64 protein-coding genes and 1 riboswitch (2 of these 65 cut by a window edge) are annotated in these 55,096 nt (G+C 70.7%); of the genes, 57 read left to right on the top strand and 7 right to left on the bottom strand.

Features of this window, described 5'->3' with window-relative positions:
• The 44 genes from rplA to truA all read left to right on the top strand — a co-directional run.
• Positions 1–650, top strand: the 3' portion of a protein-coding gene (rplA, locus tag GA0070215_RS01865; protein WP_018784543.1) for a 50S ribosomal protein L1. 67 nt of this gene lie to the left of the window's left edge; 650 of the gene's 717 nt are visible here — the last part of the coding sequence; the start codon falls outside the window, past its left edge; it ends in the stop codon at positions 648–650.
• A gap of 692 nt (positions 651–1,342) precedes the next feature.
• A complete protein-coding gene (locus GA0070215_RS28810) occupies positions 1,343–1,528 on the top strand; it encodes a hypothetical protein (RefSeq protein ID WP_244166829.1) in 186 nt (61 codons plus the stop codon).
• Positions 1,529–1,843: 315 nt separating this feature from the next.
• Positions 1,844–2,389 (top strand): 50S ribosomal protein L10, encoded by a 546-nt coding sequence (gene rplJ, locus GA0070215_RS01850; RefSeq protein ID WP_018784544.1) that lies wholly within the window; start codon positions 1,844–1,846, stop codon positions 2,387–2,389.
• Positions 2,390–2,442: 53 nt separating this feature from the next.
• Positions 2,443–2,829 (top strand): 50S ribosomal protein L7/L12, encoded by a 387-nt coding sequence (rplL, locus tag GA0070215_RS01845; RefSeq protein WP_091041135.1) that lies wholly within the window; start codon positions 2,443–2,445, stop codon positions 2,827–2,829.
• Between the two features lie 577 nt (positions 2,830–3,406).
• Positions 3,407–6,838, top strand: a complete 3,432-nt coding sequence (rpoB, locus tag GA0070215_RS01840; RefSeq protein WP_026267678.1) for a DNA-directed RNA polymerase subunit beta — start codon at positions 3,407–3,409, stop codon at positions 6,836–6,838.
• A gap of 80 nt (positions 6,839–6,918) precedes the next feature.
• Positions 6,919–10,806 carry a DNA-directed RNA polymerase subunit beta' gene (locus GA0070215_RS01835; RefSeq protein WP_018784547.1) on the top strand — a complete coding sequence of 1,296 codons (3,888 nt, stop codon included), beginning with the start codon at positions 6,919–6,921 and terminating at the stop codon, positions 10,804–10,806.
• Positions 10,807–10,921: 115 nt separating this feature from the next.
• Positions 10,922–11,290: a hypothetical protein gene (locus GA0070215_RS01830; protein ID WP_167361469.1), complete on the top strand. Its 369-nt coding sequence runs from the start codon at positions 10,922–10,924 to the stop codon at positions 11,288–11,290.
• Between the two features lie 332 nt (positions 11,291–11,622).
• Positions 11,623–12,015, top strand: a complete 393-nt coding sequence (locus GA0070215_RS28610; RefSeq protein ID WP_208600270.1) for a hypothetical protein — start codon at positions 11,623–11,625, stop codon at positions 12,013–12,015.
• A gap of 501 nt (positions 12,016–12,516) precedes the next feature.
• On the top strand, positions 12,517–12,891 hold the full coding sequence (gene rpsL / locus GA0070215_RS01820) for a 30S ribosomal protein S12 (RefSeq protein WP_007465318.1): 375 nt from the start codon (positions 12,517–12,519) through the stop codon (positions 12,889–12,891).
• 1 nt (position 12,892) lies between these two features.
• A complete protein-coding gene (gene rpsG / locus GA0070215_RS01815) occupies positions 12,893–13,363 on the top strand; it encodes a 30S ribosomal protein S7 (protein ID WP_013288637.1) in 471 nt (156 codons plus the stop codon).
• Between the two features lie 75 nt (positions 13,364–13,438).
• A complete protein-coding gene (fusA, locus tag GA0070215_RS01810) occupies positions 13,439–15,535 on the top strand; it encodes an elongation factor G (RefSeq protein WP_091041133.1) in 2,097 nt (698 codons plus the stop codon).
• A gap of 223 nt (positions 15,536–15,758) precedes the next feature.
• The gene (gene tuf / locus GA0070215_RS01805; protein WP_018784551.1) at positions 15,759–16,952 is read left to right on the top strand and encodes an elongation factor Tu; all 1,194 of its coding nucleotides are present in this window, start codon (positions 15,759–15,761) and stop codon (positions 16,950–16,952) included.
• A 356-nt stretch (positions 16,953–17,308) separates the two neighbouring features.
• Positions 17,309–17,617 carry a 30S ribosomal protein S10 gene (rpsJ, locus tag GA0070215_RS01800; RefSeq protein ID WP_007073037.1) on the top strand — a complete coding sequence of 103 codons (309 nt, stop codon included), beginning with the start codon at positions 17,309–17,311 and terminating at the stop codon, positions 17,615–17,617.
• 11 nt (positions 17,618–17,628) lie between these two features.
• Entirely contained in the window at positions 17,629–18,294 is a 666-nt protein-coding gene (rplC, locus tag GA0070215_RS01795; protein WP_013288634.1) for a 50S ribosomal protein L3, read from the top strand.
• A complete protein-coding gene (gene rplD, locus GA0070215_RS01790) occupies positions 18,291–18,956 on the top strand; it encodes a 50S ribosomal protein L4 (RefSeq protein WP_091041132.1) in 666 nt (221 codons plus the stop codon). Before rplC ends, rplD begins: the two co-directional genes overlap by 4 nt.
• Positions 18,953–19,255 carry a 50S ribosomal protein L23 gene (gene rplW / locus GA0070215_RS01785; RefSeq protein WP_013288632.1) on the top strand — a complete coding sequence of 101 codons (303 nt, stop codon included), beginning with the start codon at positions 18,953–18,955 and terminating at the stop codon, positions 19,253–19,255. Before rplD ends, rplW begins: the two co-directional genes overlap by 4 nt.
• 12 nt (positions 19,256–19,267) lie before the next feature.
• Complete coding sequence (gene rplB, locus GA0070215_RS01780; protein ID WP_013288631.1) at positions 19,268–20,107, top strand: 50S ribosomal protein L2; 840 nt, start codon at positions 19,268–19,270, stop codon at positions 20,105–20,107.
• 12 nt (positions 20,108–20,119) lie between these two features.
• Positions 20,120–20,401, top strand: coding sequence for a 30S ribosomal protein S19 (gene rpsS / locus GA0070215_RS01775; RefSeq protein ID WP_007073032.1), 282 nt, complete (start codon positions 20,120–20,122; stop codon positions 20,399–20,401).
• Between the two features lie 40 nt (positions 20,402–20,441).
• Entirely contained in the window at positions 20,442–20,891 is a 450-nt protein-coding gene (gene rplV, locus GA0070215_RS01770; protein ID WP_018784552.1) for a 50S ribosomal protein L22, read from the top strand.
• The gene (gene rpsC, locus GA0070215_RS01765) at positions 20,891–21,763 is read left to right on the top strand and encodes a 30S ribosomal protein S3 (protein ID WP_018784553.1); all 873 of its coding nucleotides are present in this window, start codon (positions 20,891–20,893) and stop codon (positions 21,761–21,763) included. The genes rplV and rpsC overlap by 1 nt, the downstream gene beginning before the upstream one ends.
• Positions 21,764–21,766: 3 nt before the next feature.
• Positions 21,767–22,192: a 50S ribosomal protein L16 gene (rplP, locus tag GA0070215_RS01760; protein ID WP_007465292.1), complete on the top strand. Its 426-nt coding sequence runs from the start codon at positions 21,767–21,769 to the stop codon at positions 22,190–22,192.
• Positions 22,192–22,425: a 50S ribosomal protein L29 gene (gene rpmC / locus GA0070215_RS01755; RefSeq protein ID WP_018784554.1), complete on the top strand. Its 234-nt coding sequence runs from the start codon at positions 22,192–22,194 to the stop codon at positions 22,423–22,425. Before rplP ends, rpmC begins: the two co-directional genes overlap by 1 nt.
• A gap of 31 nt (positions 22,426–22,456) precedes the next feature.
• Positions 22,457–22,735 carry a 30S ribosomal protein S17 gene (gene rpsQ / locus GA0070215_RS01750; RefSeq protein ID WP_018784555.1) on the top strand — a complete coding sequence of 93 codons (279 nt, stop codon included), beginning with the start codon at positions 22,457–22,459 and terminating at the stop codon, positions 22,733–22,735.
• 97 nt (positions 22,736–22,832) lie between these two features.
• Complete coding sequence (rplN, locus tag GA0070215_RS01745) at positions 22,833–23,201, top strand: 50S ribosomal protein L14 (protein WP_007073026.1); 369 nt, start codon at positions 22,833–22,835, stop codon at positions 23,199–23,201.
• Positions 23,198–23,518, top strand: coding sequence for a 50S ribosomal protein L24 (gene rplX, locus GA0070215_RS01740; protein ID WP_013288626.1), 321 nt, complete (start codon positions 23,198–23,200; stop codon positions 23,516–23,518). Before rplN ends, rplX begins: the two co-directional genes overlap by 4 nt.
• On the top strand, positions 23,518–24,087 hold the full coding sequence (rplE, locus tag GA0070215_RS01735) for a 50S ribosomal protein L5 (RefSeq protein WP_018784556.1): 570 nt from the start codon (positions 23,518–23,520) through the stop codon (positions 24,085–24,087). Before rplX ends, rplE begins: the two co-directional genes overlap by 1 nt.
• A 1-nt stretch (position 24,088) precedes the next feature.
• The gene (locus GA0070215_RS01730) at positions 24,089–24,274 is read left to right on the top strand and encodes a type Z 30S ribosomal protein S14 (protein ID WP_007073023.1); all 186 of its coding nucleotides are present in this window, start codon (positions 24,089–24,091) and stop codon (positions 24,272–24,274) included.
• Between the two features lie 98 nt (positions 24,275–24,372).
• Positions 24,373–24,780 (top strand): 30S ribosomal protein S8, encoded by a 408-nt coding sequence (gene rpsH / locus GA0070215_RS01725; RefSeq protein WP_018784557.1) that lies wholly within the window; start codon positions 24,373–24,375, stop codon positions 24,778–24,780.
• A 16-nt stretch (positions 24,781–24,796) separates the two neighbouring features.
• Complete coding sequence (gene rplF, locus GA0070215_RS01720; RefSeq protein ID WP_018784558.1) at positions 24,797–25,339, top strand: 50S ribosomal protein L6; 543 nt, start codon at positions 24,797–24,799, stop codon at positions 25,337–25,339.
• Positions 25,340–25,406: 67 nt separating this feature from the next.
• Positions 25,407–25,796, top strand: coding sequence for a 50S ribosomal protein L18 (gene rplR, locus GA0070215_RS01715; RefSeq protein ID WP_013288622.1), 390 nt, complete (start codon positions 25,407–25,409; stop codon positions 25,794–25,796).
• A 33-nt stretch (positions 25,797–25,829) separates the two neighbouring features.
• Positions 25,830–26,444 (top strand): 30S ribosomal protein S5, encoded by a 615-nt coding sequence (gene rpsE, locus GA0070215_RS01710; protein ID WP_018784559.1) that lies wholly within the window; start codon positions 25,830–25,832, stop codon positions 26,442–26,444.
• Positions 26,444–26,626 carry a 50S ribosomal protein L30 gene (gene rpmD / locus GA0070215_RS01705; RefSeq protein WP_018784560.1) on the top strand — a complete coding sequence of 61 codons (183 nt, stop codon included), beginning with the start codon at positions 26,444–26,446 and terminating at the stop codon, positions 26,624–26,626. Before rpsE ends, rpmD begins: the two co-directional genes overlap by 1 nt.
• A complete protein-coding gene (gene rplO, locus GA0070215_RS01700) occupies positions 26,626–27,069 on the top strand; it encodes a 50S ribosomal protein L15 (RefSeq protein WP_018784561.1) in 444 nt (147 codons plus the stop codon). The genes rpmD and rplO overlap by 1 nt, the downstream gene beginning before the upstream one ends.
• Before the next feature lie 238 nt (positions 27,070–27,307).
• Positions 27,308–28,636: a preprotein translocase subunit SecY gene (gene secY, locus GA0070215_RS01695; protein ID WP_018784562.1), complete on the top strand. Its 1,329-nt coding sequence runs from the start codon at positions 27,308–27,310 to the stop codon at positions 28,634–28,636.
• The gene (locus tag GA0070215_RS01690) at positions 28,637–29,290 is read left to right on the top strand and encodes an adenylate kinase (RefSeq protein ID WP_018784563.1); all 654 of its coding nucleotides are present in this window, start codon (positions 28,637–28,639) and stop codon (positions 29,288–29,290) included.
• 93 nt (positions 29,291–29,383) lie between these two features.
• Complete coding sequence (map, locus tag GA0070215_RS01685) at positions 29,384–30,238, top strand: type I methionyl aminopeptidase (RefSeq protein WP_091041130.1); 855 nt, start codon at positions 29,384–29,386, stop codon at positions 30,236–30,238.
• Between the two features lie 271 nt (positions 30,239–30,509).
• Positions 30,510–30,731 (top strand): translation initiation factor IF-1, encoded by a 222-nt coding sequence (gene infA / locus GA0070215_RS01680; RefSeq protein ID WP_007073013.1) that lies wholly within the window; start codon positions 30,510–30,512, stop codon positions 30,729–30,731.
• A 90-nt stretch (positions 30,732–30,821) separates the two neighbouring features.
• Positions 30,822–30,935 (top strand): 50S ribosomal protein L36, encoded by a 114-nt coding sequence (gene rpmJ, locus GA0070215_RS01675; protein WP_012184307.1) that lies wholly within the window; start codon positions 30,822–30,824, stop codon positions 30,933–30,935.
• A gap of 212 nt (positions 30,936–31,147) precedes the next feature.
• On the top strand, positions 31,148–31,528 hold the full coding sequence (rpsM, locus tag GA0070215_RS01670) for a 30S ribosomal protein S13 (protein WP_013288614.1): 381 nt from the start codon (positions 31,148–31,150) through the stop codon (positions 31,526–31,528).
• Positions 31,529–31,546: 18 nt separating this feature from the next.
• Positions 31,547–31,954, top strand: a complete 408-nt coding sequence (gene rpsK, locus GA0070215_RS01665) for a 30S ribosomal protein S11 (protein WP_013288613.1) — start codon at positions 31,547–31,549, stop codon at positions 31,952–31,954.
• Positions 31,955–31,968: 14 nt separating this feature from the next.
• On the top strand, positions 31,969–32,595 hold the full coding sequence (rpsD, locus tag GA0070215_RS01660) for a 30S ribosomal protein S4 (protein WP_018784565.1): 627 nt from the start codon (positions 31,969–31,971) through the stop codon (positions 32,593–32,595).
• Between the two features lie 95 nt (positions 32,596–32,690).
• Positions 32,691–33,713 carry a DNA-directed RNA polymerase subunit alpha gene (locus GA0070215_RS01655; protein WP_018784566.1) on the top strand — a complete coding sequence of 341 codons (1,023 nt, stop codon included), beginning with the start codon at positions 32,691–32,693 and terminating at the stop codon, positions 33,711–33,713.
• A 34-nt stretch (positions 33,714–33,747) separates the two neighbouring features.
• A complete protein-coding gene (gene rplQ / locus GA0070215_RS01650; RefSeq protein WP_091041128.1) occupies positions 33,748–34,308 on the top strand; it encodes a 50S ribosomal protein L17 in 561 nt (186 codons plus the stop codon).
• A gap of 70 nt (positions 34,309–34,378) precedes the next feature.
• A complete protein-coding gene (gene truA, locus GA0070215_RS01645) occupies positions 34,379–35,212 on the top strand; it encodes a tRNA pseudouridine(38-40) synthase TruA (RefSeq protein ID WP_091041126.1) in 834 nt (277 codons plus the stop codon).
• Positions 35,213–35,219: 7 nt separating this feature from the next.
• On the opposite strand, the gene GA0070215_RS29455 is transcribed toward truA, so the two are convergent.
• Complete coding sequence (locus GA0070215_RS29455; protein WP_279616531.1) at positions 35,220–36,425, bottom strand: hypothetical protein; 1,206 nt, start codon at positions 36,423–36,425, stop codon at positions 35,220–35,222.
• Between the two features lie 125 nt (positions 36,426–36,550).
• On the opposite strand from GA0070215_RS29455, the gene GA0070215_RS01635 reads away from it, so the two are divergent.
• From GA0070215_RS01635 to GA0070215_RS01620, 4 genes are read left to right on the top strand one after another with little or no spacing between them, the layout of a single operon-like run.
• The gene (locus GA0070215_RS01635; RefSeq protein ID WP_026267682.1) at positions 36,551–37,156 is read left to right on the top strand and encodes a class I SAM-dependent methyltransferase; all 606 of its coding nucleotides are present in this window, start codon (positions 36,551–36,553) and stop codon (positions 37,154–37,156) included.
• Positions 37,157–37,197: 41 nt separating this feature from the next.
• Complete coding sequence (locus GA0070215_RS01630) at positions 37,198–38,877, top strand: ABC-F family ATP-binding cassette domain-containing protein (RefSeq protein WP_018784570.1); 1,680 nt, start codon at positions 37,198–37,200, stop codon at positions 38,875–38,877.
• A gap of 55 nt (positions 38,878–38,932) precedes the next feature.
• Positions 38,933–39,340 carry a hypothetical protein gene (locus GA0070215_RS01625; protein ID WP_244166827.1) on the top strand — a complete coding sequence of 136 codons (408 nt, stop codon included), beginning with the start codon at positions 38,933–38,935 and terminating at the stop codon, positions 39,338–39,340.
• A 38-nt stretch (positions 39,341–39,378) separates the two neighbouring features.
• A complete protein-coding gene (locus GA0070215_RS01620; RefSeq protein ID WP_026267683.1) occupies positions 39,379–40,341 on the top strand; it encodes an aldo/keto reductase in 963 nt (320 codons plus the stop codon).
• Between the two features lie 442 nt (positions 40,342–40,783).
• Here GA0070215_RS01620 and GA0070215_RS01615 read toward each other — a convergent pair whose 3' ends face one another.
• Positions 40,784–41,695 carry a DUF559 domain-containing protein gene (locus GA0070215_RS01615; RefSeq protein WP_091041123.1) on the bottom strand — a complete coding sequence of 304 codons (912 nt, stop codon included), beginning with the start codon at positions 41,693–41,695 and terminating at the stop codon, positions 40,784–40,786.
• A 118-nt stretch (positions 41,696–41,813) separates the two neighbouring features.
• A riboswitch (TPP riboswitch) is annotated at positions 41,814–41,925 on the top strand.
• Between GA0070215_RS01615 and thiE the strand changes: the two genes are divergently transcribed.
• The 7 genes from thiE (at position 41,920) to thiC (ending at position 47,771) form a co-directional block, all read left to right on the top strand.
• Positions 41,920–42,546: a thiamine phosphate synthase gene (gene thiE, locus GA0070215_RS01610; protein ID WP_091041121.1), complete on the top strand. Its 627-nt coding sequence runs from the start codon at positions 41,920–41,922 to the stop codon at positions 42,544–42,546. It overlaps the preceding riboswitch by 6 nt.
• On the top strand, positions 42,540–43,670 hold the full coding sequence (thiO, locus tag GA0070215_RS01605) for a glycine oxidase ThiO (RefSeq protein ID WP_208600259.1): 1,131 nt from the start codon (positions 42,540–42,542) through the stop codon (positions 43,668–43,670). The genes thiE and thiO overlap by 7 nt, the downstream gene beginning before the upstream one ends.
• On the top strand, positions 43,661–43,861 hold the full coding sequence (thiS, locus tag GA0070215_RS01600) for a sulfur carrier protein ThiS (RefSeq protein ID WP_013288601.1): 201 nt from the start codon (positions 43,661–43,663) through the stop codon (positions 43,859–43,861). Before thiO ends, thiS begins: the two co-directional genes overlap by 10 nt.
• Positions 43,862–43,865: 4 nt before the next feature.
• Positions 43,866–44,639: a thiazole synthase gene (locus tag GA0070215_RS01595; protein WP_018784576.1), complete on the top strand. Its 774-nt coding sequence runs from the start codon at positions 43,866–43,868 to the stop codon at positions 44,637–44,639.
• A gap of 26 nt (positions 44,640–44,665) precedes the next feature.
• The gene (locus tag GA0070215_RS01590; protein ID WP_091041117.1) at positions 44,666–45,376 is read left to right on the top strand and encodes a thiamine phosphate synthase; all 711 of its coding nucleotides are present in this window, start codon (positions 44,666–44,668) and stop codon (positions 45,374–45,376) included.
• Positions 45,373–46,161, top strand: coding sequence for a bifunctional hydroxymethylpyrimidine kinase/phosphomethylpyrimidine kinase (gene thiD / locus GA0070215_RS01585; protein WP_018784578.1), 789 nt, complete (start codon positions 45,373–45,375; stop codon positions 46,159–46,161). The genes GA0070215_RS01590 and thiD overlap by 4 nt, the downstream gene beginning before the upstream one ends.
• 17 nt (positions 46,162–46,178) lie before the next feature.
• On the top strand, positions 46,179–47,771 hold the full coding sequence (gene thiC, locus GA0070215_RS01580; RefSeq protein ID WP_018784579.1) for a phosphomethylpyrimidine synthase ThiC: 1,593 nt from the start codon (positions 46,179–46,181) through the stop codon (positions 47,769–47,771).
• Positions 47,772–47,817: 46 nt separating this feature from the next.
• Here the strand turns inward: thiC and GA0070215_RS01575 are convergent, their stop codons facing one another.
• The 4 genes from GA0070215_RS01575 to GA0070215_RS01560 form a co-directional block, all read right to left on the bottom strand.
• Positions 47,818–50,424, bottom strand: coding sequence for a hypothetical protein (locus GA0070215_RS01575; protein WP_091041115.1), 2,607 nt, complete (start codon positions 50,422–50,424; stop codon positions 47,818–47,820).
• Between the two features lie 74 nt (positions 50,425–50,498).
• Positions 50,499–50,807, bottom strand: coding sequence for a cupin domain-containing protein (locus tag GA0070215_RS01570; protein WP_018784580.1), 309 nt, complete (start codon positions 50,805–50,807; stop codon positions 50,499–50,501).
• Positions 50,804–51,754 carry an LLM class F420-dependent oxidoreductase gene (locus GA0070215_RS01565; RefSeq protein WP_091041113.1) on the bottom strand — a complete coding sequence of 317 codons (951 nt, stop codon included), beginning with the start codon at positions 51,752–51,754 and terminating at the stop codon, positions 50,804–50,806. Before GA0070215_RS01565 ends, GA0070215_RS01570 begins: the two co-directional genes overlap by 4 nt.
• A gap of 2 nt (positions 51,755–51,756) precedes the next feature.
• A complete protein-coding gene (locus GA0070215_RS01560; protein WP_091041111.1) occupies positions 51,757–52,539 on the bottom strand; it encodes an ABC transporter ATP-binding protein in 783 nt (260 codons plus the stop codon).
• A gap of 286 nt (positions 52,540–52,825) precedes the next feature.
• On the opposite strand from GA0070215_RS01560, the gene GA0070215_RS01555 reads away from it, so the two are divergent.
• Both GA0070215_RS01555 and GA0070215_RS01550 read left to right on the top strand, forming a co-directional pair.
• The gene (locus tag GA0070215_RS01555) at positions 52,826–53,854 is read left to right on the top strand and encodes an ABC transporter substrate-binding protein (RefSeq protein WP_018784583.1); all 1,029 of its coding nucleotides are present in this window, start codon (positions 52,826–52,828) and stop codon (positions 53,852–53,854) included.
• A 103-nt stretch (positions 53,855–53,957) separates the two neighbouring features.
• Positions 53,958–54,788, top strand: coding sequence for an ABC transporter permease (locus GA0070215_RS01550; protein ID WP_091041110.1), 831 nt, complete (start codon positions 53,958–53,960; stop codon positions 54,786–54,788).
• Positions 54,789–54,941: 153 nt separating this feature from the next.
• Here the strand turns inward: GA0070215_RS01550 and GA0070215_RS01545 are convergent, their stop codons facing one another.
• Positions 54,942–55,096: the 3' end of an ABC transporter substrate-binding protein gene (locus GA0070215_RS01545; protein WP_018784585.1), read on the bottom strand. 1,027 nt of this gene lie beyond the right edge of the window; 155 of the gene's 1,182 nt are visible here — the last part of the coding sequence; its start codon lies beyond the right edge, outside the window; its stop codon occupies positions 54,942–54,944.

Here is a 55,096-nt window from a genome sequence, read left to right as displayed (position 1 = left end):
TCGAGGCCGTCAAGCTGGCCAAGGAGACCACAAACGTCAAGTTCGACGCCACGGTCGAGGTCGCGATGCGCCTCGGCGTCGACCCCCGCAAGGCGGACCAGATGGTCCGTGGCACGGTCAACCTGCCGCACGGCACCGGTAAGACCGCCCGCGTGATCGTCTTCGCCGCCGGCGCGAAGGCCGAGGAGGCCGTCGCCGCGGGTGCGGACGAGGTGGGCACCGACGAGCTGGTCGCCCGAATCCAGGGCGGTTGGCTGGACTTCGACGCGGCGATCGCCACGCCCGACCAGATGGCCAAGATCGGCCGGATCGCGCGGATCCTGGGCCCGCGCGGTCTGATGCCGAACCCGAAGACCGGCACCGTGACCATGGACGTCACCAAGGCCGTCTCGGACATCAAGGGCGGGAAGATCACCTTCCGGGTGGACAAGCACTCCAACCTGCACCTGATCATCGGCAAGTCTTCCTTCTCGGAGAACCAGCTGGTGGACAACTACGCTGCGGTGCTGGACGAGGTGCTGCGGGCCAAGCCGTCCGCGGCCAAGGGCACCTACCTCAAGAAGGTCACCCTCACCACCACCATGGGTCCGGGCGTCCCGGTCGACCCGAAGGTCGTGAAGAACTTCCAGGAGGACTCGGCCGAGGGCTGAGCACGCGTACTCCCGGACGGGGCCCCGCCACCACGCTGTGGCGGGGCCCCGTCCGTTCGTCAGGTGGGCGGGGCGACTGGGCCTGACCCGTGTCCACGACGTGCGCCTGCCGCGGTTGTCAAAGGGCACCGCGCGGAAGGTCGGCCTGGTGCAGGCGCTGCTGCGTCCGCCCGGCCTGCTGTGCTCGACGAACCCTGGGACGAGCTGGACGCCACCGCCCGCGAGTCGGTCCCCGAGATCATCGGCGAGGTGCTCGCCGACGGCACGGTGACCGAGGAGGCGTCGCCGGGCGGCGCGGCCCTCGTCGTGGTCGAGCTGGCGGTGCCGGCCGCCGGGCTGGTCGCCGCCGTCGCCCGCCTGCGCGCCGACGGCCACCAGATCATTCGGGTACGCGAACACGCCGTCCCGCCGCCCGCCACGCACCCGGTGCCAGCCTCCGCCGGCCCGTCGGGCACTGGCGCCCGGCGCTTCCGGCCCCGGCGCCGATGCAGGTTCAGCGGGCGAGGACGGCCTGATCCGGTTCCCCGGAGCAGGCCGGCGCCGAGGCCGGGGACTCCGCCCGGCCCGGGCCGGCGCCGCAGGCGGCCCGGTGATCGCGCTGGTCCGCCTGCGGCTGACCAGCTTCCTGCGTACCGGACGGGCGCTGGCGCCGGTGCCGGCCGGCCTGCTCGTCCTCGGCGTCCGCTACGGCGGTGGCCCGGCTCGCGGTGGCGCTCGGCGCGCTGGCCAGCCGGGCCGTGACCCGCAGCGCCGGGTACGGCGTGGCCGTGCTGATCACCGGCGCGGCCGGGGTCGGTCTGCTGCTCACCGGCTGGGCGGTGGCCTGGACGGCGGTGGCGTTGACCGGCTACGCGTGGGAGCGGCGCACCCGGTCCTGACCTCTGGTGACCGGGAGCACTCCGGCTGATTTGGTGCTGCGGCGCGCGTCGCGTAACCTGGTGCGGTAGTTCCACCCAAAGACCGCTGGTCACCGTGCTCCGGCACGGTCGAAGGTCCCGCGACGACGGGCGACCCGCGCAGGGCGGTAAGCGAAACTCGGTGTCACCCACGGTCCGCCGACTGTGCCCGTGCCCCGGCCCTCGCCCCGTGCGCCCTGCGCCGGGGCTTTTTCGTTGTCGTGATGCCTCCGCCGCCGTCGTCGAGCCTCGGCTCGCCGCCGGCGTACCAGCTCCGAGCAACGAGAGAGGAGGGACATGGCGGACAAGCCGATCCGGGCCGACAAGGCCACGGCCGTCGCCGAGCTGACCGAGAGCTTCCGCAACGCGGGAGCGACCGTGCTGACCGAGTACCGCGGGCTCACGGTTTCGCAGCTCACCCAGCTGCGGCGCTCGCTCGGTAAGGAGACCAGCTACACGGTCGCGAAGAACACGCTGGCCAAGCGTGCCGCGGCCGATGCGGGCATCTCCGGCCTCGACGAGCTGTTCTCCGGTCCTACCGCGCTGACTTTCGTTTCGGGCGACGTCGTCGAGGCGGCGAAGGGGCTTCGCGACTTCGCGAAGGCCAACCCGAAGCTCGTCATCAAGGGCGGTGTCTTCGAGGGCAAGGCCATTTCCGCGGCCGAGGTCACGAAGCTCGCCGACCTGGAGTCCCGCGAGGTGCTGCTGGCCAAGCTGGCCGGCGCCATGAAGGGCAACCTGAGCAAGGCCGCGGCCCTGTTCCAGGCTCCGCTCGCCAAGACCGCGCGTCTGGCGGCCGCCCTGCAGGACAAGCGCGAGAAGGAGGGCGCCGAGGCGGCCTGAGGCCACCCGGCGCACCCACGTTCTTAGTTTTCACTTGAGAAAGGACGCCAGACATGGCGAAGCTCAGCACCGACGAGCTGCTCGACGCGTTCAAGGAGATGACGCTGATCGAGCTCTCTGAGTTCGTGAAGCAGTTCGAGGCGACCTTCGAGGTCACCGCCGCCGCTCCGGTCGCCATGGCCGGCCCGGCCGGTCCGGGTGCCCCGGCCGCCGAGGCCGAGCCGGAGAAGGACGAGTTCGACGTCATCCTCGACGCCGACGGTGGCAAGAAGATCCAGGTCATCAAGGTCGTGCGCGAGCTGACCGGCCTGGGCCTCAAGGAGGCCAAGGACCTGGTCGAGGCCGCTCCGAAGGCCGTCCTGGAGAAGGCCAACAAGGAGACCGCCGAGAAGGCCAAGGCCAAGCTCGAGGGCGAGGGCGCCAAGGTCACCCTCAAGTGACCTTGCAGTTGACCTGACGCGCGTCCGGCTCACGTGAGCCGGGGCACACCGCGTCGCGGCGGGCGGTGATCCGGGAGACCGGGTCGCCGCCCGCCGTGTTGGTGCCGCCCGCCGGCGGACGGCGTGAGCAGGGCGTACAGCGTCCTCTCATCGGCCGGTCAGCGACCTCTGCCGGTAGCCCGTCGGTGGGAAAGACACCCCGAGCGGTAACCGGCCCTTGACGCGGCACCGACCTGCCAGGCACGCTGAACATCAGCAAGACCTTCCGCGCTTGCAACGGCCGCCTCTCGGGTATGGGCAACGGCAGCACCGCCGCTGCGGCACCCGAGCGGACCGGCAGGAGCGTCGCGTTCCGAGCGGCCCGGTCGACCCGGTTTTCCGAGGTCCCAGGGCTTGTTCCGCGACGACCTGCGGGGTGGGCTGGACAGCGGTTAGCCTCTCGGCTACACTGCTAGTTTGCGCTGCCTTCCGAATTGACCCCTGCTCGGAAATGTCCGATTGTGGATGTTTCTGGTGGGGTCATTGGAGTGCACGCGTACCAGCCGTTCTGCAGCACCGGTCCTCGGAAGGACGCATCTTGGCAGCTTCCCGCCCTGCGAAGACCAGTCGTACGTCGAGCGCATTCGCGCCCCGCCGAGTTTCTTTCGGTCGGATCACCGAACACCTCGAGGTCCCCAACCTCCTCGCCATTCAGAACGAGTCCTTCGACTGGCTCGTCGGCAACGAGGCTTGGCAGGGCCGGTCGGCGGACGACCCGCACGCACGCTCGGGTCTCGCGGAGATCCTCGACGAGATCAGTCCCATTGAGGACTTCTCCGGCACCATGTCGCTCTCCTTCTCGGCTCCGCGCTTCGACGAGGTCAAGGCCTCGATCGAGGAGTGCAAGGAGAAGGACCTGACCTACTGCGCGCCGCTGTTCGTGACCGCGGAGTTCACCAACAACACCACCGGCGAGATCAAGAGCCAGACGGTGTTCATGGGTGACTTCCCGATGATGACGCCGAAGGGCACCTTCATCATCAACGGCACCGAGCGCGTCGTGGTCAGCCAGCTCGTCCGCTCGCCGGGCGTGTACTTCGACAAGCAGCCGGACAAGACCTCCGACCGCGACCTCTCCAGCGTCAAGGTCATCCCGAGCCGGGGTGCCTGGCTGGAGTTCGACATCGACAAGCGCGACACGGTCGGCGTTCGCATCGACCGCAAGCGCCGGCAGGCCGTCACCGTCCTGCTCAAGGCCATCGGGTGGTCCGCGGAGCGCATCCGCGAGAAGTTCGGCTGGTCCGAGCTGATGATGACCACGCTCGAGAAGGACCACATCGCCGGGCAGGACGAGGCTCTGCTCGACATCTACCGCAAGCTCCGCCCCGGCGAGCCGCCGACCCGCGAGAACGCCCAGACCCTGCTGGACAACCTCTTCTTCAACCCGAAGCGGTACGACGTCGCCAAGGTCGGGCGATACAAGTTCAACAAGAAGCTCGAGCTGGACGTGCCGATCACCACCGGGACGCTGACCGAGGACGACATCGTCGCCACCGTGGAATACCTCTGCCGGCTGCACGCCGGTGAGGAGGGCTACGAGGCCGACGACATCGACCACTTCGGCAACCGTCGCCTGCGCACCGTGGGCGAGCTGATCCAGAACCAGGTCCGGGTGGGTCTCTCCCGGATGGAGCGGGTCGTCCGCGAGCGGATGACCACCCAGGACGTCGAGGCGATCACGCCGCAGACCCTGATCAACATCCGCCCGGTGGTGGCGGCGATCAAGGAGTTCTTCGGTACGTCGCAGCTGTCCCAGTTCATGGACCAGACCAACCCGCTGGCGGGCCTGACCCACCGGCGCCGGCTGAGCGCGCTCGGCCCGGGTGGTCTGTCCCGCGAGCGGGCCGGCTTCGAGGTCCGGGACGTGCACCCGTCCCACTACGGCCGGATGTGCCCGATCGAGACGCCGGAAGGCCCGAACATCGGCCTCATCGGCGCGCTGTCCACGTTCGCCCGGGTCAACCCGTTCGGCTTCATCGAGACGCCGTACCGGAAGGTCATCGACGGCCGGGTCACCGACCAGATCGACTACCTGACCGCGGACGAGGAGGACCGGTTCGTCAAGGCGCAGGCCAACGCCCCGCTGAGGTCGGACGGCACCTTCGCCGAGGACCGCGTCCTGGTCCGCCGTAAGGGCGGTGAGACCGAGGACGTCCCGCCGGGCGCCGTGGACTACATGGACGTGTCGCCGCGGCAGATGACCTCGGTCGCCACCGCGATGATCCCGTTCCTGGAGCACGACGACGCGAACCGCGCGCTCATGGGCGCGAACATGCAGCGTCAGGCGGTGCCGCTGGTCAAGGCCGAGGCCCCGCTGGTCGGTACGGGCATGGAGTACCGCGCGGCGGTGGACGCCGGCGACGTCGTCGTCGCCGAGGTCGGCGGTGTGGTCGAGGACCTGTGCGCGGACTACGTCACGGTCCACCAGGACGACGGTCACCGCCGGACGTACCTGCTGCACAAGTTCCGCCGTTCCAACGCCGGCTCCTGCGTCAACCAGAAGCCGGTCGTCTTCGAGGGCGACCGCGTCGAGGCCGGTCAGGTCATCGCCGACGGTCCGTGCACCGACGAGGGCGAGATGGCGCTCGGGCGCAACCTGCTCGTGGCGTTCATGACCTGGGAGGGCCACAACTACGAGGACGCGATCATCCTGTCGCAGCGCCTCGTGCAGCAGGACGTGCTCACCTCGATCCACATCGAGGAGCACGAGGTCGACGCCCGGGACACCAAGCTCGGCCCGGAGGAGATCACCCGCGACATCCCGAACGTCAGCGAGGAGATGCTCGCCGACCTCGACGAGCGCGGCATCATCCGGATCGGCGCCGAGGTCGTGCCCGGCGACATCCTGGTCGGCAAGGTCACGCCGAAGGGCGAGACCGAGCTGACCCCCGAGGAGCGGCTGCTCCGCGCGATCTTCGGTGAGAAGGCGCGCGAGGTCCGGGACACCTCGCTGAAGGTGCCGCACGGCGAGACCGGCACGGTCATCGGTGTGCGTACCTTCTCCCGCGAGGACGGCGACGAGCTGCCCCCGGGCGTGAACGAGCTGGTCCGGGTCTACGTGGCCCAGAAGCGCAAGATCCAGGACGGTGACAAGCTCGCGGGCCGCCACGGCAACAAGGGCGTCATCTCCAAGATCCTGCCGATCGAGGACATGCCGTTCCTGGAGGACGGCACCCCGGTCGACATCGTGCTGAACCCGCTCGGTGTGCCGTCCCGGATGAACATCGGCCAGGTCCTGGAGACCCACCTCGGGTGGGTGGCCAAGACCGGCTGGAGCGTGGACGGTGACGACGAGGAGTGGAAGCGCCAGCTCCGCTCGATCGACGCGCACGAGTCCGAGCCGGACACCAACGTGGCCACGCCGGTCTTCGACGGTGCCCGCGAGGAGGAGATCTCCGGTCTGCTGGCGTCGACCCTGCCCAACCGGGACGGCAACCAGCTCATCGGGCGCAGCGGTAAGGCGCAGCTGTTCGACGGTCGCTCCGGCGAGCCGCTGCCCGACCCGATCGCGGTCGGCTACGTCTACATCCTGAAGCTCAACCACCTGGTCGACGACAAGATCCACGCCCGGTCGACCGGCCCGTACTCGATGATCACGCAGCAGCCGCTGGGTGGTAAGGCGCAGTTCGGTGGCCAGCGCTTCGGTGAGATGGAGTGCTGGGCCATGCAGGCGTACGGCGCCGCCTACGCCCTGCAGGAGCTGCTGACCATCAAGTCCGACGACGTCCTGGGCCGGGTCAAGGTCTACGAGGCGATCGTCAAGGGCGAGAACATCCCCGAGCCGGGCATCCCGGAGTCGTTCAAGGTGCTGCTCAAGGAGCTGCAGTCGCTGTGCCTCAACGTCGAGGTGCTCTCCAGCGACGGTGTGGCCCTGGAGATGCGCGAGACCGACGACGAGGTGTTCCGGGCGGCGGAGGAGCTGGGCATCGACCTGTCCCGGCGCGAGCCGAGCTCGGTCGAAGAGGTCTGAGGTGGTGATCCGGGGCAGGGTCACCCTGCCCCGGATCCCACTCGTTAGCTAGCAGTACAGACGACGACATAGGGGACATAGTGCTCGACGTCAACTTCTTCGACGAGCTGCGCATCGGCCTCGCCACCGCTGACGACATCCGTCAGTGGTCCCACGGCGAGGTCAAGAAGCCCGAGACGATCAACTACCGCACCCTCAAGCCGGAGAAGGACGGGCTCTTCTGCGAGAAGATCTTCGGTCCGCAGCGGGACTGGGAGTGCTACTGCGGTAAGTACAAGCGGGTCCGCTTCAAGGGCATCATCTGCGAGCGCTGCGGCGTCGAGGTGACCCGTTCCAAGGTTCGCCGGGAGCGGATGGGTCACATCGAGCTGGCCGCTCCGGTGACCCACATCTGGTACTTCAAGGGCGTGCCGAGCCGGCTGGGCTACCTGCTGGACCTCGCCCCGAAGGACCTCGAAAAGATCATCTACTTCGCCTCGTACGTCGTGACGAGCGTGGACGCCGAAGCGCGTCACCGCGACCTCTCGACCATCGAGAACGAGATCCTGGCCGAGAAGCGGCAGGCCGAGAACAGCCGCGACTCGGAGATCGAGAAGCGGGCCGCCAAGCTGGAGGCCGACCTGGCCGAGCTGGAGGCCGAGGGCGCGAAGGCGGACGTCCGGCGCAAGGTCAAGGAGGGCGGAGAGCGCGAGATGCGCCAGATCCGCGACCGGGCCCAGCGCGAGATCGACCGCCTCGACGAGGTCCTCGACACCTTCCGCAAGCTGGAGCCGAAGCAGCTGGTCACCGACGAGCTGCTCTACCGCGAGCTGCGCGACCGCTTCGGTGAGTACTTCACCGGCAGCATGGGCGCCGAGGCGATCAAGGCCCTGGTCCAGAACATGGACCTGGAGGCCGAGGCGGAGAACCTGCGCGAGACCATCCGGTCCGGCAAGGGTCAGCGGAAGATCCGGGCGCTCAAGCGGCTGAAGGTCGTCGCGGCGTTCCAGAACACCCGCAACTCGCCGCTCGGCATGGTGCTGGACTGCGTCCCGGTCATTCCGCCGGACCTGCGCCCGATGGTGCAGCTCGACGGTGGCCGCTTCGCGACCTCCGACCTGAACGACCTGTACCGGCGAGTGATCAACCGGAACAACCGTCTCAAGCGGCTGATCGACCTCGGCGCGCCCGAGATCATCGTCAACAACGAGAAGCGGATGCTCCAGGAGGCCGTCGACGCGCTGTTCGACAACGGCCGCCGTGGTCGTCCGGTCACCGGCCCGGGTAACCGGCCGCTGAAGTCGCTGTCCGACATGCTCAAGGGCAAGCAGGGCCGGTTCCGCCAGAACCTGCTGGGCAAGCGCGTCGACTACTCCGGCCGTTCGGTCATCGTGGTCGGCCCGAAGCTCAAGCTGCACCAGTGCGGCCTGCCCAAGCAGATGGCGCTGGAGCTGTTCAAGCCGTTCGTGATGAAGCGGCTGGTCGACCTCAACCACGCGCAGAACATCAAGTCCGCCAAGCGGATGGTCGAGCGGCAGCGCCCGGTCGTGTGGGACGTGCTGGAAGAGGTAATCGGCGAGCACCCGGTGCTGCTGAACCGCGCGCCGACCCTGCACCGTCTGGGCATCCAGGCCTTCGAGCCGCAGCTGGTCGAGGGTAAGGCCATCCAGATCCACCCGCTGGTCTGCACCGCGTTCAACGCCGACTTCGACGGTGACCAGATGGCGGTCCACGTGCCGCTGTCCGCCGAGGCCCAGGCCGAGGCGCGGATCCTGATGCTGTCGTCGAACAACATCCTCAAGCCGGCCGACGGCAAGCCGGTCACCATGCCCACCCAGGACATGGTCATCGGTCTCTACCACCTCACCCACCTCACTCCGGGGGGCAAGGGCGAGGGCCGGGCGTTCAGCTCGGACGCCGAGGCGCGGATGGCGTTCGACAACGGCGAGCTGCACCTGCAGGCTCCGGTCCGGATCCGGCTGCGCGACGTGGTCGGTGTGGACAACGGCGCCGGCGCCGAGCCGTGGACCGCCCCCGAGGGGTGGACCGAGGGCGAGCCGGTGACCGTGGAGACCACGCTGGGCCGGGTCCTGTTCAACGAGACGCTGCCCCCGGGCTACCGCTTCGTGAACTACGAGATCCGCAAGGGCCAGCTCTCCGCGATCGTCAACGACCTCGCCGAGCGCTTTCCGAAGGTGGCCCTGGCGGCCACCCTGGACGGGCTCAAGGAGGCCGGTTTCCACTGGGCCACCTGGTCCGGCGTCACCATCGGCATGGAGGACGTCATCGCTCCGCCGCGCAAGCGGGAGATCCTGGAGCGGTACGAGAAGGAAGCCGACCGGATCGACAAGCAGTACCAGCGTGGTCTGATGACCGCCGAGGAGCGCCGCGGCGAGCTCATCGAGATCTGGACCAAGGCGACGAACGAGGTCGCCAAGGAGATGGACACCGCGCTGCCGCAGGAGAACCCGCTGTGGAAGATGATCAATTCGGGTGCCCGCGGTAACCTGCTCCAGCTCCGGCAGATCGCGGCGATCCGTGGTCTGGTGGCCAACCCGAAGGGTGAGATCATCCCGCGGCCGATCAAGGCCAGCTACCGGGAGGGTCTGTCCGTGCTGGAGTACTTCATCTCCACGCACGGTGCCCGTAAGGGTCTCGCGGACACCGCCCTGCGTACCGCCGACTCGGGTTACCTGACCCGGCGTCTGGTGGACGTCTCGCAGGACGTCATCATCCGCGAGGAGGACTGCGGCACCGACCGCGCCATCCCGATGCAGGTTGGTGAGCGCATCGACGGCACTCTCGTCGTGCACGAGCACGCCGAGACCAGCGTGCACGCCCGGACGCTCGCGGACGACATCAAGGGGCCGGACGGCACCGTGGTGGCCCACCGCGGCCAGGACATCAACTCCATCGGCGTCGACGCGATCGTCGCCGCCGGGGTGGAGACGGTGCGGGTGCGCAGCGTGCTCACCTGCGAGTCGAAGCTGGGCGTCTGCGGTGCGTGCTACGGCCGTTCGCTGCCGACCGGCAAGACCGTTGACGTCGGCGAGGCGGTCGGCATCATCGCCGCCCAGTCGATCGGCGAGCCGGGTACGCAGCTGACGATGCGTACCTTCCACACCGGTGGTGTCGCGGGTGAGGACATCACCCAGGGTCTGCCCCGTGTCCAGGAGATCTTCGAGGCCCGGGTGCCGAAGGGTAAGGCGCCCATCGCCGACACCCCGGGTCGCATCCGGATCGAGGACGGCGAGCGGTCCCGCAAGATCGTGGTCATTCCGGACGACGGCAGCGACGAGATCGTCTACGACAAGATCTCGAAGCGGGTCCGGCTCCGGGCGCACGACGGCGACCACGTCGAGGTCGGCGAGAAGCTCACCGAGGGCACGATCGACCCGCACGAGCTGCTGCGCATCCTCGGCCCGCGCGCGGTCCAGGTCCACCTGACCCAGGAGGTCCAGGAGGTCTACCGCTCGCAGGGTGTGCTCATCCACGACAAGCACATCGAGATCATCATCCGCCAGATGCTCAAGCGGGTGACCGTGATCGACTCCGGCTCGACCGAGTTCCTGCCGGGTGTGCTGGTCGACCGGGCGCTGTTCGAGTCGGAGAACCGCCGGCTCGTCGGCGAGGGCGGCGAGCCCGCCGCCGGTCGCCCGGTGCTGATGGGTATCACCAAGGCCTCGCTGGCCACCGACTCCTGGCTGTCGGCGGCCTCCTTCCAGGAGACCACCCGGGTGCTGACGGACGCGGCGATCCACGCCCGCAGCGACTCGCTGATCGGCCTCAAGGAGAACGTGATCATCGGTAAGCTCATCCCGGCCGGTACGGGCATCAGCAAGTACCGCAACGTCCGGGTCGAGCCGACCGAGGAGGCGAAGGCCAAGGTCTACTCGATGACCGGCTACCCGGAGACCGACTACGGCTTCGGGCCGGCCAGCGGCCAGGCGGTTCCGCTGGACGACTTCGACTTCGGGTCGTACCGCTAGGCAGTAGGAAACGACGAGGCCCCCGGCTGATGCCGGGGGCCTCGTCGCGTCCGGAGTTCCGGGACCGGCTGCCTTCCGTCGGGACGGACGGCCGGGCCGGGGCATGATGGAGGGCATGACGACCGTGCCCGGGCAGGCGCCCGTCGTGCCGCACGCGTACCGCCATCCGTACGACCCGGAGCCGGTCCGCTCCACCAAGGCCCGCGCGGTCTTCGCGCTCGGGCTGATCGGCGCGCTCACCGGTCTCTTCCTCGGCGGCGCGGTCCCGGCCACGATCGCGCTGATGCTCGCGCGGCAGGCGCGCCGGGAGGCGTACGCCTCGGGTGGTTACCTGACCGGCGCGGACTGGCTGCGGCGCGGTGAGCAGATGGCGCGGACCGGGCTGCTGCTGACCGCCGTCGCTGTGGTCGCGGCGGTGGTGATCGGTGTGGTCCGGGCCGCTGACGCCTCGTTCGGCCACGACTTCGCGCCGAACTTCGACTGACCCGGTGGGGGAGCGGGCCGCCGCCCGCCCACCCGGGGACGATCGGCGGCGGTAGCCTGGCCGGTGTCCGCCGCGCGGCGGGCGCGTGTGGACAGGAGGACCCCGTGACGGAACCGGCTCCGCCGGGAGGCGACCCGACCCGCCCCGGGCCGTACCCGCCGGCTCCCGCGTCCGCGCCGGTGCACGACCCGGGGCCGGCGTACGGGGCGTACCCGGGGAATCCGCCGGCGCACGGCGGCGGGTGGCCGGCCCCGGTGAGCGCGCCCGGCCACGGCGGCTGGGGTCCGCACGGCGCTCCGGCGTTCCCGCCGCCGCCGGCCGAGGCGCCGCGACTGCCGAAGCGGGTCGACGCGGTGCCGGGTACGCCGTTCGGTGTGGTCCACCTCGACGTGCCGCCTGTCCCCTCGGGCCTGGCCATCGGGTCGCTCGTGGCCGGGATCGCCGCGATCGGGGTGTCGCTGCTGGTGTTGTGCTTCGGCCTGGCCGGCCGCGACTACGGCGGCGCCTGGGCGGCGGGCGCGTTCACGGTGCTGGGCGGGCTGGTCGGCGTCGGTGCGGTGGTGGCCGGGCTGCTCGCCCGGCGGCAGATCCGGCGGCCTGCGCCGCCCCCTTCGGTCCGGTTCACCGGTGCCGGCCTGGCGGTGGCGGGGATCTCCTGCGGGGCGGTGGGGGTGCTGTTCGGCCTGATCGGGCTCGCCCTGGCCCTGGTGGTGCAGATCACGTGAGGCGGCTGCCGCGACGTCTGCGGCCGGTGACCTGGGTTGAGCGGTATGTCCGGGTGTACGGAGGTCGGGCGGTGTCGGGGCCGCCGGGTCACACGGCGGACGAGCCGGTACACTTGTCACTGTAGGTGCCCATCACTGGCGCACCGGCGACCCGGAGGCAGGCGGCGGACCGCGGGGGCGGTCCTTCCCGACCCATCCGTTTTGACCGGCGCGGCTGTGGTAGGTACTCTTTCCCCTTGTGCCCGGGCCAGCCCGGGCAATGCGTGCGTGCGCTGAACCGGTCAGCCGGTGATCGCGCGGTCGCACCACCAAGACCGACAGAACCGGTACGACGCGTAAGCGGCCGGCACCGGGACCGTGACTCGGGCGACACGCCCGACCGCGGGTGCTGGGGGTGCCGTCAGGCGGCCCTGGTTGGAATGTAGGAGAGCCGCCCATCCGGGACGGCTGGAGCAGACGGCGCGGTCGCCTCGCAGCGGCCGAAGGGAGCGGAGAAACCCGGTGCCCACCATTCAGCAGTTGGTCCGAAAGGGCCGTCAGGCCAAGACGACCAAGACCAAGACCCCGGCGCTCAAGGGGTCTCCCCAGCGGCGCGGCGTGTGCACCCGCGTGTACACCACCACCCCGAAGAAGCCGAACTCGGCGCTGCGCAAGGTCGCTCGTGTCAAGCTCAGCAGCCAGATCGAGGTGACCGCCTACATTCCGGGCGTCGGCCACAACCTCCAGGAGCACTCGATCGTGCTCGTGCGTGGCGGTCGGGTGAAGGACCTCCCCGGCGTGCGGTACAAGATCGTGCGCGGCTCGCTGGACACCCAGGGTGTCCGCAACCGCAAGCAGGCTCGCAGCCGCTACGGCGCGAAGAAGGAGAAGAGCTGACATGCCGCGTAAGGGACCCGCTCCGCGGAAGCCGCTGGTCGCTGACCCGGTGTACAACTCGCCCCTGGTCACCCAGCTGGTGAACAAGATCCTGCTGCGCGGCAAGCGTCAGCTCGCCGAGCGCATCGTGTACGCCGCCCTGGAGGGCTGCCGCGAGAAGTCCGGCACCGACCCCGTCGTCACGCTCAAGCGCGCGATGGACAACGTCAAGCCGACCCTCGAGGTGCGCAGCCGCCGTGTCGGTGGCGCCACCTACCAGGTTCCGGTCGAGGTCCGGCCGTCCCGCGCGACCACGCTCGGTCTGCGCTGGCTGGTGACCTACTCCCGGGCGCGGCGTGAGAAGACCATGGTCGAGCGGCTGATGAACGAGCTGCTGGATGCGAGCAACGGCCTCGGCGCCGCCGTCAAGCGGCGTGAGGACACGCACAAGATGGCCGAGTCCAACAAGGCCTTCGCGCACTACCGCTGGTAACACCTGAGGTTCCGGCGCCCACCGGCGCCGGAACCGCCACCAGTTGTGTCGAGACGACGATAAGTAGGGATTGAAGTGGCCGCCGCAGACGCGCTCGCCAACGTACGCAACATCGGCATCATGGCCCACATCGATGCCGGTAAGACCACCACCACCGAGCGAATCCTGTTCTACACCGGCATCACGTACAAGATCGGCGAGGTCCACGAGGGCGCCGCCGTCATGGACTGGATGGAGCAGGAGCAGGAGCGCGGTATCACCATCACTTCCGCCGCCACCAAGTGCGAGTGGAAGGGCCACACGATCCAGATCATCGACACGCCCGGCCACGTCGACTTCACGGTCGAGGTGGAGCGGTCGCTGCGTGTTCTGGACGGTGCGGTCGCGGTCTACGACGGCGTGGCCGGCGTGGAGCCCCAGACGGAGAACGTCTGGCGGCAGGCGGACAAGTACAACGTCCCCCGGATGTGCTTCGTCAACAAGCTCGACCGGACCGGTGCCGACTTCTTCCGCTGCGTGCAGATGATGATCGACCGGCTCAACGCAACCCCGCTGGTCCTCCAGATCCCGATCGGCGCCGAGTCCGACTTCATCGGCGTGGTCGACCTGGTCGAGATGCGCGCGCTGACCTGGCGCGGCGAGACCCAGAAGGGTGAGGACTACGCGGTCGAGGAGATCCCGGCCGACCTCGCCGACTCCGCCGCCCAGTGGCGCGAGAAGCTGATGGAGACCCTCGCCGACGTCGACGACTCGGTGATGGAGAAGTACCTCGAGGGCGAGGAGATCTCGGTCGACGAGATCAAGGCCGCCATCCGCCGGGCCACCATCGCCGGCAAGGCCAACCCGGTCCTCACCGGTACCGCCTTCAAGAACAAGGGCATCCAGCCGATGCTGGACGCGGTCGTCGCGTACCTGCCCTCGCCGCTGGACATCCCGGCGATCGAGGGTACGGCCACCGACGGCGAGACCCCGCTGCAGCGGAAGCCCTCGGTCTCCGAGCCGTTCTCCGGCCTGGCCTTCAAGATCCAGACCGACAAGCACCTCGGCAAGCTGACGTACGTCCGGATCTACTCCGGCACGCTCGAGTCCGGTTCTCAGGTGATCAACTCCACCAAGGACCGCAAGGAGCGGATCGGCAAGATCTACCAGATGCACGCCAACAAGCGGGAGGAGCGCAGCTCCGCCCAGGCCGGCGACATCATCGCGGTGCAGGGTCTGAAGCAGACCACCACCGGTGACACCCTGTGCGACCCGGCGAACCCGGTCATCCTGGAGTCGATGACCTTCCCGGAGCCGGTCATCGAGGTGGCCATCGAGCCGAAGACCAAGGCCGACCAGGAGAAGCTCAGCACCGCCATCCAGCGGCTGGCCGAGGAGGACCCGACCTTCCGCGTCAAGCTGGACGACCAGACCGGTCAGACGGTCATCTCCGGCATGGGCGAGCTGCACCTGGACATCCTGGTCGACCGGATGCGCCGCGAGTTCAACGTCGAGGCGAACATCGGTAAGCCGCAGGTGGCGTACCGCGAGACGATCCGCCGCAAGGTGGAGAAGATCGAGTACACCCACAAGAAGCAGACCGGTGGTTCCGGCCAGTACGCCCGCGTGATCATCAGCGTGGAGCCGCTGCCGCTGGGCAACGACGCCCCGACGTACGAGTTCGCCAACGCGGTGACCGGTGGCCGCATCCCCCGGGAGTTCATCCCCTCGGTGGACGCGGGCGCGCAGGACGCCATGCAGTACGGCATCCTCGCCGGCTTCCCCCTGGTGGGCGTCAAGCTCACCCTGGTGGACGGCCAGTACCACGAGGTCGACTCGTCGGAGATGGCGTTCAAGATCGCCGGCTCGATGGCGATGAAGGAGGCGGCCCGCAAGGCCGACCCCGCTCTCCTCGAGCCGATGATGGCTGTTGAGGTCACCACTCCGGAGGAGAACATGGGTGACGTCATCGGCGACCTCAACTCCCGGCGTGGCATCATCCAGGCGATGGAGGAGCGCAGCGGCGCTCGCGTCGTCCGGGCCCTGGTGCCGCTGTCGGAGATGTTCGGCTACGTCGGCGACCTGCGGTCGAAGACCCAGGGCCGGGCTAGCTACAGCATGCAGTTCGACTCCTACGCCGAGGTTCCGAACTCGGTGGCCAAGGAGATCATCGCCAAGTCGACGGGTGAGTGACGCTCATCCTCGGCTGATCCGATGACGCGAGGGCGGTCGCGGGAGGGTTCTCCCGCCCGCGGCCACCTCGATCGGATTGCGTGAGACCGGGCCTGTAGGCTTCATCGCCGCAGAACCCACAAAAGCTCTCCGGCCTTCCGGCCGGAAAGGCTGTCGACAGAGTCCTAAGCGCCGAACGGCGTGCCGGGGCGAACGAACCAAGAAAGTCCACAGGAGGACACCAGTGGCGAAGGCGAAGTTCGAGCGGACTAAGCCGCACGTCAACATCGGCACCATTGGTCACATCGACCACGGTAAGACGACGCTGACGGCGGCCATCACGAAGGTCCTGCACGACCAGTACCCGGACCTGAACCCGTACACGCCGTTCGACGAGATCGACAAGGCGCCGGAGGAGAAGGCCCGCGGCATCACGATCTCGATCGCGCACGTCGAGTACCAGACCGAGGCGCGTCACTACGCGCACGTCGACTGCCCCGGTCACGCCGACTACATCAAGAACATGATCACCGGTGCCGCGCAGATGGACGGCGCGATCCTGGTGGTGGCGGCGACCGACGGCCCGATGCCGCAGACCCGCGAGCACGTGCTGCTGGCCCGTCAGGTCGGTGTGCCGTACATCGTCGTGGCGCTCAACAAGAGCGACATGGTCGACGACGAGGAGCTCCTGGAGCTCGTCGAGCTCGAGGTCCGTGAGCTGCTCTCCTCGCAGGAGTACCCGGGTGACGACCTGCCGGTCGTCCGGGTCTCGGCGCTGAAGGCCCTGGAGGGCGACCCGGAGTGGACCGGGAAGCTCCTGGACCTGATGAACGCCGTGGACACCGCGATCCCGCAGCCGGAGCGCGAGACCGAGAAGCCGTTCCTCATGCCCATCGAGGACGTCTTCACCATCACCGGTCGCGGCACCGTGGTCACCGGTCGCGCCGAGCGCGGCATCCTCAAGCCGAACGAGGAGGTGGAGATCGTCGGCATCCGTGAGAAGTCGATGAAGACCACCTGCACCGGCATCGAGATGTTCCGCAAGCTGCTCGACGAGGCCCGCGCGGGTGAGAACGTCGGTCTGCTGCTGCGCGGCATCAAGCGCGAGGACGTCGAGCGCGGCATGGTCGTCATCAAGCCGGGCACCACGACCCCGCACACGGAGTTCGAGGCGACGGTCTACATCCTCTCCAAGGAGGAGGGCGGCCGGCACACCCCGTTCTTCCAGAACTACCGCCCGCAGTTCTACTTCCGGACCACGGACGTCACCGGCGTCGTCACGCTGCCCGAGGGCACCGAGATGGTCATGCCGGGCGACAACACCTCGATGACGGTGAAGCTGATCCAGCCCATCGCCATGGAGGAGAACCTGAAGTTCGCGATTCGCGAGGGTGGTCGTACGGTCGGCGCGGGTCGCGTCACCAAGATCCTCAAGTGAGCTGGGTAACCCCGATTAGCGTTGCCGCCGGTCGTGCGGCATACTAGTCAGGTTGCGTAACGACAGTCGGTCACCCGCGTCCGGTTGACGCTGGACCTCCGGGAGTCAGACTGTCTCGCGTAGGGTGGTTGGCCGCCATCAGCGGTCAACCACCCTCGCGCGGCGTCCAGGTCGCGGTCCCCCGCGATCGGCGTCATGACCCACCGCGTGGTCAGAGAATCGCTCCGGAGTCCCGGGGCGGAGCCTGGCCCACGGGCGCGACACGCCCGACCGCGGGGGTCGGCGGAAGTGGGCCTGTGCCAGCCGGTACAGGCGCCCGCAACACAGCGGCATCGAGAGAAGGAACAGAAGCCACCATGGCGGGACAGAAGATCCGCATCCGGCTCAAGGCCTATGACCACGAGGTCGTCGACTCCTCGGCTCGGAAGATCGTCGAGACGGTGACGCGTACCGGGGCGCAGGTCGCTGGCCCGGTGCCGCTGCCCACGGAGATCAACCGTTTCTGCGTCATCCGCTCGCCGCACAAGTACAAGGACTCGCGCGAGCACTTCGAGATGCGTACGCACAAGCGTCTGATCGACATCATCGACCCGACCCCGAAGACGGTCGACTCGCTCATGCGCCTCGACCTGCCGGCTGGCGTCGACATCGAGATCAAGCTGTAGGGACCGGACAAATGGACAGGCAAGTCAAGGGGATCCTGGGCGCCAAGCTCGGCATGACCCAGGTCTGGGACAACAACAAGGTTGTGCCCGTGACCGTGGTTCAGGCCGGCCCGTGCGTCGTGAGCCAGGTTCGTAGCGCCGACAAGGACGGCTACTCCGCGGTCCAGCTGGCGTACGGGGTCATCGACCCGCGCAAGGTCAAGAAGCCGATCGCCGGGCACTACGCCAAGGCGGACGTCGCGCCGCGCCGGCACATCGTCGAGCTGCGCACCTCCGACGCCGCGGACTACGCGCCGGGCCAAGAGGTCACGGTCGAGGAGTTCCCGGCCGGCGTCGTGATCGACGTGACCGGCAAGACCAAGGGCAAGGGCTACGCCGGCCCGATGAAGCGGCACGGCTTCCACGGTCTGCGTGCCAGCCACGGTGTCGAGCGCAAGCACCGCTCGCCCGGCTCGATCGGCGCCTGCGCGACCCCGGGTCGCGTCTTCAAGGGCACCCGGATGGCGGGCCGGATGGGTGGCGTGCGCTACACCGTCCAGAACCTGACCGTCCAGGCGGTCGACACCGAGAACAACCTCCTGCTCGTCCGCGGCGCCATCCCTGGCCCGAAGGGCGCGCTGGTCCTGGTCCGCACTGCGGCCAAGGCGAAGGTGAAGAAGGGCGGTGCGGCCAAGTGACCACCGTTGACGTCATCAACGTCGAAGGCGCCAAGAGCGGCTCCGTGGAGCTGCCGGCCGACATCTTCGACGCGCAGGCCAACATCGCCCTGATGCACCAGGTCGTGGTGGCCCAGCTCGCGGCGGCCCGTCAGGGTACGCACAAGACGAAGACCCGCGGCGAGGTCTCCGGTGGAGGCAAGAAGCCGTACAAGCAGAAGGGCACCGGTCGTGCCCGCCAGGGTTCGACCCGCGCGCCGCAGTTCGCCGGCGGTGGCGTGGTCCACGGCCCGGTGCCGCGCGACTACAGCCAGCGCACCCCCAAGAAGATGAAGGCCGCCGCCCTGCGTGGCGCCCTCTCCGACCGGGCCCGCGCCGGCCAGGTGCACGTCGTCGAGGCGTTCGTCTCCGGCGAGAAGCCGTCCACCAAGGCGGCCCTGGCCACGCTGACCAAGCTGACCCAGGCCCGCCGGGTCCTGGTCGTGCTGAGCAGCGCCGACGAGCTGAACTGGGTGTCGCTGCGGAACCTGCGCAACGCGCGGGACAGCCGGGTGCACCTGATCGAGGCCGGCCAGCTCAACACCTACGACGTGCTGGTGGCCGACGACGTGGTCTTCACCAAGGAGGCCCTGGACGAGTTCCTGGGTGTGCCGGCCGAGACCACCGAGGAGGATGGCAAGTGAGCACGATCGCCGATCCGCGTGACGTCATCGTCGCGCCGGTCGTCTCGGAGAAGAGCTACAGCGAGCTGAACCGCAACTGGTACACCTTCCTGGTGCACCCGGACGCCAACAAGACCGAGATCAAGATCGCTATCCAGCAGATCTTCAACGTCCGCGTCCTGACGGTCAACACGCTCAACCGCGAGGGCAAGCGCAAGCGGACCCGTACCGGGTTCGGCAAGCGCAAGGACACCAAGCGCGCGATGGTGAAGCTGGCTGACGGTGACCGTATCGAGGCCTTCGGCGGCCCGGTCAGCTGAGGGGTGTAGACAATGGCTATCCGTAAGTACAAGCCGACGACGCCGGGCCGGCGTGGCTCGAGCGTTGCCGACTTCGCCGAGATCACCCGGTCGACGCCCGAGAAGTCGCTGCTGGCTCCGCTGCCAAAGAAGGGCGGACGCAACGCCCACGGCCGGATCACCACGCGGCACCACGGTGGCGGCCACAAGCGCCAGTACCGTCTGATCGACTTCAAGCGGGTCGACAAGGACGGCGTGCCGGCGAAGGTCGCCCACATCGAGTACGACCCGAACCGCACCGCGCGCATCGCGCTGCTGCACTACGCCGACGGCGAGAAGCGCTACATCATCGCGCCGAAGGACCTGAAGCAGGGCGACCGCGTCGAGTCCGGTCCGGGCGCCGACATCAAGCCGGGCAACAACCTGCCGCTGCGCAACATCCCGGTCGGTACCACCATCCACAACGTGGAGCTGCGTCCGGGCGGCGGCGCCAAGCTGGCCCGTTCGGCCGGCGTCGGCATCCAGCTGCTCGGCCGTGAGGGCGCGTACGCGACCCTGCGTATGCCGTCCGGTGAGATCCGGCGTGTGGACGTGCGCTGCCGCGCCAGCATCGGCGAGATCGGCAACGCCGACCAGTCGAACATCAACTGGGGTAAGGCCGGCCGTATGCGGTGGAAGGGCAAGCGCCCGACCGTCCGTGGTGTCGCGATGAACCCGGTCGACCACCCGCACGGTGGTGGTGAGGGTAAGACCTCCGGTGGTCGCCACCCGGTCAACCCGCAGGGTAAGCCCGAGGGCCGCACCCGTCGTAAGGGCCAGCCGAGCGACCGGCTGATCGTCCGCCGCCGCTACGCCACGCGTAAGCGCGGCTGAGGGAGATAAGACATGCCTCGCAGCCTGAAGAAGGGCCCGTTCGTCGACGACCACCTGCTCAAGAAGGTGGAGACGCAGAACGACAAGGGCTCGAAGAACGTCATCAAGACCTGGTCGCGCCGCTCGACGATCATCCCGGAGATGCTGGGTCACACGATCGCCGTGCACGACGGACGTAAGCACGTCCCGGTCTTCGTGACCGAGGCCATGGTCGGGCACAAGCTCGGCGAGTTCGCGCTGACCCGCACGTTCAAGGGTCACGAGAAGGACGACCGGAAGAGCCGCCGGCGCTGACGCCGCGGGCATACGGATAGAGGAACAAGGGGTTACAGCGATGCCAGGAAAGGGCGACGCTCCGGTGCTTCCGGGCGCGCGGGCGGTTGCGCGGCACGTGCGCATCTCGCCGATGAAGGCGCGCCGGGTGGTCAACCTCGTCCGCGGCCTGCCCGCGAAGGAGGCGCTCACGGTGCTGCAGTTCGCGCCGCAGGCTGCGAGCGAGCAGGTGTACAAGGTGCTCGCGAGCGCGATCGCCAACGCGGAGAACAACGAGCGGCTGGACCCCGACGCGCTGCTCGTCAGTGAGGCGTTCGTCGACGAGGGCCCGACCATGAAGCGGTTCCGCCCGCGGGCGCAGGGCCGGGCGTACCGGATCCGCAAGCGCACGTGCCACATCACCGTGGCGGTCGAGGCGGTTGCGCCGGCGGCGCCGAAGAAGTCGGCGAAGAAGGCCGCCCCGGCCAAGCCGGCCGCCGAGGAGCAGAGCACGACGGAGGGTGCCGAGTAATGGGTCAGAAGGTTCACCCGACCGGGTTCCGGCTCGGCATCTCGACCGACTGGAAGTCCCGCTGGTTCGCGGACAAGCTCTACAAGGACTACATCGGCGAGGACGTCAAGATCCGCCGGATGATGTCCAAGGGCCTCGAGCGCGCCGGCATCTCCAAGGTCGACATCGAGCGCACCCGCGACCGGGTCCGCGTCGACATCCACACCGCCCGGCCGGGCATCGTCATCGGCCGTAAGGGTGCGGAGGCCGACCGGATCCGCGGCGAGCTGGAGAAGCTCACCGGCAAGCAGGTCCAGCTGAACATCATCGAGGTCAAGAACCCCGAGTCGGATGCGCAGCTGGTCGCCCAGGGCGTCGCCGAGCAGCTGTCCAGCCGGGTCAGCTTCCGCCGGGCCATGCGCAAGGCGATGCAGTCCGCGATGAAGAACCCCGCCTGCAAGGGCATCCGGGTTCAGGTCTCGGGCCGTCTGGGCGGCGCCGAGATGAGCCGGACCGAGTTCTACCGCGAGGGCCGGGTTCCGCTGCACACGCTGCGGGCCAACATCGAGTACGGCTTCTTCGAGGCCCGTACCACGTTCGGCCGGATCGGCGTGAAGGTCTGGATCTACAAGGGCGACGCCGTTCCGGGCCGTGAGGCCCCGGCCGAGGCCGCCCCGTCGCGCGGCCCGCGCCGTGACCGTGGCGACCGGCCGGACCGGCCGCGCCGTGGCCGCTCGGGCTCGTCCGGTACGACCGCCGGTGGCACCGAGGCCGGCCGGGCAGCCGCGACCACCATCGCGCAGCAGGCGGAGACGCCGGCCGGTGACCCGGTCGACAGCAGCGCTGTCGCCGCCGCCGCGACTCAGCCGGCAGAAAAGCAGCAGGAGGGCTGACAGATGCTGATGCCGCGCAAGCCCCCGAAGGGCTTCCGCAAGCCGCACCACCCGGACCGCAGTGGCGCGTCCAAGGGTGGTAACCGGGTGGTGTTCGGCGAGTTCGGGATCCAGGCTCTCGAGCCGGCGTACGTGACCAACCGCCAGATCGAGTCGGCGCGTATCGCGATGACCCGTCACATCAAGCGTGGCGGCAAGGTCTGGATCACGATCTTCCCGGACCAGGCCCTCACCAAGAAGCCGGCCGAGACCCGGATGGGTTCCGGTAAGGGTTCGCCCGAGTGGTGGGTCGCCAACGTGAAGCCGGGGCGGGTTCTCTTCGAGATGTCCTTCCCCAACGAGCAGATCGCGCGAGAGGCGATGCGTCGCGCGATCCACAAGCTCCCGATGAAGTGCCGCATTGTGACGCGCGAAGTGGGTGAATCCTGATGGCAGCGGGCGTCAAGCCCTCCGAGCTGCGTGAGCTCTCCGAGGAGGAGCTGGTCACGAAGTTGCGCGAGGCGAAGGCGGAGCTGTTCAACCTCCGCGTGCAGGCCGCAACCGGGCAGCTGGACAACAACCGGCGGCTGCAGGTCATCCGTCGGGAGATCGCCCGGATCTACACGATCATGCGTGAGCGTGAGCTGGGTCTCTCGGCCGCGCCGACTGAGGTGACTTCGTGAGCGAGCGAAGCGAGCGTATGGGAGCTCGAGCATGAGTGAGAACACGACCGCGAGCGTGCAGCGCTCGCGCCGCAAGGTTCGCGAGGGCCTCGTGGTCAGCGACAAGATGGACAAGACCGTCGTGGTCGAGGTCGAGGACCGCGTCAAGCACGCGCTGTACGGCAAGATCATGCGCCGTACGAGCAAGCTGAAGGTCCACGACGAGCAGAACTCGGCCGGCATCGGCGACCGGGTCCTGATCATGGAGACCCGGCCGCTGTCCGCCACCAAGCGCTGGCGGCTCGTGGAGATCCTCGAGAAGGCCAAGTAGCGAAGGCTCGAGCTCGGCCGGTCTCGGTCGGGCGCAGGTTCCGCCAGGCTCCGGCCGCCCCGAGCGGCCGGAGAACCGGCAGACATAGGAGATAGACGTGATTCAGCAGGAGTCGCGACTGCGCGTCGCCGACAACACGGGTGCCCGGGAGATCCTGTGCATCCGGGTGCTCGGCGGCTCCGGTCGGCGCTACGCGAGCATCGGCGACGTCATCGTGGCCACCGTCAAGGACGCGATCCCCGGTGCCGGTGTGAAGAAGGGCGACGTCGTCAAGGCCGTCGTCGTTCGGACCGCCAAGGAGAAGCGGCGGCCGGACGGGTCGTACATCCGCTTCGACGAGAACGCCGCCGTCATCATCAAGGACGGTGGGGACCCGCGCGGTACCCGTATCTTCGGCCCGGTGGGCCGGGAGCTGCGGGACAAGCGGTTCATGAAGATCATCTCTCTCGCGCCGGAGGTGTTGTGACCGTGAAGGTCAAGAAGGGCGACACGGTCGTCGTCATCGCCGGCAAGGACAAGGGTGCCAAGGGCAAGGTCATCGCGGCCTACCCGCGGCAGGACAAGGTCCTGGTCGAGGGCGTGAACCGGGTCAAGAAGCACACCCGTATCAGCACCACCCAGCGTGGCGCCAAGACCGGTGGCATCGTCACCCAGGAGGCCCCGATCCACGTCTCGAACGTGATGGTCCTGGACTCCGACGGCAAGCCGACCCGCGTCGGCTACCGGATCGACGACAACGGCCAGAAGGTCCGCATCGCGCGTAGCACCGGTAAGGACCTCTGATGACCACGGCTACCGAAACCAAGACCCTGCCGCGCCTCAAGGAGCGGTACCGCAACGAGGTGGTGGCCGAGCTGCAGAAGCAGTTCGAGTTCGCCAACCCGATGCAGGTGCCGCGGCTGGTCAAGATCGTCGTCAACATGGGTGTCGGCGAGGCCGCTCGCGACGCCAAGCTGATCGACGGGGCCGTCCGCGACCTGGCCACCATCACCGGCCAGAAGCCGCAGGTCCGGCGGGCCACCAAGTCCATCGCGCAGTTCAAGCTCCGCGAGGGCATGCCGATCGGCGCGAAGGTCACCCTGCGCGGCGACCGGATGTGGGAGTTCCTGGACCGGCTGCTCTCGATCGCGCTGCCGCGTATCCGCGACTTCCGCGGCCTGGACGGGCGCAAGCTCGACGGGCACGGCAACTACACGTTCGGTCTGACCGAGCAGTCGGTGTTCCACGAGATCGACCAGGACAAGATCGATCGCCAGCGGGGCATGGACATCACGGTGGTCACGACCGCCACGACCGACGACGAGGGCCGGGCGCTGCTCAAGCTCCTGGGCTTCCCGTTCAAGGAGAACTGAGATGGCCAAGAAGGCGCTGATCCTCAAGGCGGCCGCGAAGCCGAAGTTCTCGGTTCGCGCGTACACCCGCTGCCAGCGGTGCGGGCGTCCGAAGGCGGTCTACCGCAAGTTCGGTCTCTGCCGGGTGTGCATCCGGGAGATGGCCCACCGCGGTGAGCTGCCCGGCGTGTCCAAGGCTTCCTGGTAATAGCCCGGCGCGCTCCGGCGCGTCAGCTGAACTGTCTCTTCGCCGTAGGCCCCGGGCCTGGCCCGGGGAACCCCGGCGAGAAAGGTTGACGAGTTTTCATGACGATGACCGACCCGATCGCAGACATGCTCACGCGTCTGCGTAACGCCAACCAGGCGTACCACGACCGGGTGACGATGCCGTACTCGAAGATCAAGGCGAACATCGCCGAGGTCCTCAAGTCCGAGGGCTACATCGCCACCTGGTCGGTCGAGGAGCCCGAGGAGGGCGCCGTCGGCAAGCGACTGGTCGTCGAGCTGAAGTACGGCCAGAACCGCGAGCGGAGCCTGGCTGGCATCAAGCGCGTGTCCAAGCCCGGTCTCCGGGTGTACGCCAAGTCGGACGGGCTCCCGCGGGTGCTCGGCGGGCTGGGCGTGGCGATCATTTCGACGTCCCAGGGGCTGCTCACCGACCGGCAGGCCCGCAAGCGGAGCGTTGGCGGGGAAGTCCTCGCCTTCGTCTGGTAACGGGAGACAGGTAGAAATGTCGCGTATTGGACGTAAGTCGATCCCGGTGCCTGCCGGCGTCGACATCACGATCGACGGCCGGACCGTCAAGGTCAAGGGCCCCAAGGGCGAACTGAGCCACGTGCTGGCCGAGCCGATCACGGCGGAGCGGGGCGAGGACGGCGAGCTGCACGTCAACCGGCCCAACGACGAGCGCAAGGCCAAGGAGCTGCACGGCCTGAGCCGTACGCTGGTGGCCAACATGATCGTCGGTGTGACCGAGGGCTACCGCAAGAGTCTGGAGATCGCCGGCACCGGTTACCGCGTGACCGCCAAGGGTAAGGACCTGGAGTTCGCGCTCGGGTTCTCGCACCCGGTCCTCGTGCCGGCGCCGGACGGCATCACCTTCACGGTCGAGAAGCCGACGCTGTTCCACGTGGCCGGCATCGACAAGCAGCAGGTCGGTGAGGTGGCCGCCAACATCCGGAAGATCCGTCCGCCGGAGCCCTACAAGGGCAAGGGCGTGAAGTACCAGGGCGAGGTCATCCGCCGTAAGGCTGGAAAGGCCGGCAAGAAGTGACCGCGGCCGTCAACACCCGGGCGAGGTCGTCCGCCGGCCGCGAGGCCGTGAGAAAGGCAGGTAAGAAGTGAGCGCCACGCTGCTCAAGCGCCGCCGCGGCGTCGCCGCCAAGCGTGCCGTCGGGCGTGCGCGTCGGCACTTCCGGGTCCGCAAGAACGTCAGCGGCACCGCCGAGCGTCCCCGCCTCGTCGTCACCCGCTCCCTGCGCCACGTGGTGGCCCAGGTCGTGGACGACACCAAGGGTCACACCCTGGCGTCGGCCTCGACCATGGACGCCTCGCTGCGCGGCGCCGAGGGTGACAAGAGCGCCCTGGCCGGCAAGGTCGGCGCCCTGCTCGCCGAGCGTGCCAAGGCCGCCGGCGTCTCGAAGGTCGTCTTCGACCGCGGTGGCAACCGGTACGCGGGGCGTGTCGCCGCGCTTGCCGACGCCGCCCGCGAAGCCGGGCTCGAGTTCTAGAAACCCCGTCACGAGAGAGAAGGAAGGCTGCTGATGCCAGGTCAACAGCGCCGTGGCGGCGGGTCCGGTGGCAACGAGGGTGGTCGCCGCGACAACCGCCGTGAGGGCGGCCGCGGAAACGCGCCCGTCGAGAAGACCCCGCACCTCGAGCGGGTCGTCGCGATCAACCGCGTCGCCAAGGTCGTGAAGGGTGGTCGTCGCTTCAGCTTCACCGCCCTGGTGATCGTGGGCGACGGCGACGGCACCGTCGGCGTGGGCTACGGAAAGGCCAAGGAGGTGCCCGCGGCTATCGCCAAGGGTGTCGAGGAGGCCAAGAAGCACTTCTTCAAGGTGCCGCGCATCGGCGCCTCGATCCCGCACCCGGTCACGGGTGAGGACGCGGCCGGTGTGGTGCTGCTCAAGCCGGCCTCCGCCGGTACGGGTGTCATCGCCGGTGGCCCGGTGCGTGCCGTGCTGGAGTGCGCGGGCATCCACGACGTGCTCTCCAAGAGCCTCGGCTCGTCCAACCCGATCAACATCGTGCACGCCACGGTGGCGGCCTTGAAGGGGCTCGAGTCCCCGGAGCAGGTCGCGGCCCGTCGTGGTCTGCCGGTCGAGGACGTCGCGCCGGCCGCCATGCTGGCGTCGCGGGCGGGGGTGGCGTCCTGATGGCACGCCTGAAGGTCACCCAGGTCCGGTCCGAGATCGGGACCAAGCGCAACCAGCGTGAGTCGCTGCGTTCGCTCGGTCTCAAGCGGATCAACGACGTGGTGGTCAAGGAGGACCGGCCGGAGATCCGCGGCATGATCTTCACGGTCAACCACCTCGTGAAGGTCGAGGAGGTCGAGTAATGACGATCAAGGTGCACCACCTGCGTCCGGCTCCCGGCGCCAAGACCGACAAGACCCGTGTGGGTCGCGGTGAGGGCTCCAAGGGCAAGACGGCCGGTCGCGGTACCAAGGGTTCCAAGGCCCGCAAGAACATCTCGCCGGCGTTCGAGGGTGGGCAGATGCCCATCCACATGCGCCTGCCGAAGATGAAGGGCTTCAAGAACAAGTTCAAGGTCGTGTTCCAGGTGGTCAACCTGGACCGGCTGGCCGAGCTGTTCCCCAACGGCGGCCAGGTCGGCCCGGTCGAGCTGGTCGAGGCCGGTGCGGTCCGGAAGGGTCACCCGGTCAAGGTGCTCGGGACCGGCGACCTCGGCGGCGTGTCCCTCCAGGTGTCGGCGCACGCGTTCAGCGCGTCGGCCAAGGAGAAGATCACCGCCGCCGGTGGCTCGGTCACCGAGCTGTAAGACGATGTGCATGGCGCCCGCTCAGTTGTTCGCGACTGGGCGGGCGCCATGGTCTACCGGCCACGTGTGCGCCGGGTAACATCGGATTCGGTTTATGTAGCCGGGGACATCTGCCCGGACCGGGATCGGGCTGTTAGAGTCCGTTCCCAGCCATGGATTCCGGACACTCCGTCCGGCACCACACCCCGCCCCGCCAGGGATTCGTCACCGGCGGCCCGCGTCGCGCAGGAGGAAGAAGTTGCTGTCCGCCTTTCTCAGTGCGTTCCGTACGCCTGACCTGCGCAAGAAGCTGCTGTTCACAGTAGGCATCATCGCGGTCTACCGGCTGGGCGCCACGCTGCCCAGCCCGGGCGTCTCGTACGGCAACGTGCAGAAGTGCCTCGACTCGATCCAGGGTGGCAGCACGGGTGTGCTCAACCTGCTGGATCTCTTCTCCGGTGGCGCGCTGCTCCAGCTCTCGGTCTTCGCGCTGGGCATCATGCCCTACATCACCGCGTCGATCATCCTTCAGCTGCTGACGGTGGTGATCCCGCGCCTGGAGCAGCTCCGCAAGGAGGGCCAGGCCGGGCAGGCAAAGATCACGCAGTACACCCGCTATCTGACGCTGGGCCTGGGCGTCCTCCAGGCCTCGGCGTTCGTGGCGCTGGCCCGCTCCGGGCAGCTGTTCAACAACCAGTGCGACCAGTTCCCGATCGTGCCCCGCGGCACCGGCATCCCCGACTGGCTGACCCTGACCATCCTGGTCATGACCATGACCGCCGGCACCGGCGTGGTGATGTGGCTCGGTGAGCTGATCACCGACCGGGGCGTCGGCAACGGCATGTCCGTGCTGATCTTCACCTCGATCGCGGCCCGGCTCCCCAGCGAGGGCTGGAAGATCAAGACCACCAAGGGCTGGGGGATGTTCCTCCTCGTCATCGCCCTGGTGCTGGTGGTCATCACCGCTGTCACGTTCATCGAGCAGGCACAGCGCCGCATCCCGGTGCAGTACGCCAAGCGCATGATCGGCCGGCGGATGTACGGCGGCACGTCGACCTACATCCCGCTGAAGGTGAACCAGGCGGGTGTCATCCCGGTCATCTTCGCCTCGTCGCTGCTCTACCTGCCGCAGCTCGCGCTCCAGTTCTTCGATCAGAACGACCCGGGCAAGGTCCAGGCGTGGATCCAGAACCACATCGTGAAGGCGAGCGCGCCGGAGCACATCGCGATCTACTTCCTGCTGATCATCTTCTTCACGTACTTCTACGTGTCGATCACGTTCAACCCGACCGAGGTCGCGGACAACATGAAGAAGTACGGCGGCTTCGTGCCGGGCATCCGCCCCGGCAAGCCGACCGCCGAGTACCTCGACTTCATCCTCAGCCGGATCACCCTGCCGGGCGCGCTCTACCTCGGCATCGTCGCGATCCTGCCGAACTTCTTCTTCATCTGGCTGGACAACCAGCAGTTCCAGAACTTCCCGTTCGGCGGCACCGCTGTGCTGATCATGGTCGGCGTCGGTCTGGAGACCGTCAAGCAAATCGAGAGCCAACTCATGCAGCGGAACTACGAAGGGTTCCTGCGGTAGATGAGACTCGTTCTGGTTGGCCCGCCGGGCGCGGGCAAGGGCACACAGGCGGAGTTCATCGCCGCGCACCTCTCGGTGCCGAAGATCTCGACCGGTGACATCTTCCGCGCGAACGTCTCCCAGGGCACGCCGCTGGGCGTCGAGGCCAAGCGGTACATGGACGCCGGCAAGCTGGTCCCGGACGAGGTCACCATCAACATGGTGCGGGACCGGCTCGCCGAGCCGGACGCGAGCGAGGGCTTCCTGCTCGACGGCTTCCCGCGGACCACTCCGCAGGCCGCCGCGCTGGACAAGCTCCTCGCCGACCTGGGCACCGCGCTGGATCTGGTGCTGGAGCTGGTCGTCGACGACGACGAGGTGATCCGGCGGCTGTCCGGCCGGCGCACCTGCCGCGGCTGCGGCAAGATCTGGCACGTCGAGTTCGACGCGCCGAGCCGGGAGGGCGTCTGCGACCGCTGCGGCGCCGAGCTGTTCCAGCGCGACGACGACAAGCCGGAGACCATCGCCGCCCGGCTGCGGGAGTACGCCGAGAAGACCGCGCCGCTCGTGGACTACTACGGCGCCCAGGGCAAGCTGGTCGGCATCGACGCGACCGGCCCGGTGGAGGACGTCACCGTCCGCGCCATCGACGCGTTGCGCTCGTACGGCGGCTGAGGTCCCGCCGCCACCCGGCGGATAGAGTGCGAACAGCGGGGTACGCGCGACGTGCCCCGCTGCTCCGCGTACGCGACGAAAGGGAACCACCACATGCGCCGTCCCCAGCTGGACATCCAGCTGAAGACCCCCGAGCAGATCGAGCTGATGCGGGCCGCCGGTCTGGTCGTCGCCCGTGCCCTGCGCCGGATGCGGGAGGCGGTGGCTCCGGGCGTGTCGACGGCCGACCTGGACGCGATCGCCGAGTCGACCATCCGCGAGGCGGGCGCCGTGCCGTCGTTCAAGGGCTACCACGGCTTCCCGGCGTCGATCTGCTCCTCGGTCAACCGGCAGGTGGTGCACGCCATCCCGTCGCCCGAGCAGGTGCTGCGCGAGGGCGACCTGATCTCCATCGACTGCGGCGCGGTGCTGGACGGCTGGCACGGTGACGCGGCGGTCACGGTGCCGGTCGGCGACGTCGACCCGGCCCTGCTGAGGATGACAGCGGTGGCCGAGGACGCCATGTGGGCCGGGATCGCCGCCGCGGCGCGCGGGGCGGCCTCCGGCAAGGGCCGGCTCACCGACATCTCCCACGCGGTCGAGACCGCGGTCCGGCGGGGCGGCCGGTACGGCATCGTCGACGGCTACGGCGGCCACGGCATCGGCACCGAGATGCACCAGGACCCGCACGTGCTCAACCACGGTCGCCCTGGCAAGGGCCCGCGCCTGGTGCCGGGTCTGGCGCTCGCCATCGAGCCGATGATCACGATGGGGTCGCCGCGTACGGTCGAGCTGCCCGACGGCTGGACCGTGGTGACCCGGGACGGGTCGATGGCGGTGCACGTCGAGCACTCGATGGCGCTGCTGGACGACGGCGTGTGGGTGCTGACCGCCGAGGACGGCGGACGGGCCCGTCTGGGCGACCTGGTGACCGCGCGGCAGACGCCTGTCGACTCCCCGGCTGCCTGATCGCTCGCGGCGGGGGCCTGTGGGCCCTGGGAGACGTGACGTGCGTCATATTCGAGCCGTCCGGGTGACTGTCGCGCCGGTCGGTTTGGCGAGCAAGCGCGGGTCGGCGTACACTTTCGGATCGGCGCACAGCGTCCACTCCGCCATGCCCACCCTGCGCTTCGGTGGGAGTCGGAGCCGCGGCTGGCGCGGGTTTCCTGATCTTGATCAGTTCTCCCGTGTAAGACGTTGTGGGCCGTCCGGAGTAACCGACGTCAGGACAGCGGAGGACATGCCGAAAAAAGACGGAGCAATCGAGATCGAGGGTCGGGTCATCGAGCCCCTGCCGAACGCCATGTTCCGGGTGGAGCTCGCGAACGGCCACAAGGTGCTCGCTCACATCAGCGGCAAGATGCGGCAGCACTACATCCGCATCCTGCCGGAGGACCGGGTCGTCGTCGAACTCTCGCCGTACGACCTGACCCGCGGGCGCATCGTCTACCGCTACAAGTAAGCCTGACGGCGGCCGGGAGACCCGTGTCCGTCTTCGACGTCCGGATCGCGCTCCGTCGCGGCTCCGGGCCAGATGGGAAGTAAGGCAACCGTGAAGGTCAAGCCGAGCGTCAAGAGGATCTGCAACAAGTGCCGGGTGATCCGCCGGCACGGCCGGGTCATGGTCATCTGCACCGACCCGCGCCACAAGCAGCGCCAGGGCTGACGCCCCAACACATCACCAGCTCGTCCCAGCCGCGGTCGGGTGCGCAGCGCGTACCCCCTCGTGGTTGACCCCCGGTCGGAGGCCGGGGCCCGCTCGGGCAGCGACCGATCCCGGTCGCCGGCGTTCTCGACGCCGGAAGGACAGGGACGGCCGGTAGCGGGGTGGGACGGGTCCACACCTCCGCCACAACATCACGAGGAGTACGCCCGCACATGGCACGTCTAGTCGGCGTGGATCTCCCCCGCGAGAAGCGGATGGAGATCGCGCTCACCTACATCTTCGGGGTCGGTCGCACCCGCGCCCTGGAGACGCTCGCCGCGACCGGCATCTCGCCGGACAAGCGCGTTCGGGACCTCACGGACGAGGAGCTCGTCGAGCTCCGGAACCACATCGAGGGCAACTACAAGGTTGAAGGCGACCTGCGCCGCGAGGTCGCCGCTGACATCCGCCGCAAGGTCGAGATCGGCTGCTACGCCGGTATCCGGCACCGTCGCGGTCTGCCCGTGCGTGGCCAGCGCACCAAGACCAACGCGCGGACCCGGAAGGGCCCGAAGCGGACCGTGGCCGGCAAGAAGAAGCCCGGCAAGAAGTAACTAGGAGCGCACAGACTTATGCCACCGAAGGCTCGTGCCGGAGCCGCCGTCAAGAAGGTCCGGCGCAAGGAACGCAAGAACGTCGCCCACGGGCAGGCGCACATCAAGAGCACCTTCAACAACACCATCGTGTCCATCACGGACCCGACCGGTGCGGTCATCTCCTGGGCCTCCTCCGGCCAGGTCGGCTTCAAGGGCTCTCGCAAGTCGACTCCGTTCGCCGCGCAGCTCGCCGCCGAGGCCGCCGCGCGCCGCGCGATGGAGCACGGCATGCGCAAGGTCGACGTGTTCGTCAAGGGCCCCGGCTCCGGCCGGGAGACCGCCATCCGTTCGCTGCAGGCCGTCGGCCTCGAGGTCGGGCAGATCTCCGACGTCACGCCGCAGCCGCACAACGGGTGCCGTCCGCCGAAGCGTCGCCGGGTCTGAGAGGTTAGAGAGAGATGGCTCGTTACACCGGTGCTGACTGCCGCCGTTGCCGGCGGGAGAAGATGAAGCTGTTCCTCAAGGGCAGCAAGTGCGATGGTCCGAAGTGCCCGTTCGAATCCCGGCCGTTCCCGCCCGGGCAGCACGGCCGCGGCCGCACGAAGGAGACGGAGTACCTGCTCCAGCTCCGTGAGAAGCAGAAGGCCCGCCGTGTCTACGGCGTGCTGGAGAAGCAGTTCCGCGGCTACTACGAAGAGGCCGTGAGCAAGGAAGCCAAGACCGGTGAGGTCCTGCTGCAGATCCTCGAGTCGCGGCTGGACAACGTGGTCTACCGGGCCGGCTACGCCAAGTCCCGGGACATGGCCCGTCAGCTGGTCAAGCACGGCCACTTCACGGTGAACGGCAAGAAGGTCGACATCCCGTCGTACCGCGTCAAGGAGCACGACATCGTCGAGGTGCGTGCCAAGAGCAAGGAGCTCACCCCGTTCCTCGTGGCGCAGGGTGAGGCCGGCTCGAGGACCGTTCCGGCGTGGCTGGAGGCGATCCCGAGCCAGCTGAAGATCCTCGTGCACTCGCTCCCGGCCCGCCAGGTGATCGACACCCAGGTCCAGGAGCAGCTGATCGTCGAGCTCTACTCCAAGTAAGGGCTCGTTGCGGTGGCCCGTCCTCCGGGGCGGGCCACCGGAACAGTTGTGTCGTGGGCGTCATATAGCGGGCGCCCCGGAAGAGAAGAGAAAAGATGCTCATCAGCCAGCGACCGTCTCTCTCCGAAGAGTCGATCAACGAGACCCGCTCCCGGTTCACCATCGAGCCGCTGGAGCCCGGCTTCGGCTACACGCTCGGCAACTCGCTGCGGCGTACGCTGCTGTCGTCGATCCCGGGCGCGGCGGTCACCTCGATCAAGATCGACGGTGTGCTGCACGAGTTCACCACGATCCCCGGTGTCAAGGAGGACGTGGTCGAGCTCGTCATGAACATCAAGGAGCTGTGCGTCAGCTCCGAGCACGACGAGCCGGTCAGCATGTACCTGCGCAAGCAGGGCCCGGGCGACGTGACCGCCGGCGACATCCAGCCCCCGGCCGGTGTCTCGGTGCACAACCCGGACCTGAAGCTCGCCACCCTCAACGGCAAGGGCCGGCTCGACATGGAGCTGACCGTCGAGCGGGGGCGCGGCTACGTCACGGCGGCGCAGAACAAGCAGGCGGGCGCCGAGATCGGCCGGATCCCGGTCGACTCGATCTACTCGCCGGTGCTCAAGGTGACGTACCGGGTCGAGGCGACCCGTGTCGAGCAGCGGACCGACTTCGACCGGCTGATCATCGACGTCGAGACCAAGCCGTCGATGGGCCCGCGTACCGCGCTGGCCTCGGCCGGCTCGACGCTGGTGGAGCTGTTCGGGCTGGCCCGGGAGCTGGACGAGACCGCCGAGGGCATCGACATCGGGCCGTCCCCGCAGGACGCCCAGCTGGCGGCGGACCTGGCCCTGCCGATCGAGGAGCTGGACCTCACCGTCCGCTCCTACAACTGCCTCAAGCGCGAGGGCATCAACGCCGTTGGTGAGCTCATCGGGCGTACCGAGGCCGACCTCCTCGACATCCGCAACTTCGGTCAGAAGTCGATCGACGAGGTCAAGATGAAGCTCGCCGGGATGGGCCTGGGGCTGAAGGACTCGGCTCCGAACTTCGACCCGGCGCACGTCGTGGACGCCTTCGGCGAGGCCGACTACGACACCGACGACTACCGCGAGACCGAGCAGCTCTAGTCCGCGCTGCCGCCACACCTGAGGAGCACCAAGCATGCCCACGCCCACCAAGGGCCCCCGCCTCGGCGGCAGCCCCGCGCACGAGCGGCTGATGCTGGCCAACCTGGCCACCGCGCTGTTCCAGCACGGCAAGATCCAGACCACCGAGACGAAGGCCCGGCGGCTGCGTCCGCTGGCCGAGCAGCTCATCACCAAGGCCAAGCGCGGCGACCTCGCCTCGCGCCGCCGGGTGCTGGGCGTCGTCAAGGACAAGGACGTGGTCTACGCCCTGTTCGACCAGATCGCGCCCCGGTACGCCAACCGCAACGGTGGCTACACCCGGATCGTGAAGACCGGCCCGCGCAAGGGTGACGCCGCTCCGATGGCGATCATCGAGCTGGTGGAGGAGCTTCAGGTCGCCGAGCCGAAGGCGAACAAGAAGACCGCCGCCCGCAAGGCCGCGCAGCAGGACAAGGTCGAGGCCCTGGCCCCGGCCGAGGAGGCGCCGCGCTCCAGCGACGCCGACCAGGACGCCGAGGCGCCGGTCTCCGCGTCGGGTGACACCGCCGCCGCCCGTGAGGACAGCGACGAGGCCACCGAGAACGACAAGGCCTGAGATCAGGCTCGACCGGGCCCGGTATCCCCTCGGGGGTGCCGGGCCCGTCGCCGTCGACAGGAGGTACGAGGTGGACGAGCGGACCCGGCTGCGGCTGGACGTCTCGTACGACGGCACCGACTTCTCCGGCTGGGCGCCCCAGCCGGAGCGGCGCACCGTGGCGGGCGTGCTCATGCAGACGGTGGACCTGGTGCTCGGCGCGGGCACGGCGACCGGCCTGACGGTGGCCGGACGTACCGACGCCGGGGTGCACGCCACCGGGCAGGTCTGCCATCTCGACCTGCCGGCGGCGGTGTGGCGGGAGCACGAGGGGCGGTTGCTGCGCCGGCTGGCCCGGCTCCTGCCGCCCGATGCGCGGGTTCGCGCGATGACCGAGGTGCCGGCCGACTTCAACGCCCGGTTCTCGGCCACGTTCCGGCGCTACGAGTACCGGGTCACCGACGCGCCGTGGGGCGCCGAGCCGCTACGCCGCCGGGACACGCTGGCCTGGCCCAAACCGCTGGACCTGGCGGCCCTCAACGCCTCCGCCGCCGGGCTGGTGGGCGAGCACGACTTCGCCGCGTACTGCCGGCGCAAGGAGAACGCGACCACGTTGCGCGAGGTGACCCGGCTGGACTGGCGGCGCGACCCGGACGGGATCCTGGTCGCCACCGTGCAGGCCGACGCGTTCTGTCAGAACATGGTGCGCAGCCTGGTCGGGGCGATGCTGGTGGCCGGCGACGGGCGGCGGCCGGTCCAGTGGCCGGCCGGCCTGCTGACCCGGCGGGAACGCTCCAGCGAGGTGACCGTAGCGCCCGCGCACGGTCTCGCCCTGGTGGAGGTGGGCTACCCGGCCGACCCGGCCGAGTACGCCCGCCGGGCCGAGGAGACCCGCCGGTTGCGGGTGCCGGTGGCCGAGGGCTGAACCCGGATCAGTCCGTGCCCCGCTGACCGCCGCTGTCCTCGACCGAGTCCGCGTCGGGCTGCCCGGCGGTTCCGGAGGCCGCGCGGCGGTCCAGCACACCCTGGTTGAGGTGCAGCTCGACCAGGTCGTACATGATCTCGCGGGCGGTCGCGTCGTCGCTCGGGATGTGCTCCCCGTCGGCGCGGGTGACCAGGCAGAAGGCGACGTAGTGTCCGCGTACCTGCCAGGCGACCCGGGCCGCGGCCCGCTCCACCGCCTCGGTGCCGTCGCCCGCGGCCATGCCACGGAACCGTCCCTGGCGCGTGTCGAGCAGCGGCCGGATGCGGTCGCGTACCCGCTGGGCGGTGGCCACGTCGGTGAGGTTGAGCAGACCGGCGGTGATCAGGTGGTCGCCGTCGGGGGAGCGGAGCGTGCCCCGCACGACCTGGTTGCAGCCGAGCCGGACCAGCAGGTCGGCGATCTCGCCGGTGGCCGCGACCTGGCACTTCGTGCTGGCCTGGGTCTTGAGCACCCGGTAGGCCGGCTCTCCGTCGGTGACCACGAGCTCCTTGGCCGGGAAGACCTCCTTGGCGGTGAGTGACGCCTGGTCGGTGTCCCGGGAGTCCAGGTCGGTGCCGCCGGACGGGGCGCTCGACTCGGTCGGCTGCGGGGTCGGCCGGCCGGCCGGCGGCGTGGTGGTGCGTTCGTCGAGCAGGGCCGCGACGGCGAGCCCGGTGAGTGAGAGCAGGAGCAGTACGGCGGCGCCGCCGACGAGCGTCTGCCAGAACCGGCCGCCGCCGCGGCGTTCGGCGCGCCGGGTCCGGGGCGGCTCGGAGACGTCGGCGGCGCGGGCGGCCAGGCTGGCCTGGATCGGCACCGCCGGCCGGTTCGTCGCCGCCGGTACGGGTGCCGGCAAGGGCGGCGCGGGCTGCGGCACCGGGGAGGGTTCCCGTGGTGGCGCGGGCCGCCCGGGTGTGGGCGCCGGGGCCGGTGGTGCCGGAACGGGTGCGCGGGCGTCGTCCACCACCGCCTGCCCGTCGGGGTCGGCCTGCTCGGCCGCAGCGGCCGGTGGCAGGGTGGTGGGTCGCGGCGGCGGGGGCAGCGACGGGGTGGGGAAGCGGGAGCGTGACGGACCCGCGGGCGGGGGCGTCGTGGCTGCGGGCCCGTTCGGGGCCGACCCGGGCTTCGGGTACTCCAGGAAGGCGTCCTCTTCGGACTCGTACCGGTACACCATGTGGCATAGAGTAGGGCTGATTGTCCCTTTCAGGGGTAATATCGGGAAAATCTGGCGGAGTGGCGTGCGGCCCGGCCCGCGACACCGTCGCCGGAACCACTCCGGCCCGGTGCGAGAATGCCTGCGTGACCGGCGACCACTACTTCACCGCTGAGCCCTCGACCCCGGCCCGCCCGCGCGAGGTCGAGTTCACAGTCGCCGGACGCGACTACACGCTCGCCTCGGCCGGCGGCGTCTTCTCCGCCGACCGCCTCGACCCGGGCACCGCCGTGCTGCTGCGCAAGGCCGAACTGCCGGCCGCCGACGTCACCGGCGCGCTGCTCGACATCGGGTGCGGCTTCGGCCCGATCACCTGCGTCCTGGCCACCGTCGCACCGCAGGCCACCGTCTGGGCGGTGGACGTCAACGAGCGCGCCCGCGCCCTCACCACCGCCAACGCGGCCCGGGTCGGCGCCGCCCGTCGGGTACGCGCCGTCGCACCCGACGAACTGCCGGACGACGTCACCTTCACCCAGATCTGGTCCAACCCGCCGATCCACATCGGCAAGCCGGAACTGCACGGCCTGCTGCTGCGCTGGCTGCCCCGGCTCGCCCCGGACGGCGTGGCCTGGCTGGTCGTCGCCCGGCACCTCGGCGGCGACTCGCTGCACCGCTGGCTGGTCGAACAGGGCTGGGCGGTCGAGCGGCACGCCAGCCAGAAGGGCTACCGGGTGCTGCGGGTCACCCGGTAATCCGGTGTCGTCCACCGACCGGGCTCGGGCAGGATGCCCGCGTGGGATACGTGGACGTGGCAGGGGTCGGGCACATCCTCCCGGACGGACGTGAGCTGTTCGGCGACGTGTCGTTCCGGGTCGGCGAGGGCGCGAAGGTGGCGCTCGTCGGTCCGAACGGCGCCGGCAAGACCACGCTGCTGCGAATGGTCGCCGGCGACCTGCCGGTGAAGACCGGCGCGATCGCCCGCTCCGGCGGGCTCGGCGTGATGCGGCAGTTCATCGGCATGATCGGTGACGAGTCCACACTCGCCGACCTGGCCCTGTCGCTCGCCCCGCCGGCGCTGCGCGACGCCGGGCTGCGGCTCGCCGAGACCGAGGCGGCCATGCGGGCGGCCGAGGTCCGCGGCAAGTACAGCTCCGCCGCCGCCAAGGCCCAGCTCGCGTACGCCGACGCGCTCGCCGCCTGGGGTGAGACCGGCGGGTACGACGCCGAAGTCCTGTTCGACACCGTCGCCACCATCGTGCTCGACCTGCCCTGGGACAGCGCCCGGGACCGGCCGGTGCGCACGCTGTCCGGCGGCCAGCAGAAGCGCTTCGCGCTGGAGCTGCTGCTGCGCGGCCCGGACGAGGTGCTGTTGCTCGACGAGCCGGACAACTTCCTCGACGTACCCGGCAAACGCTGGCTGGAGGCGCGGCTGCGCGAATCCGGCAAGTCCGTGCTCTACGTCTCGCACGACCGGGAACTGCTGGCCCAAACCGCCGACCGGGTCGTCGCGGTGGAGGGCGGCAGCGCCTGGGTGCACCCGGGCGGCTTCGCGAGCTGGCACTCGGCGCGGGTGGCCCGGCACGCCCGCCTCGACGAGCTGCGCAAACGCTGGGACGAGGAACACCAGAAGCTGCGCGAGCTGATGCTGATGTACAAGCAGAAGGCCGCGTACAACGACGGGATGGCCTCCCGCTACCAGGCCGCGCAGACCCGGTTGCGCAAGTTCGAGGAGGCCGGGCCGCCGCCCGTACCCCCGAAGGACCAGGACATCCGGATGCGCCTGACCGGCGGGCGGACCGGCAAGCGCGCGGTGATCGCCGAGCAGCTGGAGCTGGACGGCCTGACCTACCCGTTCGACCTGGAACTCTGGTACGGCGACCGGGTCGCGGTGCTCGGCGCGAACGGCACCGGCAAGTCGCACTTCCTGCGCCTGCTGGCCCGGGGCGGCACCGACCCGGAACCGGGCAACACGCCTGTGGACGGTGCCGCCGCGCTCGCGCCAGTCGCCCACGGCGGCGTGGTCCGGCTCGGCGCCCGGGTCCGGCCCGGGCACTTCTCGCAGACCCACGACCGGCCGGAGCTGATGGCGAAGACGCTGGTCGAGGTGCTGTGGCGCGGCGACGACCACCGGGCCGGCATGGACCGGCACGCGGCGATGGCGGCGCTGTCCCGGTACGAGCTGGCCGGGCAGGGCGACCAGCGGTTCGGCACCCTCTCCGGCGGGCAGCAGGCGCGGTTCCTGGTGCTGCTGCTGGAACTGTCCGGGGCGACGCTGCTGCTGCTCGACGAGCCCACCGACAACCTCGACCTTGCCTCCGCCGAGGCGCTGGAGGCCGGGCTGACCGCGTTCGACGGGACGGTGGTCGCGGTGACACACGACAGGTGGTTCACCCGTACCTTCGACCGGTTCGTCCTGTTCCGGGGCGACGGCGACGTGGTGGAGACGCCGGAACCGGTCTGGGACGTGGGGTGATCGGCCAGGACCTGGCCGACCGGCTGTCTTCTACTCGCACGCGTACGCCGGGGAGGTGGCGCTCGGGCGGGTGCTCGGCGACCCGACCGGCGAGCTGACCGCGCTGCGGGCCGAGACCGCCGACTACCCGCCCGCGCTCGGCGCCGCGCTGGTCGCCGGTGGCTGGGAGGCCGGGCTGCTGCTCGACGGCGCGGCCAAGGGCGCGGCCGGAGGTGACTCCGGCTACGTGGCGGGCTGCCTGTTCCGGGTGGTCGGGGTGCTGGTCCACGCGCTGCACGGACGGGCCGGACGGTGGCTGGTCAACGAGAAGGGCATGATCGCCTCCGCCGGGCGCCTGCCGGGCGCGCCGCCGGACTTCGCCGCGCGGGCGCAGGCGCTGCTGGGCGCGGTGGGGCGTACCCCCGCGGAACTGGCGGCGACCATCGGTGACGCCCGGGTGTTGGCCGCCGAGGTGCGTGGTTGAAGTGCTCGCCGGGTGGGTGCCCGGGCTGCGGGCATAGGGTGGATCTCGTGAGTGAGATGACCTATCGCCGGTTGGGCGACTCCGGGCTCGTGGTGTCAGTGGTCGGCATCGGCTGCAACAACTTCGGCCGCAAACTCGATCTCGACGGCACCCGGGCCGTCGTGGACGCCGCGCTCGACGCCGGGATCAACTTCTTCGACACCGCCGACATCTACGGTGAGCCGCAGGGCGCCTCCGAGGAGACGCTCGGCCAGGCACTGAAGGGCCGCCGCGACGACGTAGTGGTGGCCACCAAGTTCGGCATGGACATGCACGGCGCGAACGGACCGGATCACGGCGCCCGGGGTGCCCGCCGCTACATCGCCCGCGCGGTCGAGGCGTCGCTGCGCCGGCTCGGCACCGACCACATCGACCTGTACCAGATGCACGAGCCCGACCCGGGCACCCCGATCGACGAGACACTCGCCGCGCTGGACGACCTGGTGACCGCCGGCAAGGTGCGCTACCTGGGCAACTCCAACTTCGCCGGGTGGCAGATCGCCGACGCCGACTGGACCGCGTCGTCGCAGGGGCGTACCCGGTTCATCTCCGCGCAGAACCACTACTCCCTGCTGGAGCGCGGGGTGGAGGACGAGGTGATCCCGGCCTGCGAGCGGTTCGGCCTCGGCATGCTGCCGTTCTTCCCGCTCGCCAACGGGCTGCTCACCGGCAAGTACAAGCGGGGCGAGGCACCCCCGGCGGGCAGCCGCCTGGCCGGTGGCGGCCGGTACGCCGAGCGGCTGGCCGCCGCGCGCTGGGACGTCATCGAGGCGATCGAGGCGTACGCGGCCGAGCGCGGGATCAGCATGCTCCAGGTGGCCGTCGGCGGTCTGGCGGCCCGTCCCGCCGTGACGTCGGTGATCGCCGGGGCGACCACTCCCGAGCAGGTGAGGGCCAACGCCGAAGCCGGCACCTGGCAGCCCACCGACGAGGACCTGGACGCCTTGGACGCCATCCTCTGACAGTCTTCGCCGCACCGACGCCCTGACCACGTCGGGCCTGCGCGTGTGCTCGCGCGTACGGCGTGCCGTCCGCGCCTGCCGTCCGCGCGTCGGGCGTGCCGTCGGCGCGTGCGTGCGTGTCGGGCGTGCCGTGCGCGCGTCGGGTGTGCCGTCCGCGCGTCGGGTGTGCCGTCCGCGCGTCGGGTGTGCCGTCCGCGCGTCGGGCGTGCCGCCCGCCGGGGCTCGCCCGCGCGCGAGGCACCCATGGCGTTCCACCCAGAGGCAGCGCTCACGATGGGTGGAACGGTATGGGTGTCAAGAGGGCCTTGAGACACCCATGGCGTTCCACTGGCGGCTGGATCTGGCGACGAGTGGAACGGCATGGGTGTCTGTGGCGGCCTTTGAGCCCGTGGTGTCTCGGGCGGCCCGGCGGCCCGGCGGTCCGGCGGGCGGCGGGCGCGGATCAGTGGTCCGCCGCGGTGGCGCGACGTTCCGCCAGGGCCTGGCGGACCAGGGCGACTGTGGCGTCCGGACGGCGTAACACGTCGTCGGCCGTGAACCGCAGCACGACCCACCCGGCCGCGCGCAGCGCGTTCAGGCGCGCCACGTCCCGCCGGAAGTGAGCCCGTTCGCGGTGGTGGTCGCCGTCGTACTCGACCGCGAGGCGGAGCGCCGGCCAGGCCAGATCCACCCGGGCCACGAAGCGTCCGCCGGCGCGCACCTCGTGCTGGGCGACGAGCGGGCCGAGGCCGGCGTCGAGCAGGAGCAGCCGCAGCCGCGTCTCCATCGGGGACTCGCTCAACGGCTCGGCCAGCGCCAGCACCTCGCGCAACAGCGGAGCGCCCGGCCAGCCCGGGCGGTCTGCGGCGTAGGCCCGCAGGACGGGCAGCTGCACGACCCGTCGACGCAGCAGCGCGTCGACGGCGACCAGAGCCTCGGCGACTGGACCCTGCCGACCCAGGTCGAACGCGCTACGCAGCCCGGTGGTGACCGGCAGCCCGCCGACGCGGGTGCGGTCCCGCTCCGGCAGCGGCGACCGGACCACCCGCAACCGTGGGTGTGGGCGCAGTCGAGTGGCTGCCGGCAGCAGCACGGCGACCGGTGCGTCGCGGGTGAGCACGTCCGCGCCGTACAGCCAGGCGGCGCTGCGCCCGGCGAGCACGGCACCCGGCGGCAGGCGCAACGACACCGCCTCGCACCACATCCGGTGGTCGTCGGCGCGGTATGCGTCCCGGTGGACGTACACGTCCGGCAGCAGGCGGACCCACGCCGGCCCGCGCAGCATCGTCCAGGTGAGCAGCCCCTCGGAGACGGCACGGCCGCCCCGGAACGGCAGGACCGCCAGGCGGCCCGGGACACGAGCGGGAACGGACATCCCGGCAGCGTGTCGTGACGAGACGGTCACCCGTCGCCCCGGTACGGCATGTGCACGGTTCCTGGGAAAAACCTCACCCGGGCTTCCGTACGGGCGGGAGGCGTCGTACGGTAGGCCGCAAGTGACCCACGGGAGCCCGGTGCGGACCGGGCTGAGAGGGGGGCTGGGAGCCCCCGACCGTCGAACCTGATCCGGGTAATGCCGGCGCAGGGAGGAGCGTTGCCGTGCTGTCCCTGGGACGACTGCATCTCATCACCGACACCCGGCCGGGGCGTGACCCGCTCGCCGTGCTGGATGCCGCCCTGCCCGTGGCGGGCGCCGAACTCGTCGTGCAGGTGCGCGTGGAGGACGACGCCACCGACCGGGAGGCGTACGAGCTGGCGCGCCGGGTGACCGAGGCGTGCCGGCCGTACGGGGCACTGTGCCTGGTCAACGACCGGCTGCACGTGGCGCTCGCGGTGGACGCCGCCGGGGGCCACGTCGGCGCGGACGACCTGCCGGTGGCCGCCGCGCGCCGGGTGCTCGGACCGGACGCGGTGCTCGGCGCGACCGCCCGGGAGCCGGTGGGCGCCCGAGCGGCGGTGGACGCGGGCGCGAGCTACCTGGGCGTCGGCCCGTGCCACGTCACCGCCACCAAGTCCGGCCTGCCGGACCCGATCGGCCCCGAGGGGGTACGCGCGGTCGCCGAGGCGGTCGGCGTGCCGGTGATCGCGATCGGCGGGGTGACCGCAGCGAGCGTGCCGGCGTTGCGGGCCGCCGGGGCGTACGGGGTGGCAGTGGTCGGCGCGCTCAGCCTGGCCGCCGATCCCGCGCACGCCACCGCCGAGCTGCTGCGGGCGCTGACGTGTTAAGAGGGGGCCCTTCCTCTACCGGAGGCGTTAACAGGGGGCCCTTCCTTACCGACGTGGCGGTGGTGGGGGGCGGTCCGGTGGGGTGGGCTGTCGCGTGGCGGTGCGCGCAGCGAGGACTGCGCGTGGTGGTGCACGACGACCGGCCCGGATCGGGTGCCTCGTCGGTGGCCGCCGGGATGCTGTCGCCGGTCGCCGAGGCGTACTTCGGTGAGCACGAACTCACCGCGCTGCTCGTGGAGTCCGCCGCCCGCTGGCCCGGCTTCGCCGCCGAGCTGGCCGGGGCGAGCGGCGTCGACCTCGGGTACCGCACCGAGGGCACGCTCGTCGTCGGGCTCACCGCCGACGACCTGGCCGAGGCGCGGCGGCTGTGGTCGTACCAACTGGGGTTGGGGCTGCCGATCACGCCGCTGCGCCCCTCGGAGCTGCGCGACCGCGAGCCGGCGCTGGCGCCGCGCGTGCGTGGCGGCGCGGTCGCCCCCGGCGACCATCAGGTCGACCCGCGGCGACTGGTCGCGGCGTTGCGCACGGCCGCGGAGCGCGCCGGGGTGGAGCTGCGCCCGAGCCGCGTCGGTGCGCTGTCCGAGGTGGACGCGCGGGTCACTGTGGTCGCTGCCGGGTGTGGTGCGGCGGGCCTGACCGGCCTGCCGGTCCGGCCGGTGAAGGGCCAGGTGCTGCGGCTGCGCGCACCGGGTGGCGGTCCGCCGGGCTTCCGGCACGTGATCCGGGGGTACGCGGACAGCGAGCCGGTCTACCTGGTGCCCCGGGACAGCGGTGAGGTGGTGGTCGGGGCGACGGTCGAGGAGCGCGCGGACACCGCTGTCACCGCCGGTGGCGTGCTGACGCTGCTGCGCGCCGCCGCGGAGCTGGTGCCGGAACTCGTCGAGTACGAGCTGGTGGAGTCGGTGGCCGGGCTGCGCCCCGGTACGCCCGACAACGCGCCGATCATCGGGCCGCTGCCCGGGCGGCCGGGCGTGCTCGCCGCGACCGGGCACCACCGGCACGGCATCGTGCTCACCCCGGTCACCGCCGACCTGGTCACCGAGCTGATCGTCACCGGCGAGCCGGATCCCGCGCTCGCCCCCTTCACCCCGGACCGCTTCGGGAAGGAGCGCACGTGGAACTGATCGTCAACGGCACCGGCCGGACGCTGCCCGAGGGCGTCACAGTCGCCGAGGTGGTCCGCACCGTGACCGACCGGGAGCGTGGGCTCGCGGTGGCGGTGAACGGCGAGGTGGTGCCGCGCGGCGGCTGGTCGGCGAGCGTGCTGCGCGACGGCGACCGGGTCGAGGTGCTCAGCGCCACACAGGGCGGGTGAGCGGATGTCCACGTGGGAGATCGGCGGGGTCACGTTCGGTTCCCGGCTCATCCTCGGTACCGGCGGCGCGGCCAACCTGCACGTGCTGGAACAGGCGATGAGCGCCTCCGGCACCGAACTGGTGACGCTGGCGCTGCGCCGGGTGGACACCACGCCCGGCGGGTCGGGCGGCCTGCTCGACCTGGTGGAGCGGTGTGGCGTACGGCTGCTGCCGAACACGGCCGGCTGCCGGACCGCGGTGGAGGCGGTGAAGACGGCGCACCTGGCCCGGGAGGCGTTCGACACGGACTGGGTGAAGCTGGAGGTGATCGGTGACGAGCGCACGCTGCTGCCCGACGGGGTGGAGCTGCTGCGCGCCGCCGAGGAGTTGGTGGCCGACGGGTTCACCGTGCTGCCGTACACCTCGGACGATCCGGTGCTGGCCCGGCGGCTGGCCGATGTGGGATGCGCGGCGGTGATGCCGGCCGGGTCGCCGATCGGCTCCGGGCTGGGCATCGGCAACCCGCACCACATCCGGCTGATCCGGCAGGCGGTCGACGTGCCGGTGGTGCTCGACGCGGGCATCGGCACGGCGTCCGACGCGGCGCTGGCGATGGAGCTGGGCTGCGACGCGGTGCTTCTGGCCAGCGCCGTGACCCGGGCCGCCGACCCGGTGGCGATGGCCACGGCGATGCGGTACGCGGTCGAGGCCGGGCGCCTGGCGTACGGCGCGGGCCGGATCGCCCGCCGCTTCCACGCCCTGGCGTCCACCCCCGACACCGGACGCCCCGACCTGTGACCGCCTTACGCGTAGCGGATCTCGGTATGGAAGCGCCCCTGGAGGGGCAGCCGCGTACCAAGATCTACGCCGGCCCGACCGGGGTGGTCGTGTTGACCGATCGGCGTGCCGTCCGGGGGGCGCTCGTCGACGTGGTGGCGGGTGCCGTCGGTGGGAGTGTGCGGTGGGTGGTGCTGCGGGAGAAGGATCTGCCCCGCGCCGAGCGCCTCGCGCTCGCCGTCGACCTGCGCGCGGTGCTCGCCGAGGTGGGCGGCGCGCTGATCGTCGCCGGACCCGATCCGCTCGACGGGGACGCGGTGCACCTGCCCGCCGCGGGCCCGTACCCGCCGCCCGCCGTCGGACTGGTCGGCCGCTCCTGCCACGACACCGCCGAGCTGGCCCGGCTCACCACCGAGCACTACGTGACGCTGTCCCCGGTCTACGAGACCCGCACGAAGCCCGGCTACGGCCCCGCGTTGCGACCGGCCGGACTCGCCGCGCTGGTGAAAGCCAGCCCGGTCCCGGTGCTCGCCCTAGGCGGCATCGAAACTCCGGCCCAGGTAGCGGCCTGCGTGGAGGCAGGCGCCACCGGAGTGGCAGTCCTGGGCGCCATCATGCGCGCCGACGACCCGGGAGAATCCGCCACCACGCTGGGCAGAGCCTTCCAGGAGGCGGCCACCCGTGTGACGCGCACCCACCTCGCGCGATCCGACGAAGGTCAGCCCTCAACCGCAACCACCGGAGAAGAGGACCAGTGACGCCGAAAACCGTTCTGAGCATCGCCGGCTCCGACTCCGGAGCCGGGGCGGGCATCCAGGCCGACCTCAAGACGTTCGCCGCGCTCGGGGCGTACGGCACGAGCGTGCTCACCGCCGTCACCGCGCAGAGCACGAGGGGCGTCGACGCCGTCCTGCCGCTGCCCCCGCAGACCGTACGCGACCAGATGGACAGCGTGCTCGGCGACTTCGACGTCCGCGCCGTGAAGAGCGGGATGCTCGGCACCCCGGCGGTCGCCGACGCGGTGGCCGAAGCGGCCCGGGCCGGGCGGCTGCCGCACCTGGTCGTCGACCCGGTGCTGGTCGCCACGAGCGGGCACCGGCTCGGCGTGGTGGAGGCGGTCGAGCGGCTGCTGCCGTACGCGGAGGTGGCGACGCCCAACTGCGCGGAGGCCGCGGCCCTCACCGGAGGCCCGGTGGGCACCGTCGAGGAGATGGTGGCGGCGGCGGAGGCGCTGGCGGCGCGCGGACCGGCCTTCGTGGTGGTGACCGGCGGCGACGTGGACGCCGACGGCGAGTCGGTGGACGTGCTCGCCGGCGGCGGGACCACCCGGCTGCTGCGCGCGCCGCGGGTGGACACCCGGCACAACCACGGCACCGGCTGTTCGTTCTCGGCCGCCGTCGCGGTCCGGCTCGCCGCGGGTGACGCGGTGCCGGTGGCGGTGGCGGCCGCCAAGGAGTACGTCACCCGCGCGCTGACCGGCGCGCGGGGCTGGGAGCTGGGCGCGGGACGCGGCCCGCTGGACCACTTCGGCTGGTCCGCTTGAGCGACAGGGAGGCTGTCATGCAGGCACGTCGCAAGGTGTACGTGGAAGGGGCACGCCCGGACATCCGGGTGCCGTTCGCCGAGGTGACGCTGACCGGGGACAACCCGCCGGTACGGCTGTACGACACCTCCGGTCCCGGCTCCGACCCGGAGGTGGGGCTGCCCGCGCTGCGCGGCCGGTGGATCGCCGAGCGCGGCGACGTCGCCCCGGTGCGCGGCGCCGGTACGCCGCTGGCGGGCGTGGACGGGAAGCGGCCGACGCAGCTCGCGTACGCCCGGGCCGGGATCGTCACGCCGGAGATGGAGTTCGTGGCGATCCGGGAGTCGGTGGCGCCGGAGTTCGTGCGGGACGAGATCGCGGCCGGCCGGGCGGTGCTGCCGCTGAACGTCAACCACCCGGAGTGCGAGCCGGCGATCATCGGCAAGGCGTTCCTGGTGAAGGTCAACGCCAACATCGGCACCTCGGCGGTCACCTCGTCGGTGGCCGAGGAGGTGGAGAAGCTGACCTGGGCGACCCGGTGGGGCGCGGACACCGTGATGGACCTGTCCACCGGCAAGCGCATCCACGAGACCCGCGAGGCGATCGTGCGGAACGCGCCGGTGCCGATCGGCACGGTGCCGATCTACCAGGCGCTGGAGAAGGTCGGCGGCGACCCGGTGAAGCTGAGCTGGGAGGTGTTCCGCGAGACGGTGATCGAGCAGGCGGAGCAGGGCGTCGACTACATGACAGTGCACGCCGGGGTGCTGCTGCCGTACGTGCCGCTGGCGGTGGACCGGGTGACCGGGATCGTGTCCCGGGGCGGCTCGATCATGGCGGCCTGGTGCCTGGCGCACCACGAGGAGAACTTCCTCTACACGAACTTCCGGGAGCTGTGTGCGCTGCTCGCGAAGTACGACGTCACGTTCTCCCTCGGTGACGGGCTGCGTCCCGGTTCCATCGCGGACGCCAACGACGAGGCGCAGTTCGCCGAGCTGCGCACGCTCGGTGAGCTGACGAAGGTCGCCTGGGAGTACGACGTCCAGGTGATGATCGAGGGCCCCGGGCACGTGCCGATGCACAAGATCAAGGAGAACGTGGACCTCCAGCAGGAGTGGTGCCACGAGGCGCCGTTCTACACGCTCGGGCCGCTGACCACCGACGTCGCGCCCGCGTACGACCACATCACCTCCGCGATCGGCGCGGCGATGATCGGCATGTTCGGCACCGCGATGCTCTGCTACGTCACCCCGAAGGAGCACCTGGGGCTGCCGGACCGCGACGACGTGAAGGCGGGCGTGATCGCGTACAAGATCGCGGCGCACGCGGCCGACCTGGCCAAGGGGCACCCCGGCGCGCAGGCGTGGGACGACGCGCTCTCCAAGGCCCGGTTCGAGTTCCGCTGGGAGGACCAGTTCAACCTGGCGCTCGACCCGGAGACCGCGCGGGCGTACCACGACGCCACGCTGCCCGCCGAGCCGGCGAAGACCGCGCACTTCTGCTCGATGTGCGGGCCGAAGTTCTGCTCCATGAAGATCACCCAGGAGCTGAAGGACTACGCGGCGCGGGGCATGCGCGGCAAGTCGGAGGAGTTCGTCGCCTCCGGGTCACGGGTCTACCTGCCGCTGGCATGAGCGAGGCCGGGGCGGGCCGTGCGTTCCGGTCCGCCCCGGTCGCCGTTCAGTCGCGGTGGTGCCGCCCGGTACGCAGCGAGCGGGCGTCGTCGGCGTTGTCGTCCGAGGCGAGACCGGCGACCCAGTCCACGTACTCGTCGTCACCCGCGTCGCCGGGCTCGGCCGTACGGTCGGTCGGCTCCGGCTCGTTCCTGGCCCGGTTGCGCCGGAACAGGCCGCGCCGGTTCTTCGGCTTCCCGGCGGGAGCGTCGGTGTCGTCCGTCTCGGCGTGCCGCCCGCGCCGGGAGTCCGTCTCCGTCTCCGCCGCGGTGGCCTCCGGCAGCGCCGTGCCAACCTCGGTCGGTACCGCCGCCCCCGGCTCCGGGCGGGCGACCGGCGTCCCCGGCTCCGGGCGGGCGACCGGCGTCCCCGGCTCCGGGCGGGCGACCGGCGTCCCCGGCTCCGGGCGGGCGACCGGTCCGGCGGGGCGGGCGTTCGTGGCGAGCGCGTCCCACCCGGTGCTCGCGCCCGGTTCCGGCAGTCCCCGGTGACGGGGGTGCGGCGGCTCGGCCGGGGTGGTCGCCTCCGTGCCGTCCCGCGCCGGTGCGTCCGGTGCGGTGGTCGCGCGGTGCGGGCGGGACGCCGGAGTGAGCGGCCAGGCCGGGCGTACCTCGCCGGGCGTGCCGGTGACGTCCTCGAACATCGGGAACCGGGGCCGGGACGACGGGGCCGGCGCCGGGTCGTCGAAGAAGAAGCTGCGTCCGGCCGGTGCGGGATCCCCGGTGGCGGTGCCGGGAGCCGGGCTGGTACCGGCCGGTGTGCCGGGGTCCGGTGCCGAGGCGGCGCTCGCGCCGTCCCGGGCCGGGTTCGTGGCCTGGGGGATCGGTGCGGTGCCGGCCGCACCGGACCCGGGGACGGCCGGGCCGCCGGCGCGCGGTCCGGTCTTCGGGGTGCGGGGACGCCGGGAGCGGGTGGTACGGCCCGCCGCGCCGCTGTCTCCGGTGGCTTCGGCCGGTGGCGTGGCGGCGGGGTCACTGTCCGCGTCGGCCGCGACCGGCCCGGCGGGGGCGCTGCTGTCCGTACGCGGGCCGGGGACGTGGCTCGCGGTCGTGCCGCCGGTGACCGGCGACGCGTCCTTCGAGGCGGTGCCCGCACCGGCGCTCGGGGAGGTGGCGTCCGTGGCGCGGGGGGTGGTGGTCTCGTCGGCGGGTGACGTCGATCCGTCGGTCGTCCCGCTGGACCGGCCGGGGCCGGTGCGGCGCGGCCGGGTCACCCGTGGCGCGGCCGTCGCAGCTTCCGGTCCCGGTGCGGCACGGGAGGTGTCCGTGCCGTCCACGGGGGTGACTGTGGAGGTGTCAGCGGGCCGGTCGGCGGTGCCGGTGCGGTCCGAGGTGGTCGCCTCGCCGGTGCCCTCCGCATGTGCCGTGCCCGCACCCGGGACCGGGCGGCCGGCGGCCAGGACGTCGATGGCCGAGGTCCGGCGCCCCGGCGGCAGCAGACCCGGCATGGGCTGGCCGTGGCGCGTGTCGACGACGGCCGGGCGGTCGCCGGGCGGCTGAGCGGCGGCGGGCGGCTGAGCGGCGGCGGGCGGCTGAGCGGCGGCGGGCGGCTGAGCGGCGGCCGGCTGCGCGGCGGCGGGAGGATCGGTACCGGCCGGAGCCGTCGCCGGGCCGCCGGACTCCGGCCAGTCCCAGTGCGCTGGTGCGGCGGCGCCGCTCGTCACCGGAGGCGCGGGCGGGGCGGCCGGGACACCCGGAGCGGACGAGTGCGGCAGTGGCGCGAGGATGTCGGTGGCCTCGACGGCCTCGGGATCACCGGTGGCGGTGACCGGGCGGGGCAGCACGGTGGTGGCGGTCGAGCCGAGCGCTCCGGCGACCACGGCGATCAGCGCGCCGTAGTAGGGCGCGACCTGGTAGCGGTCGATCGCCGAGCCGGGACCGGCGGTCAGGTAGGCGAACGCGACGAGCACCGGGCCGGCCGCACCGGCCGCCCCGCCGACGAGCGGCGGCCAGTCGGCCCGGCGGGCGAGCACGCCGACCGCCCCGCCGGCCACCAGCGCGAGCACCGGCAGCACCAGCATGGACAGGCGCTGCGCCGCCTCCGGATCGAGCCAGGACGGTTCGAGTACGCCGAGCCGTACCGTGTCCAGCGGGCGGTTGGAGACGATCGTGGGCGCGACGGACAGCAACGCCATCAGCCAGACGGTCCCGGCGGTGATCGCCACGCCCCAGCCGAACGGCGGCTTGAGCAGGACGGCGATCGCGGCGCCCGCGCCGACCACCGCGCCGAGGGCGGCGCAGATGCCGGCCGCCCAGCCCGGGTCGACGGATCCGCCCAGCTCGGCCGCGCGGGCCGGTTGCATGCACAGCGGGGCGACCACCATCGCGCCCAGCGCGCTGACGCCGGCGATGGAGAGCAGTTCGGTGGTGCCGCCCTGATCGCCGTCGCGGCGGGCGAAGCGCTCGGTGAGGACGGCTCCGGCGACCGTGGCGACAGCGGCGAACCAGCCCACCCAGACGAGCTGGGCGGGCCACCGGTTGACCGAGACGTCGACGAACGCGCCGTCGAGGCGTACGACTCCGAAGCCGTACGCGATGCCCAACTGGCCGGCCCCGGCCAGCACGCTCACCCCGAGCGCCGTGAGCAGCAGCCTGCCCCACGTCCGAAAGGCCATGTCGGGCACGTTACGGCCCGGTGCCCCCGATCGCCACCTTGCCGCCGCGCGGCGCGGCGAACCCGCCGGTGCGGCTACAACAGTTCGACCAGGCGCGCGAGGTAGGTGGTGTCGCCGACGTTTGTGAGCATGTGCACCGCGCCCGGGTCGCGGTAGACCACGCCGCCGGTCGGCTCGTCGGCGTCGATGGTGTGGCCGTCGACCGTCTGCACCACGTTCTTGGCGCCCTGGATCGCCACCACCAGATACGGGTGGTCGTGGCGGTGCAGCGGCTGCCGCTCACCCGGCTCCAGCCGGATGTGCCAGACGCGTACCCGGTCGTTCTCGTACACGATCTCCTGGCCCACCGGGCCGAGTTCGAGGTCGGCGGAGGTGTCGGTCATCGCGGTCCGTCCAGGCGGGGGAGCACCTCGGCGGCGATGAGCTCCACGTGGTCGAGGTCGTCGAAGTCGATCAGGCGCAGGTGGACCCGCGTGGCACCGATCGCGGCGAACTCGCCGATCCGGTCGACCAGCTGGGCGGGGGAGCCGACCACCGGGTCCTCCGGCGGCAGCGCGCTCGTGACGTGCAGCGGCGCGGCCCGGCGCTGCGCCTCGGCGTCGGTGCGCCCGATCGCCACCACGATGCCGGCGGAGAGCGCCAGCGGCGCGCGGCCGGAGGCGTCCCGCCCGGCGCGGTCGCACGCCTCCCGCACCCGCTCGTACGCGACGGCGGTCTCGGCCACGCTCTTGAACGGCATGTTGAACTCGTCGGCGTAGCGGGCGGCCAGCTCGGGGGTGCGCTTCGGTCCCCGGCCGCCGACGATCACCGGCGGGCCGGGCTGCTGCACCGGCTTGGGCAGCGCGGGGGCGTCGACCAGACGGTAGTGCTCACCGGTGAAGCTGTACGTCTCGTCGGACGGGGTGCGCCACAGCCCGGTGACGATCTCCAGTTGCTCGGCCAGCCGGTCGAAGCGCTCGCTCACCGGCGGGAACGGGATGCCGTACGCGGTGTGCTCGCGCTCGTACCATCCGGCGCCGATGCCCAGCTCGACCCGGCCGCCGCTCATCCGGTCGACCTGGGCGACCATGACCGCCAGCGGCCCGGGGAGCCGGAACGTGGCGGACGTGACGAGCGTGCCGAGCCGGATCCGGGAAGTCTCCCGGGCCAGCGCGGCGAGCGTCAGCCAGGCGTCGGTGGGGCCGGGCAGCGCCGGCTCGTCCCCCATCGCCCGGTAGTGGTCGGCCCGGAAGAAGCCCTCGAAGCCGGTCTCCTCGACCAGCCGGGCGAACCGGAGCTGGTCGTCGTAGTCCGCACCGCGGTGGGGTTCGGTGAACACCGAGACCCGCATGGTCACCGTCCTCCCACGGGTACGCCCGGGGCGTCCCGCTCCATCAGCAGTTCGTGCAGCTCGGCGCTGATCCGTGCGACGTCGGCCAGGTGTTCGTGGCGGCCCAGCGTGCGGGGCCGGGGGACGTTCACCTCGACCACCTCGCGGATGCGGCCGGGGCGCGGGCTGAGCACGACGACCCGGTCGGCGAGCAGCACCGCCTCGTCGATCGAGTGGGTGACGAAGACGATCGTCGCCTTCGTCTCCATGTGCACCCGCTGGAGTTCGCCGGAGAGTTCCTCACGGGTGAGCGCGTCGAGCGCGGAGAACGGCTCGTCCATCAGCATCACCCGGGGCGAGCCGATCAGCGACCGGCACAGCGAGACGCGCTGCTGCATGCCGCCGGACAGCTCGTGCGGGAGGCGCTTCTCGAAGCCGCCCAGCCCGGCCATCTCCAGCAGCTTGCGGGCCCGGTCGCGGTGCTCGGCCCGGCGCCAACCGAAGATCTCCACCGGCAGCAGCACGTTGTCCAGCACCGAGCGCCAGGGCAGCAGTGCCGGCCGCTGGAACAGCATCGCCACGTCGCGGCGGGGCTTCGTGATCGGCGTACCGTCCACGGTGATCTCACCGCCGGTGACCGGCAGCAGACCGGCGATCATGCGCAGCAGCGTGGACTTGCCGCAGCCGGAGCGGCCGAGGACGGCGACGAACTCGCCTTCGGTGACGTCGAGGTCGATGCCGCGCAACGCCTCCACCCGCCCCGAACGGCCGTCGAAGGTGCGGGACACCCCGGACAGTCGGATCATCTCCCGCCGGCTCCCTTCCACGTCGTTGGCGAACGCGAGCCGGGCTAGCGTAGCGGACCGGCCATATAGCACCGTCCGGGGTGGACGTCAGTCCGCTTTCCGTCACGCAACTTCGTTTCCGTTCCGCAACCGGGACGGCGGCGGCGGTTCATCCACCTTCTCGTACGCTGTTGCGCGCGAAGAGTCCCCTCACGACGGTCCAGTCGGCCGAACCCATGTGCCGACCCCGTCGGACCCACGACCCGACCGGCGAAGAAGTCCTGGTCGGAAAGGACATGGTGCACTGATGAGAAGGCTGACCCGTACGGTCGCCGCCGCGGCTCTGGCCACCGCCCTCGCCCTGGTGGGCGGCTGCAGCAGCGACTCGGAGAAGTCCGAGAGCGGCGGCGGCAACGGCGCGGCGCTGGAGAAGGTGACGTACCTCACCTCGTTCGGCAACTTCGGGCGTGACTCCTACGCCTGGGTGGCGAAGGACAAGGGCTTCTTCAAGGAGGCCGGTTTCGAGGTCGACATCAAGCCCGGTCAGGGCACGGGCTCCGTCATCCAGACCATCACCGGCGGCCAGGCCGACTTCGGCCCGATCGACCTGACCGGTGGCATCCTCCAGCTCGGCAACGGTCAGGCGAAGGACTTCGTGGCGGTGGCCGCGATCCAGCAGCGCACCATGGCCGCGATCGTCACGGTCGAGGGCAAGAACATCGCCACCCCGAAGGACCTCGAGGGCAAGAAGCTCGCCGACACCCCGACGTCCGTCGTGCGCAACCTCTTCCCGACGTACGCGCGGCTGGCCGGCATCGACGGCAGCAAGGTGACCTGGGTCAACGGTGAGGCGCAGGGCCTGATCGGCATGCTCGGCTCGGGTTCGGTGGACGGCATCGGCCAGTTCGTCGTCGGCCAGCCGACGGTGAAGACGGTGACCAAGAAGGAGCCGGTCATCCTGCCGTACAGCAACGTGATGCAGGACCTCTACGGCAACGCGCTGATCACGTCCACGAAGATCGCCAAGGAGAAGCCGGAGATGGTGAAGAAGTTCACTGCCGCGCTGCTCAAGGGCCTGGAGTACTCGCTGGCCAACCCGGACGAGGCGGCCGAGATCCTGAAGAAGAACGTGCCGGCCGCCGTGCCGGCCGCGGCCTCCGCCGAGCTTGCGCTGATGGCGGCGTACGTCCGGTCGAGCAACTCCGGCACCGCGATCGGCACGCTCGACAGCGGCCGGGTGGCCAAGAGCATCGCGCTGCTCCAGGGCGCCGGTTCGCTCAAGCAGAACCTCACCCCGGACCAGATCATCGACTTCAACCTCGCGCCGAAGGCCTGACCGGTCCGCTCGGGCCAACGGGGGTGCGACCCGCCGGACACCCCGGTGGGGCGCACCCCCTTCCCGTGCCGGTCACACCGACCGGCGCAGAGAGGAGGACACGTTGACACAGTCGACCGAGGCCCGGCCGGAGGCGCCGCCGCGCCCGGCGGTCCGGCGCGGGGTCGCCGTACGCCCGGCGGCGGTCGGACTGCCGGCGCTGGGACTGGTGATCGCGGTGGCGGCCTGGTGGCTGGTCACCTCGGGCCTGAACCTGGTGCACCCGGCCGCGTTGCCCCCGCCGCAGGCGGTGGGGAAGTCCCTCACCGGCACCACGGAGGTGCTGCTGCCCGCGCTGGGCATCACCACCTGGATGACCCTGTTCGGCTTCCTGCTCTCGTCGGTGGCCGGGGTGCTGATCGGGATGGCGCTGGCCGCCTCCCGCCGGGTGGAGCGGATGTTCGCGCCGCTGCTGGTGGCGGTGAACGCGGTCCCGAAGATCGCGTTCGGGCCGCTGCTGGTGGTGGCGGTGGGCTGGGGGCAGAAACCCATCCTGACCATGGTTTTCCTGCTCTGTTTCTTCCCGATCGTGCTCTCCACCGCGACCGGCCTGACCACCACTCCGGCGGATCTGGCGGAGCTGGGCCGGTCGCTCAACGCCTCGTGGTGGCAGTCGTTCCGCAAGGTGCGCTTCCCGGCGGCGTTGCCGCAGATCTTCGTCGGGCTCAAGGTGGCCATGCCGCTGGCCGCGATCGGGGCGGTGATCGGGGAGTTCTACTCCGACCGCCCGGGCCTGGGGTATCAGATCCTCCAGTACAACGGCGTCGGTGACACCGCGACCGCCTGGGCGGCGATCGTGCTGGTGGCACTGATGAGCATCGTGCTCTACGCGGCCCTGAGCCTGGTCGAGCGCCTGGCCCTGCCCTGGGTGCGGGCCACCACCTCAGCCCGCTGAGCCCCAGACAGAGAACCCGACGTCGACCGAGAACCCAGAAGAAGACATCAACCCCACGGCTGGCGGCCGACCACGACAGGCGTGGCCCCACCGCAAACCGGCGCAGGGATCAAGCCTGAGCCGGTTGCGGTGGGGCCACGCCCCCTGCAGTGACTAACCAGCGAGCCGCCAGCGACCACCCCGAGCCACCAGCGTCGTCAACGCCTGCGGCATCAAGCCGGAGTGGTTGTCCGGCGTCATCCGGATCGGCCCGGACAGCCCGTCGAGCTGCGAGGTCTCCAGCACGTCACGCAGCGCGTCCCGGTGGA

The organism is Micromonospora marina (assembly GCF_900091565.1).
Lineage (GTDB): Bacteria > Actinomycetota > Actinomycetes > Mycobacteriales > Micromonosporaceae > Micromonospora > Micromonospora marina.
The sequence above is the reverse complement of the archived record's forward strand: the minus strand, read 5'-3'. Positions and strand labels throughout refer to the sequence as shown.

What these genes read in the sequence shown, in the direction of transcription:
- GA0070215_RS01570 (WP_018784580.1), bottom strand. Translation starts at nt 50,807, where the DNA reads ATGACCGACACCTCCGCCGACCTCGAACTCGGCCCGGTGGGCCAGGAG.
- rpsG (WP_013288637.1), top strand. Translation starts at nt 12,893, where the DNA reads ATGCCGCGTAAGGGACCCGCTCCGCGGAAGCCGCTGGTCGCTGACCCG.
- GA0070215_RS01560 (WP_091041111.1), bottom strand. Translation starts at nt 52,539, where the DNA reads ATGATCCGACTGTCCGGGGTGTCCCGCACCTTCGACGGCCGTTCGGGG.
- GA0070215_RS01830 (WP_167361469.1), top strand. Translation starts at nt 10,922, where the DNA reads ATGACGACCGTGCCCGGGCAGGCGCCCGTCGTGCCGCACGCGTACCGC.
- GA0070215_RS01615 (WP_091041123.1), bottom strand. Translation starts at nt 41,695, where the DNA reads ATGTCCGTTCCCGCTCGTGTCCCGGGCCGCCTGGCGGTCCTGCCGTTC.
- rplF (WP_018784558.1), top strand. Translation starts at nt 24,797, where the DNA reads ATGTCGCGTATTGGACGTAAGTCGATCCCGGTGCCTGCCGGCGTCGAC.
- rpsM (WP_013288614.1), top strand. Translation starts at nt 31,148, where the DNA reads ATGGCACGTCTAGTCGGCGTGGATCTCCCCCGCGAGAAGCGGATGGAG.
- GA0070215_RS01730 (WP_007073023.1), top strand. Translation starts at nt 24,089, where the DNA reads ATGGCCAAGAAGGCGCTGATCCTCAAGGCGGCCGCGAAGCCGAAGTTC.
- rplP (WP_007465292.1), top strand. Translation starts at nt 21,767, where the DNA reads ATGCTGATGCCGCGCAAGCCCCCGAAGGGCTTCCGCAAGCCGCACCAC.
- GA0070215_RS01555 (WP_018784583.1), top strand. Translation starts at nt 52,826, where the DNA reads ATGAGAAGGCTGACCCGTACGGTCGCCGCCGCGGCTCTGGCCACCGCC.
- GA0070215_RS01655 (WP_018784566.1), top strand. Translation starts at nt 32,691, where the DNA reads ATGCTCATCAGCCAGCGACCGTCTCTCTCCGAAGAGTCGATCAACGAG.
- rplB (WP_013288631.1), top strand. Translation starts at nt 19,268, where the DNA reads ATGGCTATCCGTAAGTACAAGCCGACGACGCCGGGCCGGCGTGGCTCG.
- rpsH (WP_018784557.1), top strand. Translation starts at nt 24,373, where the DNA reads ATGACGATGACCGACCCGATCGCAGACATGCTCACGCGTCTGCGTAAC.
- rpmC (WP_018784554.1), top strand. Translation starts at nt 22,192, where the DNA reads ATGGCAGCGGGCGTCAAGCCCTCCGAGCTGCGTGAGCTCTCCGAGGAG.
- rpsJ (WP_007073037.1), top strand. Translation starts at nt 17,309, where the DNA reads ATGGCGGGACAGAAGATCCGCATCCGGCTCAAGGCCTATGACCACGAG.
- GA0070215_RS29455 (WP_279616531.1), bottom strand. Translation starts at nt 36,425, where the DNA reads ATGGTGTACCGGTACGAGTCCGAAGAGGACGCCTTCCTGGAGTACCCG.
- rpmD (WP_018784560.1), top strand. Translation starts at nt 26,444, where the DNA reads ATGGCACGCCTGAAGGTCACCCAGGTCCGGTCCGAGATCGGGACCAAG.
- rplO (WP_018784561.1), top strand. Translation starts at nt 26,626, where the DNA reads ATGACGATCAAGGTGCACCACCTGCGTCCGGCTCCCGGCGCCAAGACC.
- GA0070215_RS01575 (WP_091041115.1), bottom strand. Translation starts at nt 50,424, where the DNA reads ATGGCCTTTCGGACGTGGGGCAGGCTGCTGCTCACGGCGCTCGGGGTG.
- GA0070215_RS01590 (WP_091041117.1), top strand. Translation starts at nt 44,666, where the DNA reads ATGGAAGCGCCCCTGGAGGGGCAGCCGCGTACCAAGATCTACGCCGGC.
- rpsE (WP_018784559.1), top strand. Translation starts at nt 25,830, where the DNA reads ATGCCAGGTCAACAGCGCCGTGGCGGCGGGTCCGGTGGCAACGAGGGT.
- rpsD (WP_018784565.1), top strand. Translation starts at nt 31,969, where the DNA reads ATGGCTCGTTACACCGGTGCTGACTGCCGCCGTTGCCGGCGGGAGAAG.
- rplC (WP_013288634.1), top strand. Translation starts at nt 17,629, where the DNA reads ATGGACAGGCAAGTCAAGGGGATCCTGGGCGCCAAGCTCGGCATGACC.
- rpsQ (WP_018784555.1), top strand. Translation starts at nt 22,457, where the DNA reads ATGAGTGAGAACACGACCGCGAGCGTGCAGCGCTCGCGCCGCAAGGTT.
- rpsK (WP_013288613.1), top strand. Translation starts at nt 31,547, where the DNA reads ATGCCACCGAAGGCTCGTGCCGGAGCCGCCGTCAAGAAGGTCCGGCGC.
- rpsS (WP_007073032.1), top strand. Translation starts at nt 20,120, where the DNA reads ATGCCTCGCAGCCTGAAGAAGGGCCCGTTCGTCGACGACCACCTGCTC.
- rplQ (WP_091041128.1), top strand. Translation starts at nt 33,748, where the DNA reads ATGCCCACGCCCACCAAGGGCCCCCGCCTCGGCGGCAGCCCCGCGCAC.
- rplL (WP_091041135.1), top strand. Translation starts at nt 2,443, where the DNA reads ATGGCGAAGCTCAGCACCGACGAGCTGCTCGACGCGTTCAAGGAGATG.
- infA (WP_007073013.1), top strand. Translation starts at nt 30,510, where the DNA reads ATGCCGAAAAAAGACGGAGCAATCGAGATCGAGGGTCGGGTCATCGAG.
- rplV (WP_018784552.1), top strand. Translation starts at nt 20,442, where the DNA reads ATGCCAGGAAAGGGCGACGCTCCGGTGCTTCCGGGCGCGCGGGCGGTT.
- GA0070215_RS01595 (WP_018784576.1), top strand. Translation starts at nt 43,866, where the DNA reads ATGTCCACGTGGGAGATCGGCGGGGTCACGTTCGGTTCCCGGCTCATC.
- GA0070215_RS01690 (WP_018784563.1), top strand. Translation starts at nt 28,637, where the DNA reads ATGAGACTCGTTCTGGTTGGCCCGCCGGGCGCGGGCAAGGGCACACAG.
- rplJ (WP_018784544.1), top strand. Translation starts at nt 1,844, where the DNA reads ATGGCGGACAAGCCGATCCGGGCCGACAAGGCCACGGCCGTCGCCGAG.
- rplE (WP_018784556.1), top strand. Translation starts at nt 23,518, where the DNA reads ATGACCACGGCTACCGAAACCAAGACCCTGCCGCGCCTCAAGGAGCGG.
- rpsC (WP_018784553.1), top strand. Translation starts at nt 20,891, where the DNA reads ATGGGTCAGAAGGTTCACCCGACCGGGTTCCGGCTCGGCATCTCGACC.
- thiC (WP_018784579.1), top strand. Translation starts at nt 46,179, where the DNA reads ATGCAGGCACGTCGCAAGGTGTACGTGGAAGGGGCACGCCCGGACATC.
- GA0070215_RS01565 (WP_091041113.1), bottom strand. Translation starts at nt 51,754, where the DNA reads ATGCGGGTCTCGGTGTTCACCGAACCCCACCGCGGTGCGGACTACGAC.
- map (WP_091041130.1), top strand. Translation starts at nt 29,384, where the DNA reads ATGCGCCGTCCCCAGCTGGACATCCAGCTGAAGACCCCCGAGCAGATC.